The 52,275-nt window shown below is 68.9% G+C and carries 68 protein-coding genes, 1 pseudogene and 1 riboswitch (1 of these 70 only partly in view); of the genes and pseudogenes, 23 read left to right on the forward strand and 46 right to left on the reverse strand.

Annotated elements, in window-relative coordinates; genetic code table 11:
- Positions 1–77 precede the first annotated feature (77 nt).
- Both ACFWDI_RS18895 and ACFWDI_RS18900 read right to left on the reverse strand, forming a co-directional pair.
- A complete protein-coding gene (locus ACFWDI_RS18895; RefSeq protein ID WP_385305322.1) occupies positions 78–410 on the reverse strand; it encodes a hypothetical protein in 333 nt (110 codons plus the stop codon).
- A gap of 3 nt (positions 411–413) precedes the next feature.
- Positions 414–1,385 carry a helix-turn-helix domain-containing protein gene (locus tag ACFWDI_RS18900; RefSeq protein ID WP_385305323.1) on the reverse strand — a complete coding sequence of 324 codons (972 nt, stop codon included), beginning with the start codon at positions 1,383–1,385 and terminating at the stop codon, positions 414–416.
- Between the two features lie 198 nt (positions 1,386–1,583).
- On the opposite strand from ACFWDI_RS18900, the gene ACFWDI_RS18905 reads away from it, so the two are divergent.
- On the forward strand, positions 1,584–1,757 hold the full coding sequence (locus ACFWDI_RS18905; RefSeq protein ID WP_385305325.1) for a hypothetical protein: 174 nt from the start codon (positions 1,584–1,586) through the stop codon (positions 1,755–1,757).
- Positions 1,758–1,807: 50 nt separating this feature from the next.
- Here the strand turns inward: ACFWDI_RS18905 and ACFWDI_RS18910 are convergent, their stop codons facing one another.
- From ACFWDI_RS18910 to ACFWDI_RS19030, 25 genes are all read right to left on the reverse strand, one after another.
- On the reverse strand, positions 1,808–2,191 hold the full coding sequence (locus tag ACFWDI_RS18910; protein ID WP_385305326.1) for a WhiB family transcriptional regulator: 384 nt from the start codon (positions 2,189–2,191) through the stop codon (positions 1,808–1,810).
- Positions 2,188–2,469 carry a hypothetical protein gene (locus tag ACFWDI_RS18915; RefSeq protein ID WP_385305328.1) on the reverse strand — a complete coding sequence of 94 codons (282 nt, stop codon included), beginning with the start codon at positions 2,467–2,469 and terminating at the stop codon, positions 2,188–2,190. The genes ACFWDI_RS18910 and ACFWDI_RS18915 overlap by 4 nt, the downstream gene beginning before the upstream one ends.
- Positions 2,466–2,789, reverse strand: a complete 324-nt coding sequence (locus ACFWDI_RS18920; protein ID WP_385305330.1) for a hypothetical protein — start codon at positions 2,787–2,789, stop codon at positions 2,466–2,468. The genes ACFWDI_RS18915 and ACFWDI_RS18920 overlap by 4 nt, the downstream gene beginning before the upstream one ends.
- Positions 2,786–3,763 (reverse strand): exonuclease domain-containing protein, encoded by a 978-nt coding sequence (locus ACFWDI_RS18925; RefSeq protein WP_385305332.1) that lies wholly within the window; start codon positions 3,761–3,763, stop codon positions 2,786–2,788. The genes ACFWDI_RS18920 and ACFWDI_RS18925 overlap by 4 nt, the downstream gene beginning before the upstream one ends.
- Positions 3,760–4,281 carry a hypothetical protein gene (locus ACFWDI_RS18930; RefSeq protein WP_385305334.1) on the reverse strand — a complete coding sequence of 174 codons (522 nt, stop codon included), beginning with the start codon at positions 4,279–4,281 and terminating at the stop codon, positions 3,760–3,762. Before ACFWDI_RS18930 ends, ACFWDI_RS18925 begins: the two co-directional genes overlap by 4 nt.
- A gap of 59 nt (positions 4,282–4,340) precedes the next feature.
- Entirely contained in the window at positions 4,341–4,655 is a 315-nt protein-coding gene (locus ACFWDI_RS18935; RefSeq protein ID WP_385305335.1) for a hypothetical protein, read from the reverse strand.
- A 19-nt stretch (positions 4,656–4,674) separates the two neighbouring features.
- The gene (locus tag ACFWDI_RS18940) at positions 4,675–5,766 is read right to left on the reverse strand and encodes a recombinase RecT (protein WP_385305336.1); all 1,092 of its coding nucleotides are present in this window, start codon (positions 5,764–5,766) and stop codon (positions 4,675–4,677) included.
- A 104-nt stretch (positions 5,767–5,870) separates the two neighbouring features.
- Entirely contained in the window at positions 5,871–7,052 is a 1,182-nt protein-coding gene (locus tag ACFWDI_RS18945) for a hypothetical protein (RefSeq protein WP_385305338.1), read from the reverse strand.
- Positions 7,053–7,169: 117 nt separating this feature from the next.
- Positions 7,170–7,358 carry a hypothetical protein gene (locus tag ACFWDI_RS18950; RefSeq protein WP_385305340.1) on the reverse strand — a complete coding sequence of 63 codons (189 nt, stop codon included), beginning with the start codon at positions 7,356–7,358 and terminating at the stop codon, positions 7,170–7,172.
- Positions 7,358–8,104 carry a DNA-methyltransferase gene (locus ACFWDI_RS18955; protein ID WP_385305342.1) on the reverse strand — a complete coding sequence of 249 codons (747 nt, stop codon included), beginning with the start codon at positions 8,102–8,104 and terminating at the stop codon, positions 7,358–7,360. Before ACFWDI_RS18955 ends, ACFWDI_RS18950 begins: the two co-directional genes overlap by 1 nt.
- Entirely contained in the window at positions 8,104–8,595 is a 492-nt protein-coding gene (locus ACFWDI_RS18960; protein ID WP_385305344.1) for a hypothetical protein, read from the reverse strand. Before ACFWDI_RS18960 ends, ACFWDI_RS18955 begins: the two co-directional genes overlap by 1 nt.
- The gene (locus tag ACFWDI_RS18965; RefSeq protein ID WP_385305346.1) at positions 8,592–9,107 is read right to left on the reverse strand and encodes a hypothetical protein; all 516 of its coding nucleotides are present in this window, start codon (positions 9,105–9,107) and stop codon (positions 8,592–8,594) included. The genes ACFWDI_RS18960 and ACFWDI_RS18965 overlap by 4 nt, the downstream gene beginning before the upstream one ends.
- Entirely contained in the window at positions 9,107–9,568 is a 462-nt protein-coding gene (locus ACFWDI_RS18970) for a hypothetical protein (RefSeq protein ID WP_385305348.1), read from the reverse strand. Before ACFWDI_RS18970 ends, ACFWDI_RS18965 begins: the two co-directional genes overlap by 1 nt.
- Before the next feature lie 100 nt (positions 9,569–9,668).
- Positions 9,669–10,007 carry a hypothetical protein gene (locus ACFWDI_RS18975; RefSeq protein WP_385305350.1) on the reverse strand — a complete coding sequence of 113 codons (339 nt, stop codon included), beginning with the start codon at positions 10,005–10,007 and terminating at the stop codon, positions 9,669–9,671.
- Positions 10,000–10,473, reverse strand: a complete 474-nt coding sequence (locus ACFWDI_RS18980; protein WP_385305352.1) for a hypothetical protein — start codon at positions 10,471–10,473, stop codon at positions 10,000–10,002. The genes ACFWDI_RS18975 and ACFWDI_RS18980 overlap by 8 nt, the downstream gene beginning before the upstream one ends.
- Entirely contained in the window at positions 10,473–10,793 is a 321-nt protein-coding gene (locus tag ACFWDI_RS18985) for a hypothetical protein (RefSeq protein ID WP_385305354.1), read from the reverse strand. Before ACFWDI_RS18985 ends, ACFWDI_RS18980 begins: the two co-directional genes overlap by 1 nt.
- Positions 10,790–11,044, reverse strand: a complete 255-nt coding sequence (locus ACFWDI_RS18990; RefSeq protein WP_385305356.1) for a phiSA1p31-related protein — start codon at positions 11,042–11,044, stop codon at positions 10,790–10,792. Before ACFWDI_RS18990 ends, ACFWDI_RS18985 begins: the two co-directional genes overlap by 4 nt.
- Positions 11,041–11,223 (reverse strand): hypothetical protein, encoded by a 183-nt coding sequence (locus tag ACFWDI_RS18995; RefSeq protein WP_385305357.1) that lies wholly within the window; start codon positions 11,221–11,223, stop codon positions 11,041–11,043. Before ACFWDI_RS18995 ends, ACFWDI_RS18990 begins: the two co-directional genes overlap by 4 nt.
- Entirely contained in the window at positions 11,220–11,759 is a 540-nt protein-coding gene (locus ACFWDI_RS19000; RefSeq protein ID WP_385305359.1) for a hypothetical protein, read from the reverse strand. Before ACFWDI_RS19000 ends, ACFWDI_RS18995 begins: the two co-directional genes overlap by 4 nt.
- Positions 11,756–11,977, reverse strand: a complete 222-nt coding sequence (locus ACFWDI_RS19005) for a hypothetical protein (protein WP_385305361.1) — start codon at positions 11,975–11,977, stop codon at positions 11,756–11,758. The genes ACFWDI_RS19000 and ACFWDI_RS19005 overlap by 4 nt, the downstream gene beginning before the upstream one ends.
- Complete coding sequence (locus ACFWDI_RS19010) at positions 11,974–12,276, reverse strand: hypothetical protein (protein WP_385305363.1); 303 nt, start codon at positions 12,274–12,276, stop codon at positions 11,974–11,976. Before ACFWDI_RS19010 ends, ACFWDI_RS19005 begins: the two co-directional genes overlap by 4 nt.
- Positions 12,273–12,572 (reverse strand): hypothetical protein, encoded by a 300-nt coding sequence (locus tag ACFWDI_RS19015; RefSeq protein WP_385305365.1) that lies wholly within the window; start codon positions 12,570–12,572, stop codon positions 12,273–12,275. Before ACFWDI_RS19015 ends, ACFWDI_RS19010 begins: the two co-directional genes overlap by 4 nt.
- Positions 12,569–12,823 carry a hypothetical protein gene (locus ACFWDI_RS19020; protein WP_385305366.1) on the reverse strand — a complete coding sequence of 85 codons (255 nt, stop codon included), beginning with the start codon at positions 12,821–12,823 and terminating at the stop codon, positions 12,569–12,571. Before ACFWDI_RS19020 ends, ACFWDI_RS19015 begins: the two co-directional genes overlap by 4 nt.
- Before the next feature lie 85 nt (positions 12,824–12,908).
- Positions 12,909–13,208 carry a hypothetical protein gene (locus ACFWDI_RS19025; RefSeq protein ID WP_385305368.1) on the reverse strand — a complete coding sequence of 100 codons (300 nt, stop codon included), beginning with the start codon at positions 13,206–13,208 and terminating at the stop codon, positions 12,909–12,911.
- Positions 13,209–13,219: 11 nt separating this feature from the next.
- Complete coding sequence (locus tag ACFWDI_RS19030; protein ID WP_385305371.1) at positions 13,220–13,456, reverse strand: helix-turn-helix domain-containing protein; 237 nt, start codon at positions 13,454–13,456, stop codon at positions 13,220–13,222.
- A gap of 177 nt (positions 13,457–13,633) precedes the next feature.
- Between ACFWDI_RS19030 and ACFWDI_RS19035 the strand changes: the two genes are divergently transcribed.
- Positions 13,634–14,062, forward strand: a complete 429-nt coding sequence (locus tag ACFWDI_RS19035) for a hypothetical protein (protein WP_385305372.1) — start codon at positions 13,634–13,636, stop codon at positions 14,060–14,062.
- Between the two features lie 455 nt (positions 14,063–14,517).
- On the forward strand, positions 14,518–15,801 hold the full coding sequence (locus tag ACFWDI_RS19040; RefSeq protein WP_385305374.1) for an integrase: 1,284 nt from the start codon (positions 14,518–14,520) through the stop codon (positions 15,799–15,801).
- Between the two features lie 53 nt (positions 15,802–15,854).
- Here ACFWDI_RS19040 and ACFWDI_RS19045 read toward each other — a convergent pair whose 3' ends face one another.
- From ACFWDI_RS19045 to ACFWDI_RS19075, 7 genes are all read right to left on the reverse strand, one after another.
- Positions 15,855–17,663: a chitinase gene (locus ACFWDI_RS19045; RefSeq protein WP_385305375.1), complete on the reverse strand. Its 1,809-nt coding sequence runs from the start codon at positions 17,661–17,663 to the stop codon at positions 15,855–15,857.
- A 289-nt stretch (positions 17,664–17,952) separates the two neighbouring features.
- Positions 17,953–19,365, reverse strand: a complete 1,413-nt coding sequence (locus ACFWDI_RS19050; protein ID WP_385305377.1) for an NAD(P)/FAD-dependent oxidoreductase — start codon at positions 19,363–19,365, stop codon at positions 17,953–17,955.
- 20 nt (positions 19,366–19,385) lie between these two features.
- Positions 19,386–20,183: an ABC transporter permease gene (locus ACFWDI_RS19055; RefSeq protein WP_385305379.1), complete on the reverse strand. Its 798-nt coding sequence runs from the start codon at positions 20,181–20,183 to the stop codon at positions 19,386–19,388.
- Complete coding sequence (locus ACFWDI_RS19060) at positions 20,183–21,118, reverse strand: ABC transporter permease (protein WP_362687510.1); 936 nt, start codon at positions 21,116–21,118, stop codon at positions 20,183–20,185. The genes ACFWDI_RS19055 and ACFWDI_RS19060 overlap by 1 nt, the downstream gene beginning before the upstream one ends.
- On the reverse strand, positions 21,115–22,266 hold the full coding sequence (locus tag ACFWDI_RS19065) for an ABC transporter ATP-binding protein (protein ID WP_327326380.1): 1,152 nt from the start codon (positions 22,264–22,266) through the stop codon (positions 21,115–21,117). Before ACFWDI_RS19065 ends, ACFWDI_RS19060 begins: the two co-directional genes overlap by 4 nt.
- Positions 22,267–22,305: 39 nt before the next feature.
- Positions 22,306–23,553 carry a PotD/PotF family extracellular solute-binding protein gene (locus ACFWDI_RS19070; protein ID WP_385305382.1) on the reverse strand — a complete coding sequence of 416 codons (1,248 nt, stop codon included), beginning with the start codon at positions 23,551–23,553 and terminating at the stop codon, positions 22,306–22,308.
- Between the two features lie 88 nt (positions 23,554–23,641).
- Entirely contained in the window at positions 23,642–25,156 is a 1,515-nt protein-coding gene (locus tag ACFWDI_RS19075; protein WP_385305384.1) for a gamma-aminobutyraldehyde dehydrogenase, read from the reverse strand.
- 177 nt (positions 25,157–25,333) lie between these two features.
- Between ACFWDI_RS19075 and ACFWDI_RS19080 the strand changes: the two genes are divergently transcribed.
- Positions 25,334–25,897, forward strand: a complete 564-nt coding sequence (locus tag ACFWDI_RS19080; RefSeq protein ID WP_385305386.1) for an NADAR family protein — start codon at positions 25,334–25,336, stop codon at positions 25,895–25,897.
- On the opposite strand, the gene ACFWDI_RS19085 is transcribed toward ACFWDI_RS19080, so the two are convergent.
- Positions 25,887–26,666, reverse strand: coding sequence for a hypothetical protein (locus tag ACFWDI_RS19085; RefSeq protein WP_385305388.1), 780 nt, complete (start codon positions 26,664–26,666; stop codon positions 25,887–25,889). The two genes, ACFWDI_RS19080 and ACFWDI_RS19085, sit on opposite strands and share 11 nt — an antisense overlap.
- Positions 26,667–26,775: 109 nt before the next feature.
- Here ACFWDI_RS19085 and ACFWDI_RS19090 point away from each other — a divergent pair, with 109 nt between their 5' ends.
- From ACFWDI_RS19090 to ACFWDI_RS19100, 3 genes are read left to right on the forward strand one after another with little or no spacing between them, the layout of a single operon-like run.
- Complete coding sequence (locus tag ACFWDI_RS19090; protein ID WP_385305390.1) at positions 26,776–27,801, forward strand: adenosine deaminase; 1,026 nt, start codon at positions 26,776–26,778, stop codon at positions 27,799–27,801.
- A gap of 20 nt (positions 27,802–27,821) precedes the next feature.
- Positions 27,822–28,532: a glycerophosphodiester phosphodiesterase gene (locus ACFWDI_RS19095; RefSeq protein ID WP_385305391.1), complete on the forward strand. Its 711-nt coding sequence runs from the start codon at positions 27,822–27,824 to the stop codon at positions 28,530–28,532.
- 13 nt (positions 28,533–28,545) lie between these two features.
- Complete coding sequence (locus ACFWDI_RS19100) at positions 28,546–29,367, forward strand: SAM-dependent methyltransferase (RefSeq protein WP_385305584.1); 822 nt, start codon at positions 28,546–28,548, stop codon at positions 29,365–29,367.
- Positions 29,368–29,440: 73 nt separating this feature from the next.
- On the opposite strand, the gene ACFWDI_RS19105 is transcribed toward ACFWDI_RS19100, so the two are convergent.
- From ACFWDI_RS19105 to ACFWDI_RS19115, 3 genes are read right to left on the reverse strand one after another with little or no spacing between them, the layout of a single operon-like run.
- On the reverse strand, positions 29,441–29,980 hold the full coding sequence (locus ACFWDI_RS19105) for a hypothetical protein (RefSeq protein ID WP_385305393.1): 540 nt from the start codon (positions 29,978–29,980) through the stop codon (positions 29,441–29,443).
- A gap of 32 nt (positions 29,981–30,012) precedes the next feature.
- On the reverse strand, positions 30,013–30,543 hold the full coding sequence (locus ACFWDI_RS19110; protein ID WP_385305395.1) for an HXXEE domain-containing protein: 531 nt from the start codon (positions 30,541–30,543) through the stop codon (positions 30,013–30,015).
- Between the two features lie 13 nt (positions 30,544–30,556).
- Positions 30,557–31,711 (reverse strand): spermidine/putrescine ABC transporter substrate-binding protein, encoded by a 1,155-nt coding sequence (locus ACFWDI_RS19115; protein ID WP_385305397.1) that lies wholly within the window; start codon positions 31,709–31,711, stop codon positions 30,557–30,559.
- A 212-nt stretch (positions 31,712–31,923) separates the two neighbouring features.
- Here ACFWDI_RS19115 and ACFWDI_RS19120 point away from each other — a divergent pair, with 212 nt between their 5' ends.
- Together ACFWDI_RS19120 and ACFWDI_RS19125 are read left to right on the forward strand one after the other, a co-directional pair.
- Positions 31,924–32,286, forward strand: a complete 363-nt coding sequence (locus ACFWDI_RS19120) for a DUF1304 domain-containing protein (RefSeq protein WP_385305398.1) — start codon at positions 31,924–31,926, stop codon at positions 32,284–32,286.
- The gene (locus ACFWDI_RS19125; RefSeq protein WP_385305399.1) at positions 32,283–32,849 is read left to right on the forward strand and encodes a TetR/AcrR family transcriptional regulator; all 567 of its coding nucleotides are present in this window, start codon (positions 32,283–32,285) and stop codon (positions 32,847–32,849) included. The genes ACFWDI_RS19120 and ACFWDI_RS19125 overlap by 4 nt, the downstream gene beginning before the upstream one ends.
- 112 nt (positions 32,850–32,961) lie before the next feature.
- On the opposite strand, the gene ACFWDI_RS19130 is transcribed toward ACFWDI_RS19125, so the two are convergent.
- Positions 32,962–34,401 (reverse strand): gamma-aminobutyraldehyde dehydrogenase, encoded by a 1,440-nt coding sequence (locus ACFWDI_RS19130; protein WP_385305585.1) that lies wholly within the window; start codon positions 34,399–34,401, stop codon positions 32,962–32,964.
- Positions 34,402–34,582: 181 nt separating this feature from the next.
- Between ACFWDI_RS19130 and ACFWDI_RS19135 the strand changes: the two genes are divergently transcribed.
- From ACFWDI_RS19135 to ACFWDI_RS19160, 6 genes are all read left to right on the forward strand, one after another.
- Positions 34,583–35,074 carry an Lrp/AsnC family transcriptional regulator gene (locus ACFWDI_RS19135; protein ID WP_326652921.1) on the forward strand — a complete coding sequence of 164 codons (492 nt, stop codon included), beginning with the start codon at positions 34,583–34,585 and terminating at the stop codon, positions 35,072–35,074.
- Positions 35,059–36,438 carry an aspartate aminotransferase family protein gene (locus tag ACFWDI_RS19140; protein ID WP_385305400.1) on the forward strand — a complete coding sequence of 460 codons (1,380 nt, stop codon included), beginning with the start codon at positions 35,059–35,061 and terminating at the stop codon, positions 36,436–36,438. Before ACFWDI_RS19135 ends, ACFWDI_RS19140 begins: the two co-directional genes overlap by 16 nt.
- Positions 36,439–36,654: 216 nt before the next feature.
- Positions 36,655–37,383 (forward strand): ABC transporter ATP-binding protein, encoded by a 729-nt coding sequence (locus ACFWDI_RS19145; RefSeq protein ID WP_385305402.1) that lies wholly within the window; start codon positions 36,655–36,657, stop codon positions 37,381–37,383.
- Complete coding sequence (locus ACFWDI_RS19150; protein WP_385305404.1) at positions 37,365–38,519, forward strand: hypothetical protein; 1,155 nt, start codon at positions 37,365–37,367, stop codon at positions 38,517–38,519. The genes ACFWDI_RS19145 and ACFWDI_RS19150 overlap by 19 nt, the downstream gene beginning before the upstream one ends.
- A 133-nt stretch (positions 38,520–38,652) precedes the next feature.
- Positions 38,653–39,771, forward strand: a complete 1,119-nt coding sequence (locus tag ACFWDI_RS19155) for an LOG family protein (RefSeq protein WP_385305406.1) — start codon at positions 38,653–38,655, stop codon at positions 39,769–39,771.
- Between the two features lie 84 nt (positions 39,772–39,855).
- Positions 39,856–40,812, forward strand: a complete 957-nt coding sequence (locus ACFWDI_RS19160; protein ID WP_385305408.1) for a hypothetical protein — start codon at positions 39,856–39,858, stop codon at positions 40,810–40,812.
- Between the two features lie 177 nt (positions 40,813–40,989).
- Here ACFWDI_RS19160 and ACFWDI_RS19165 read toward each other — a convergent pair whose 3' ends face one another.
- From ACFWDI_RS19165 to rlmN, 4 genes are all read right to left on the reverse strand, one after another.
- Positions 40,990–42,021 carry an ABC transporter ATP-binding protein gene (locus tag ACFWDI_RS19165; RefSeq protein ID WP_385305409.1) on the reverse strand — a complete coding sequence of 344 codons (1,032 nt, stop codon included), beginning with the start codon at positions 42,019–42,021 and terminating at the stop codon, positions 40,990–40,992.
- The gene (locus tag ACFWDI_RS19170) at positions 42,021–43,700 is read right to left on the reverse strand and encodes an ABC transporter permease (RefSeq protein WP_385305411.1); all 1,680 of its coding nucleotides are present in this window, start codon (positions 43,698–43,700) and stop codon (positions 42,021–42,023) included. The genes ACFWDI_RS19165 and ACFWDI_RS19170 overlap by 1 nt, the downstream gene beginning before the upstream one ends.
- Positions 43,676–44,773: a thiamine ABC transporter substrate binding subunit gene (locus ACFWDI_RS19175; protein ID WP_385305413.1), complete on the reverse strand. Its 1,098-nt coding sequence runs from the start codon at positions 44,771–44,773 to the stop codon at positions 43,676–43,678. The genes ACFWDI_RS19170 and ACFWDI_RS19175 overlap by 25 nt, the downstream gene beginning before the upstream one ends.
- 83 nt (positions 44,774–44,856) lie before the next feature.
- Positions 44,857–44,984, reverse strand: a riboswitch (TPP riboswitch).
- Between the two features lie 30 nt (positions 44,985–45,014).
- Positions 45,015–46,121: a 23S rRNA (adenine(2503)-C(2))-methyltransferase RlmN gene (rlmN, locus tag ACFWDI_RS19180; protein WP_327326360.1), complete on the reverse strand. Its 1,107-nt coding sequence runs from the start codon at positions 46,119–46,121 to the stop codon at positions 45,015–45,017.
- Positions 46,122–46,383: 262 nt separating this feature from the next.
- Here rlmN and ACFWDI_RS19185 point away from each other — a divergent pair, with 262 nt between their 5' ends.
- Entirely contained in the window at positions 46,384–46,725 is a 342-nt protein-coding gene (locus ACFWDI_RS19185; protein ID WP_385305415.1) for a DUF6233 domain-containing protein, read from the forward strand.
- Between the two features lie 26 nt (positions 46,726–46,751).
- The gene (locus ACFWDI_RS19190) at positions 46,752–46,964 is read left to right on the forward strand and encodes a hypothetical protein (protein ID WP_385305417.1); all 213 of its coding nucleotides are present in this window, start codon (positions 46,752–46,754) and stop codon (positions 46,962–46,964) included.
- 48 nt (positions 46,965–47,012) lie between these two features.
- Here the strand turns inward: ACFWDI_RS19190 and ACFWDI_RS19195 are convergent, their stop codons facing one another.
- Positions 47,013–47,360 carry a RidA family protein gene (locus tag ACFWDI_RS19195; protein ID WP_385305418.1) on the reverse strand — a complete coding sequence of 116 codons (348 nt, stop codon included), beginning with the start codon at positions 47,358–47,360 and terminating at the stop codon, positions 47,013–47,015.
- 259 nt (positions 47,361–47,619) lie between these two features.
- Between ACFWDI_RS19195 and ACFWDI_RS19200 the strand changes: the two genes are divergently transcribed.
- Positions 47,620–49,398: a serine/threonine-protein kinase gene (locus ACFWDI_RS19200; RefSeq protein WP_385305420.1), complete on the forward strand. Its 1,779-nt coding sequence runs from the start codon at positions 47,620–47,622 to the stop codon at positions 49,396–49,398.
- Positions 49,399–49,543: 145 nt separating this feature from the next.
- On the opposite strand, the pseudogene ACFWDI_RS19205 reads toward ACFWDI_RS19200, so the two are convergent.
- Positions 49,544–49,819 (reverse strand): annotated as a pseudogene (locus ACFWDI_RS19205) (restriction endonuclease); the annotation flags it as partial.
- 143 nt (positions 49,820–49,962) lie between these two features.
- On the opposite strand from ACFWDI_RS19205, the gene ACFWDI_RS19210 reads away from it, so the two are divergent.
- The 5 genes from ACFWDI_RS19210 (at position 49,963) to ACFWDI_RS19230 (ending at position 51,968) form a co-directional block, all read left to right on the forward strand.
- Positions 49,963–50,097 carry a hypothetical protein gene (locus ACFWDI_RS19210; RefSeq protein ID WP_385305422.1) on the forward strand — a complete coding sequence of 45 codons (135 nt, stop codon included), beginning with the start codon at positions 49,963–49,965 and terminating at the stop codon, positions 50,095–50,097.
- An 8-nt stretch (positions 50,098–50,105) separates the two neighbouring features.
- Positions 50,106–50,495, forward strand: a complete 390-nt coding sequence (locus ACFWDI_RS19215; RefSeq protein ID WP_385305424.1) for a transposase — start codon at positions 50,106–50,108, stop codon at positions 50,493–50,495.
- 69 nt (positions 50,496–50,564) lie between these two features.
- The gene (locus ACFWDI_RS19220) at positions 50,565–50,744 is read left to right on the forward strand and encodes a CopG family transcriptional regulator (RefSeq protein WP_385305426.1); all 180 of its coding nucleotides are present in this window, start codon (positions 50,565–50,567) and stop codon (positions 50,742–50,744) included.
- Position 50,745: 1 nt separating this feature from the next.
- Positions 50,746–51,090: a VOC family protein gene (locus tag ACFWDI_RS19225; RefSeq protein ID WP_385305427.1), complete on the forward strand. Its 345-nt coding sequence runs from the start codon at positions 50,746–50,748 to the stop codon at positions 51,088–51,090.
- Between the two features lie 20 nt (positions 51,091–51,110).
- A complete protein-coding gene (locus ACFWDI_RS19230) occupies positions 51,111–51,968 on the forward strand; it encodes a class I SAM-dependent methyltransferase (RefSeq protein WP_385305429.1) in 858 nt (285 codons plus the stop codon).
- 187 nt (positions 51,969–52,155) lie between these two features.
- Here ACFWDI_RS19230 and ACFWDI_RS19235 read toward each other — a convergent pair whose 3' ends face one another.
- Positions 52,156–52,275, reverse strand: partial view of a peptidase inhibitor family I36 protein gene (locus tag ACFWDI_RS19235; RefSeq protein ID WP_385305431.1) — the 3' portion only. Its footprint extends 216 nt past the window's final position; 120 of the gene's 336 nt are visible here — the last part of the coding sequence; the start codon falls outside the window, past its right edge; its stop codon occupies positions 52,156–52,158.

Below are 52,275 nucleotides of genomic sequence, written 5' to 3' on the forward strand. Positions count from 1 at the left end.
AACTCCCGTTGATAGCAATGCATCAACGACGCAGAACGCTCACGGTGACGCTCGTTGAAGACAGAGAAGAGAGGGGCTCAGGCCCCGTTGATAACGGTGGGTCCGAGGAGCAGCAGCGAGGGGCCGCGGTTGATGCTGGCGACGGGTGCGCCTCGGCGCTTCTGCTCGGCCTGGGCGTCGGTGACGAGGCCGCGGATCCACTGGTTGAGCTCGGACCGCTGGGCGACGGCGGCCCGGTAGTGGAACGGGACGAGCTTGGTGACCTGGTGAATGCTCCAGCGGGCCACGTTGCGTGCGCCGTAGGGGTCGCCGTCGTCGGTGTTGAGCCAGTCGAGGGTGCGGCCCTGGCGGGCGAGGAGAGGCTCCAGCTTGGGGTACTGCTGCGGGTCGAGCGGCGGTGTCCACTGCATGATCTACAACTCCTCGTAATAGGCGGACTGGTCTTCGGGGTTGCGCCACGGCTGATAGCCGGTGGCACCTGACTGCTGGTCGGCGGCGGCGCTGGGCAGTTCGTCGTCGTATCGCTCGGCGTTGAGCCAGCTGGTCGGGTGCGGGATGAATCGGGTTTCGGTCCGGCATCGGGCCCAGTGATCGCGGTGCGCTTGGGCGGCGGCGATGAGGGCGGCCGGCTTCACGCCGCGCTTGACGGCGGCGGCGAAGGCTTTGCGGGCGTTGCCCTTGGCGACCTTGCGCGGGTAGATCGCGTAGAAGGCGGCGAAGTCGATGTCTTCTTGCTGCCCGTCTGTGGCGTCGGCCCCAGAGGCTGGCGAGTCGAAGAGCGCCGAGGCGGACGGCTCGCTCTCGTGGGCCGGAGGCTCACAAGAGTCTTTATGTAGTTGGTTGTCTGATGGTTGTTGGTGGTTAGGGCGGCGTTGAGTGCGTGACGGACGGACTTTAAGTGCGTGACGGCTAGGCGTTGAGTCCGTGACATCGCCTGTCACAGACTCTGCGTCCGTGACAGTCACGTCCTTTGAATCCGTGACGGTCACGGACTCTGCGTGCGTGACACCCTTCGAGCGGGAGCGCCGCTTTCGCGCGGTAGCAGCGGCTCGGAAGTCGTCTTCCTCGCGCTCCAGGTCGGACCAATCCGTCTTGGGGCGGATCAGTTCCATCGCCAGCTGCCAGCGCGTGCGGCCGTCGACCGATCCGTCCCGCCGAATCAGCGCCGCCTTCTCGAGCCGGCGAAGCGCGCGCTGAACCGTGGTCCGGTCGTAGCCGGTGCGGTACTGCATGCGAAGGATCGACGGGTGGGCGTTCGTACCGTCAGGGCGTGCGTGCTCACCGAGCACCTGAAGGACATGCCGCGCCGTGGTGTCCGGCTTGCCCTTCTCGGTGCGGGGCATGGGCGCGTCATCCATAGCCCAGTTCATGGCCTCGGTGCTCACGGGTTCTTCTTCCTGCTGGTGTTGACGGGATCGGGGCGCGTGGAACCAGGCCCGTTATGGCGGCTTCGTTGAGTGCTCGGCCGCCCCGTTGGCACGCTTCGATCCTACCTCAGGGTGCCCGTGCACCCGAGGGGCTTTTGATGGGCACTTTAGGTAGTCGGGGTGCCCAGCCCATGCACGGTCAGCTACATTGGTTGCATGACCGTGAAGGGAACGCCCGGCCGCGTGATCCGCATCGACGATGAGACGTGGGCCGAGTACGGAGAGGTGTGCGAGGCCAAGGGCCTGTCGCGCGCCGCTGACCTGCGCGTCTACATCAAGGCGCAGATCGCCGCGCACAAGCGCCGGCTGCGGGCTGACTCCGAGTCCTGACACGTCCCCTCCTCTCCTTAGCCCCGCCTCGGCGGGGCTTTGTCGTGCGCTCAGGCGGCGGTGGTGGTGCGGTTGCGGTGGGCTTCGAGGACGCGCCAGACGGTGCGGTCGCTGATCTCGAGCTGGGCGGCGATGGCTTCGGCGTCCCAGCCCTTGGCGGCGAGGCGGAGGATGTCGGCGTTGCGCTGCGCCTTGGCGTGTCCGGCGGCCTGCTTGGCTCGGGTGCGGGGTTCGGCTCCGGCCCAGGTGCCGTGCCGGTAGGGGTGGGAGACGTCGCCCTCGAGGCGCTGGGCTTGGTCGTTGCACTGGCGCTGTACGGGGCAGGCGGCGCAGACCTGCTTGGCGGTGCGGTAGTTCTGGCCGGCTTCGGGGAACCAGAGGTCGGGATCGACTCGGGCGCAGGCGGCGTCGGCCATCCACTCGTAGCGGCTCACAGTCCCTGCTCCTCGGCCTGGTCGATGGCGTCGCGGAGTCGGTCGCATCCGCGGTTGTAGTCGTCGGTCCACAACGCGAGGTGGTCGGCGAGTTCGTCGGGGTTGATCTGCCAGCAGCCGAGCCGGGCGTTGATGTCGGCGATGCGCTGGTCCCGCTGCTGCTGGACGCGCTTGGCGCGGTCGCGCTGCTCGAGGGGGCGGACGATCCACCGGTAGGCGGCGAGCGTGGCGGCCACGCAGGTGGCGAAGGTGAGGGCGAACAGGGCCAGGTCGCTCATGCGGCCCTCCCGCTGCGTGCGGCGCGGGTGCCGCGCCAGGCGTGTACGCAGGACTTGTCGCGGGTCTGGCCGTAGCCGTCGTGCTGTACGAGCCCGTCGGCGGAGAGGTGCGTCATGAGTCGCCCCCAGTCGTGTGCCGGGTCGGGCGGGTCGGGGAGCTTGTATTCGCGCTTGATCTGCCAGGTGAGCCAGTGGCGGCGGCGCGATTGGGCGACGCGCACGAAGGTGGGGCGGACGGTCTCGACCCACGTCTCGTAGTCGGCGTCGGGTGCGGGCGGCTCGGGCATCCCGTCGAGAACGCCCTGCTGTATCGCGGTCATGACGTGGCCTCCGAGGTTCCGTGCTGCTCGAGCTCGGCGTCGGTCATCAGGTCGTGCGGAACCCGTCCGGTGCGCAGGACGTCGCGGACGTCGGCGGCGGCCTTGCGGTAGGTGTGGGCGCGCTCGATCTGCAACTGCTGGACGGAGGTGGGCTCGTCGATGAGCAGCTCGTCGCCCAGGTCGGGTGCAGACTTGGCCATCTGCTCCCACCGCTCGGCGAGGTCGGCGAGCGCCGCCCGCACCTTCCGCTCGCTGGTCAGCGGGATCAGCGGCCACTCGCCGTCAACTACCGCGTGGCGGTCCATCTTTTGTAGGTGCAGCTGGAAGTTGGCCGCCTGCTCGGCCGCCCACCGGATCTGCCACACGTGCAGCTGCTCGGGGTGGACCTGAAGTTGCGGGTACTTCTCGGCGATGGCGACGGCCACCTCGACGGCGGCGAGCGCGTCGGCGTCCGCGGTGTGCGCGGCGGCCAAGGTGACGCCGTAGTGGGCGGCGAGGGACTCGAGCTTGCGGGAGCCCTTGCGGTACTTGTCGGCCTGCTTGTCGAGGATGTACGGGTCGATGACCGGTCCGGGCGGGACATCGCCGCCGAGCCGCTGCCACAGGGTGCGCAGTCCGTAGCGGCGCAGTTCGCGGTCGAGGACGCTGAAGTCGTAGCGCCCATTCATGGCGACGACGGGGATGCCGGTGGACAGCGCCGCGGCGAGGGTGTCGGCGATCTCGTCGGCCACCTGTGCTGCGGGGCGTCCGTTGGCGCGGGCCTGCTCGGTGGTGACGCCGTGCACGCTGGTGGCTTCGGCGGGGATTGCGATGCCGGGGTTGGCGAGCCAGAGGCGGGAGCGGTCGGGCAGGGCGTCGAGGCTGTCGCCGGGCTTGTAGTCGATGGCGGCGGCGGTGACGATGCGGGCGGTCTCGACGTCGATCCCCGTCGTCTCGAGATCCCATCCGAGAAGTGGTCCGGTGTGCCAGGTCATGACGCCTCCTCGGCGGCCTCGAGCTGGAGCAGGTTCAGGTGGGCGAGGCGGCCGGATCGCCACGCTGCGGCGATGGCTTCCTTGCCGCCGTCGACGGGCCGCACGGAGTGGGTGAGGGAGCGGGTGGCGCGGACCTCAACACCGGGCACGTCGTGCAGTTCACCGGTCTCGGTGTCGACGACCCGGGGCACGCCGGCCGCGGTCATCTGGGCGAGGACGGATGTGCGGTAGGCGGGCCGGACTTCGGTGACGAGCCGGGTGTGGATCTCGTCGGGGCTGACCTTGCGGACCCAGGCGAGGAACGCTTCGTCGTCGACGACGACCGCGGCGGGCTTGGCGTCCGAGCGGCTGATCGTTGCGACCTTCGTCCCGTCGGGCAGCGTGGCGCTGACCTTGGAGATTCCGTTGCCTACGAGGGCTTCCTGCATGGTGGCCTTCACCTCCTTCAGGCGGTCGTTGACCGAGTCGGCGAGGGCTTTGAGGGCGGCCTCTTCCAAGGCGAGGGCTGCGATGTCCATGTGTTCTCCTTGGGGTGGCCGCCCCCGATTCCCGCGGGGGCGGCCCGTTGTGCGGGTGGTCAGGCGACGGCCGGGGTGTCCTTCACCGGCTGCCACTGCATGACGGTTACGGGCTGCTGCATGACCTCGGTGGCCTTGACCTCGCGGTCGCCGTTCCACGGATCGGTGTCTTCCTGCATCTCCGTCAGGCCCTCCTCGTAGAAGACCTGGTAGGTCTTGCCGTCGTCGGGGGCGCGGAAGATCAGTTCGTTGACGGACACCCAGCGGCGGGTCTCGACCTGCTCGCGGTGCAGGATCTCCGGGGAATCGTCGGCCCAGGCGCCGGGGAGGTCCCAGGCGTCGAGCTGTTCGATGGTGAAGGTACGGATGGGCATGAGTTCTCCTCGTGGTTGGTCAGGCGGCGGGGCGGATCTGCGCTGCGAGGGCGCGTATGGCTTCGGTGGAGGCGTCGGCGATGGGGCAGCCGAGGGCTTTGGCGGCGCCGTCTTCGAAGTCGTCGAGGCGGGCGGCTTCAGCGGCGGCACGGAGTTCGGCAACCGCTGCGGCGTAGTCGTCGACCGGATCGACAACCTCGGCGTCCACCACGTCATCCGCCGGGGCAGGTTCGGCTGCGGGCCGCGGCGTGGCGACCTTGTCCTTGCCGACGGCGGCGATCTGCTCCAGGTACTCGGGCCTAGCGCCTTCGGCCCGTGCGTCCACCCAGATCTGCCGGACGGTCTCCGCGTCCGGTGCGGCATGTGCCTCGTGGAGGTAGTCCCGGCCCGCTGGGGTCAGGGACTCCGGCGGCACGTCTGCTGTGGCGGCCTGCACGGTCGCGGTAGGCGTGGCCCACTGGTCCGGCTCCCCGGCCGGGACGGGACGGAGCCGCTGAATCTCCGCCTCTATCGGCAGGCCCTCGGCGTCGACCCGCGCGCCGAGCTCTTCCGGCGTGTAGATCGCGCCGTGCAGAACCTCGGGGCAGGCGGAGCGGACACACTCGGCGATCGCGCGGGACCGCAGCATCGCCCGCGGGTACTTCTCCCAGTTCTGCGGCTCGCCCTTCTGGCTGCGGGAGTAGGGACGGTTGTTGCGGATCTCGCACAGGCCGGCGGTCACGGCGTCGTCGTAGGTCCAGGTGATCTGGTTCTCGAACTCGGTGTCATCGGACCGCCAGATGCTGACGGTGCACTGCCCCGGCTCCTGGCGGATGCGGACCTTGTGGCCGGCGGAGCGCGCCCGGGAGTGCATCAGGTCGGCGGACTGGGTCGGCTTGCCTTTGATGACGTGAATGGTGGTGATGGTGGTGACCACGTCCAGGCCGAGGGCGCGGCCGTATTCCAACGCCCACAGCACGCTGGCGGGGTTCTTGCGGTAGGCGTCGGGCAGCAGGGGCGTGTCGGCCAGCGACGAGGCGAACAGCCATGCCTCGTGCGGGGTCATGACCCCGAGGGAGAGCGCTCCGCCGCCGCGCTGGGCGGGTTCGGCTTTGACGATGTCGTTGCTCATGTTCTTCTTCCTGTTGCTGAGGTTGAGGGGCCCGCGCCGCGTGTGCCGTGGCGCGGGCCCGGTGCGGCCGGAGCGTGGGGGCGCTCGACGGCCGCGGGAGGTGGTTAGGCGGTGGCCGGCTCGGGCTTGACCGCGGCCCACTGCTCGGCCTTCTCGTCGTGGGCGACGTGCTCGTTCGCCTCGACGCTGAAGGTGATCCCGGCGTCCTTCGCGTCGTTGAGCGCGCGGGCCAGGCGTACCGCCCACTTGCGGGGCTCCTCGGCCATCTGCTTGGCGACGTGGGCTTCGTGCTCGTCGTGCCACTTCTGCGGGGTGTAGCCGGACTCCTCGGCGGTGTCCCACGCCCACTCGCCGATCTCGCCGGAGTCGAGCTGCTCGGCCACGTCGGCGACGATCTCGGCGGCCTTCCGCGGGTCGGCGTTGTGGAGGGCGTCGAGGTAGCGGTAGGCCATCCAGTTGGCGACGCCGATGCGGATGTGCGCGAACCACAGGTCGCGGTCGTCGTCGTAGTCGGCGTCGTGCACATCGCGCGTTGAGTTGAGGACTTCCTGCAGCAGGCTCTCGCCGGTTTCGCGGACGTCCTTGGTGGCCTCGTAGCGGGGCGCGTTCGGGTCTTCGGCCGGCATGTCGGTGACCATGTCGGCGGTCTCGCCGTCGGCGGCCAGGATGTCCTTCCACAGGCTGCGGGCGCTGTCGAACGTCTCGTCGGTGACGGGGCCGACCCCGGCGTACCGGGCGGGCATCATTGCGCCGATGAAGTCCTCGCCGAACAGAAGGACGGCCTTGAGGTCGGCGCTGACCCGGACGCGGAGGATGTGCCCGGTGTCGGCCCAGCGGCTCAGGTATTCGGACTGCAGGGCGGGGAATGGGGCGTCCTCAACTGCCTGCTCGGCGATGCCGCGGAAGAGGCCGCGCCAGTTCGGGAACTCCAGGCCGAGGCTGACGGCGATGGCGAGTTCGGTCTGCGCCTGCTTGAAGATGAGGCGGGCGTCGGTGACGTCGAGGGTGACCCATGCGGCGCCGTCCATGGCGCGGAGCCATTCGCGGACGGATGCGATGTGGTCGGCGGGCAGGGTGACGGCGAACGGCTCCTGCCCCTTGTCGTCGTGGTTGAGCCGGTAGCGGGAGGCGGCGAGGGTGTATCGGTCGGAGGCGACGGCGTACAGGTGGGTGGCGTCGACGTCGAGGCGGATGCCGTGCAGGGGCTCGACGTACTCGCCGCCCATGTGGCTGGCCGTCTGGTCGATGAGTCGGCCGAGCTGGTGGGCGTTGATGGTGATGCTCACTGGGTTCTCCTTCTGGGATGCTGCTGGGTGTGGGGCCCCGCCGTCGTTGGGTCGGCGGGGCTTCTACGTGGTTCGCCGGTGCGGCGGCCGCGGTCTCATCCGCCGGCCCGGCGGGTCTCAGGCGGCCGTGTAGCCGGCCGATTTGGTGACGGTCTGGGCGTGGGTGGTGTGCCAGGCCGCGGAAAGTTCCGGCACGCGGTGGATGGCGACGATGTGGTCGACCATCCGGTCGGCGGTCTGGCCATCGTTGGCGTCCGCGATCTGGTGGGAGCAGCCGTCGACGGGGCAGCAGAGGAAGACGGACATCACGCCACCCCCAGCACGAGGTTCGAGAGGCGTTTCGCGGCGGCTTCGATGTACGGCTCGTGGGCTTCGATACCGACCGCCCTGCGTCCGGCCTGCCGGGCGGCGTCCAACGTTGAGCCACTGCCGGCAAACGGGTCCAGGACCAGGCCGCCCTCGGGGCAGGCATAGGTGATGAGCGGGCTGAGGATCCCGAGTGGCTTCTCAGTCGGGTGGAGACTCCGGCTGTGCATGGAGCGCACCCGCTGTACTGAGCGGAGCAGCCGGGTGCCGTCGTCTACGTACTGGTTGGGCGCGATATCCCCGGTGTGCGGAGTCGTCGCACGGATGGCGACCCCGGTCCTCTTCGTCGGATTTCCGCGCTCGCGGGGGACGTCGTGGTGGATGTCGCGCCAGTCGCCGCGGTACCAGTGGGTGGCTGCTTCGTGGACTCGCTTGAACCGGTCAGCTGCGAAGCCGCTGCCGTTGTGCTTCTCCCACACGATGTCCTGGCTGAGCTTCCAGTCGGCGAACTCGTCGCGCTGCTGCAGGAACATGCGCATCGAGCCGAAGCACCACATCGACGACGCGACGCTCGCGGCGAGGGTGGGCCAGCCGTCCGGCCACCGGTCCCACGCGAGACTCGTTTCCGCATACGGCGGGTCGGCCACGATCAGGTCGGCCTGCAGGTCCAGCGCGGGCAGGACTTCCCGCATGTCGCCCAGGTAGAGGGCGATGCCGGAATCCGCGTCTTCCCAGTACGGGTCCATCACGCCACCCCCGTGTTCCGCATGCGGTACGTCGGCCATGCGGTCGGCTCGGGCTGGTCGAGGATCGGCAGTTCCTGCGTCGTCTCGCTGCTCATGTCGCGGCCGACGGGCACCGGGTACGGGAGCTGGACGTGGCTGACGTAGGGCCGGTCGAGGCGCTGCGTCACGGAGGTGATGAGCGGCCGGGCGTTGATGACGGCCTGACGCAGCCGCTGGAGGTTGGCGGCGTCGCGGTACGTCTTCTGCTGCAGCTGCTTCACCTCGGCCACTGCGGCGGCCAGTTCGGCCTCGAGCCGGGCGATGCGCATGCTGTCCTGGCAGCCGCGGAGGAACGCGGTCGACATGGCGCAGGTGAGATCTTCGGCCGCCGCTGTCAGCTCAGCGTTGTCGTCGGTCAGCCGGGCGATGGTCTCCTTCAGCTGGCCGGGCGTCTTGCCGGCGTGCCGGGCCAGGGTGCGGACGGTCCGCAGGCTGGGGATGGTGATGCTCATGCCGTCACCCCCGCCTGCAGTTCGTCCGCGGTGTCGCGGAGCAACTGCATGGCCTGGGCCTTGCCGTTGCCGGGATAGGAGGACCAGGCGGCAAGCGACGGGGCCTGCGCCCGCGACGCCAGGATCCGTTCGGCGGCGCGGGTGAGCGGACTCCCCAAATGCCGCGGGGTGCCGTGGACGGCGACGAGGATCGCGCCGGCAACGTCGACCGCGCACTGCTTCAGCGGGGTCCCGGCCTGCTCCTGCTTGACGTTCCACAGGTAGGTCGATTGGTAGCCGTTGACGTCGATGACGTCTCCGGCGGCGTCGCACGCGTCGGCGACTGCGGCGTCGGTCCGCTGCTGCCGTATGCGGTCGGCGATGGGCTGGCAGGTCGGGCAGTACAGGGCGTGGGTGAGGGCGATGCGTTCGGTCTCACGGATGCTGGTGTCGTAGCGCACGGTCTGCTGCTTGAGCCGGTTGTAGGCGGGGCAGGCAGCGGTGAGCGTGTCGGAGATGACGGCGCTGGCCATCAGGCATCACCCTCGGGTGCGTCTTCCCAGCCGCGGGCGTGGTCCGTGGCGCGGGCGAGCGCGGAGGCCAGCGGCAGGCGCTGCCCGGCGGGGAGGTGGACGGTGGCGGTGCTGTCGTCGCGGCTGGCTGTGGTCCAGTCGAACTCGGTGACGGTCAAGGTGATCGCCCCGTCCTCGTTGAAGGCGAGGGTGAGGGAGTCGTGCAGGATCGTGTCGTGGGTCCATGCCGTGCCAGCCTCAAGCGCGTCGAGGAGGGCGGGCATGTCGGCGGTGGTGATGCCGACCCAGGCGGCCTCGGTGTGGCTGGCGGTGACCCGGACGTAGACCTCGGCGCACCCGGCGTCGGCCCGCATGCCGGCGGGGATGACGGTGAGCGTCGCGCCCGTGCCGTCGGTGTAGTCCCACGGCTGCGGCGTGAGTTCGGCGATGACGGTGGCGATGGCGTGCTGAAAGTCGTTCACGACTGGTCTCCGTTCTGCTGGCTGCGGATAGCGCTGACGAGTTCGCCGCAGAGCATGAGGAAGATCGCTCCGGCGCAGATGAAGGTGAGGTCGACGAGCATCAGGCGGCGTCCTCTCCGGGGATGGCGAGGTCCCGCTCGTAGGCGCGGTTCTCGTCGCGGAGCCGGACGAGTTCGCCGTCGAGCCGCTGGAGCTGGCCGGTGGTGGCGGCGAGTTCGGACCGCAGGGCGAGCACCTCGCGGAGGAGGTAGTCCATGTCGGCGCGGGCGTGGGCTGTGAACGCGGCGTCGTGGTGGTCTTGCCGGCTGCCGCCGAACACTGCGATCGGCTGGCCGTCGGCGGTGTTGACGACGCCGGGGTCGGTGTCGCTGGTCTGCCACCCGTCGGTGGCCTTCGCGGCGCGGTCCTGGATCTCGGCCAAGCGGTCGGCGTCACGCATCGCTGTCCGCCTCCTCGTCCGCCCACTTCTCGCAGGCGGCTTCGAGGGCGGCCGTGCCGTTCCACTGGCCGGGCCGGGATTTGACCGCCTTGCCTGTGGTGATCAGTTCGTGGACGGCTGCAGCCAGTTGGGCGGGGTTCGCGAACCCTTCGATGGGCAGCGGCTCCGGCTGCTCGTTGCCGCCGTGGTCGCCGCGCTTCTCGGCCCACTCCCACGACGGGCCGCGCTCGGGCTCGCCGTGCTCGATGCCGGTGTGCCACTCCCAGATGAGGAGGAGTCCGTTCGGCCAGCGGTCCTCGTCGAGGCCGGACGTCTCCGGGTCCAGAGTGATGACGGCGTCGAGGTAGCAGTACACGCCGCGGGTTTCGGCGTCGGAGGTCCAGCCGTCGGCGATCTCCAGGCCAGCGGCACCAAGTGCGTCGACGACGTGCTCGATGTACTTGTCGTGCGGAAGGGTGCGGGTCATCAGTTCCCCCAGTGGGTGAGTCGGTGGCCGAGCAGGAACAGCCCGGCGGCGGTGGCGAGTCCGGTGGTGATGTGCCGTCCGGTGAGGCCGGAGGCGACGAAGGTGACGGCGCGGTCCGTGGTCCGTCGTTCGGCGGCGATCCGGGCCTCGAGCTCGGCGACATGCGCGGCGTCGACGATCAGGGACCAGCACCAGGCGAGGGCCAACCGCTCCGCCCAGTCGTCGGGGATCTGCGTCCGTGTCGACCACGCGTCCAGCGGCTCGACGTAACCGGCGGCCACCGTGGCGGCGAAGTCCGGCGAGGGGAGGACGATGCTCACGGCGCCACCGCCTCTCCGGCGAGGACGGCAGTGACCAGTCCCGCCGACAGGGAAGTAGGCACCGGGATCAGCGGACCGTGATCGTGGTACACGTCCGGCAGCGGCACGCCCGTCGTGTCACCCGCGGCCCGCATCAGCGGTTCGCCGGCCGCACTCCACTGGCCGCTCCACCGCCACTCGACGCCGACGACATCGACGAACGTGCGGGTGAGGTCGAAGTCCACGTCGTCGTGCAGGTAGTGGGTCCTCATGACGCGCCCCCGTACAGGAAGCGGAACAGGGCCTGCTGCAGCTCGACGAAGTCGCCGCCGCTGGTGATCTGCTGGTAGCCGTGGGCGGCGAGAACGTCGGCGACGTCCTTCGTCAGGCCGAACGTGAACCGCGGGTCGTCCTCCGGCTGCGGCTGGATCGGATACTGGCGCTCGCTCATGACGTCGCCTCGATCACGTCGACGTGGGTGAGGGCGATGCAGGCGCTGTGTCCGTCGACCCATACGACGGGGGTGTGGCCGCCGAGGGTGGACGCCTTGCTGCGGGTACGAGTCGCGAGGCGCTCGTCGTTCGGGTCGTCCTCCGGGCGGCAGCCCGGGTAGGCCACCACCGGCGTGCCGACCGGGTAGCGCTCGTTCCATTCGGCTGCGGTCAGCTCGCCCGTCGGGTGCTCAGTGGGGCGGACCGTGTGGCGGCCGTCGTAGTGACGGACGATCGTGTTGCCGAACTTGGCGACGACGTGGTCCGGGCGGTGGCCGATCCGCAGGCCGGTGATGACGATCTCGCCGTTGTCGTCCTCCCGGTACTGCTTGGTGAAGACGCCGGACTTGTCGAGCCAGCTGTCCACCTCGTACAGGTTGGACGGGGTCAGCACGCGGCAGCGGACACAGGTCGTGTCGTCGCAGTCGTCGACGTGGAGCTCGGGAATGAATGGGAGGGCCGGATCGATTGCGGCCAGGAATTCACGGGCGCTCATGCCGTTCCTCCGGTGATCTTGGGCGGGCAGTTGACGCAGGTGCAGCCGGGGAGGGTGAATGCGGAGTCCGGGTCGAGGTCGAGCAGCTGGTGCCGCTGCTCGGCGAGCAGGCCCGTCGTGGTGCGCTTCGCCTTCAGGGCGACGAACTCGGCGGCGACCTGCGTGGCGGGCACGTCCCATTCGCCGGACGGGCGCGGCGGGGAACCGATCGTCGTCATGACGCACCGCCTTCGAGGCAGTCGCGGGCGGCGTCGATCGCGGCTTCCAGGCCGTCGTCCCAGCCCGAGCGGTAATGCTCCGAGCCGTCCGGCGCGGGGGACTTCAGCGCGTGGATTGCTCGCGTGACCCGCCGCTTCACCTCGCCCGCCACATCCCCGGCGGTCTCGTCCGGGACAGGCGCGGCGGCGGGGGAGGTGGCTTCCTCGGTGATGAAGTTGGCGAGGATCGTCTGAACCAGTTCGGCGTTGCCGTCGTAGTAGACGGTCAGCGCATGCTCGATCACAGTGCGGGTGCTCATCGGGCACCGCCCGTCGCAGCGTCGGATGCCACCGTCGGCGACGGGCCGAGGTAGGCCCACGACCGGTACTCCGTGTCGATCATTTGATGCAGGAAGCTGGTAGCGCTGACCGAGCGGTAACCGTCGCTCAGGCGCCGGTACTCGTATGTCGTGAAGCCCTCTCGGATCGCATCAACGTCGGAGTAACCGTCTGACATTGAGGCGCGGTGGATACTGGTGATCTTGCACACGGCGCCGAGGCCGTCACGAATCAAGTCGCCGACCTGATAACGGGGTTCGTACTCGCTGGTGCTCATGACCGACCACCGGCCTTGACGATCAGGCGCGGGTTGTACGCGGCGAGGATCTTGTTGGCGGCGGCCAGCTCCGACAGGCAGTACTCGCGAGCCTCGCGGTACTCCGGGGAGCGGCACAGGCGCAGGTTGTACACCGCGTTCTCCGCGGCAATCTCCGCCTGCAGGATGTGCGGCGGAAGCTGGCGGCCAATCAGAACGGCCACGCGATCAGGGATGGGAACGGGGACGGGAGTAGCGGATGATGAAGGCATGGGATCGCCTCTCTTCTGGATGGTGAAGGTGGATCTCTAGGCCCCGGCTGCCGGTCTTCACCCGGCGGTTGGGGCCGCTACCGCTCTAGGCGGCGGGGGCGGTGCGCTGCGCCGGGACAGTCACCGGCGTCTTGCGGGGGCGTCCGCCGCGGCGGACCGGCATCGTGTGGACGCGGTCGGCGGCGTACCAGGTCGGCAGGTCTTCGCGGCTGACGATGATCACGCCGCCCTTGACCTTCTGGCTGTGGGGGTAGCCCGCCTTGATCCGGCGCCGAACTGTGGGAACGCTGCACTTCGTCAGCCACGCAACCTCGGCGATGCTGAAGAAGGGGGCGTTCATGTCGGCCGGCTGGGTGGGGACATCGGAGGCCCTCTTGATGGCCACGTCACTTCCTTTCACTGGGGTACCTCGGTGGGGGCGAGGAGCTCTTCGTCGGTCGCGTCCAGAGCGGCTCGGAGGCGGACGTAGTAGCTCGGGCTGAGGTGCTTGCGGGCGCCGCGTTCGAGCTTTCGCAGGTAGTTGTCGGTTATGCCGACGAGCTCTGCGAGTTGCTGAACTTCGATCCCCGCGTGCATCCGCTTTGAGCAGATGGCCGCCCCGTCCACTTCGAAAGTGGTTGGGGGTTGGTGCATGCCTAGAACTTACCCATAGTTGCCCACGCCGTCTAGTCATCTGTGGGCATCAGTTGCCGTGTGTTGTCATTACTTGCCCGTAGATACCCTCTGAGCTGGGGTGATTGCGGGGTAGAAATCCAGCCCAAGTAGCCCCCGGTCCTGGCTGGTCCCGGTGAGTCCTGCCAAGATGGGGCCATGCCCACAGGTGCAGACCACGACTACGCGCGCCTCGCGAAGCTGGCGAAACAGCGGCGCCACGAGCTCTCGCTTGCCCTCAACGACAAGAACGCGAAGGCTGCGGGCACGTCCAAGGGCACCTGGCAGCGCGTCGAGAAGGGTGAGCCGATCCGGCCCACCAACTATGTGAAGATCGACGGCTTGCTAAAGTGGGCGCCGGGTAGCTGCCTCGCAGTCCTCGAGGGGCGCGCGCCGATCCCCAGTCGGCCGGCGAAGGATGTGCCCGGCGTGGACATCTCCGAGCGTCCGGTTCAGGACATCGATGCCACGGTTCGGGATGTCATCCGGCTGGCGATGCTTGCGACGAAGAGCGGACTTACGTCGGATGAGATCCGGGATCTCAGTGATCGCGCGGTGAGGGATCTCAAGGACGCCGGGTTGATCTGATTCAAGTTCACTCGATCGGGCGTACAACCTTTGGGTTTTACACGTTCGTTACCAGTCCTGCGCAGATCCCTTCGGTCCCAACTGGTCACAACAGCCACTCAGCGTGGCACAGTCGTTACATGTCCTTGGAGGCTCCGTCAAGCCCGAACAGGGGGAGCCATGGTGCACAAAGGCGCGCTCATAGTCGACTACGGGCCGAGGTTTTTGGGCCACGCGTTCAAGGTCGACAAGGGGATCGTCTGCGTAGTCCCAACCCAGTTTGAGACCCGGGCCGAAGTGAGGGCTTCGATGCGGGAGATGGTAAGGGAGCTCGGTGGTGAGTGTGGTGGATGCCGTGACTGCCCATTGGGCAACAAGGGCTGACACCATGGGAAGGCGGGGTCTTGGCGGTAGGGGTACCTGCCAGACGCCCGCACCCAATCCACCGAGGGGGCACTGATGGCGAGGGGGCACTGATGGGACGACGGACGCTCGACGTCTACACCGAGTGGCGCGGTGGAACCTGCCGCGTGAAGTGGTGGACGGGCGAGTACTACGAGACCGGACGCAAGCGCTACGAGTCCCAGGGTGGATTCACCGACGAGGACGTGGCGTTCAAGCACGGCCTCGACCAGATGACGGAGATCCGCCAAGGCACGCACGTCAGCAACCGCGACGGCGCCACCCTGATGACGGACTGGCTGGACGACTGGCTCGACGGCATGGATCACGCCCACCTCACGGAGAAGGGCTACCGGTCCAAGGTCGAGACCCACATCCGCCCGTACTTCAAGCGCAAGACGGTCACTGAGATCGACGTCCTCGCCTACCGGGCGTTCCGCAAGCACATGAACAAGTCCGTCAGCGCGGGCACTGCGAAGAACGTCATGATGATCCTGGGCATGATCCTCGACGACGCAGTGCCGCGGCTCATCAAGATCTCACCGGTCGAGCGGACCAAGCGCCGCGGGAAGTACGAGAAGAAGAACAAGCGCGAGCGGAAGAAGGACATGCTGCCGGAGGTTGTCGAGCAGCTGGCCCGCAACGCGGAGATCTACTTCGGCTACCCGGGCTACGTGTTCATCTGGGCGATGGCGACAACGGGCATGCGTCCGGCCGAGCTGTACGCGCTGACGCGGGAGTACAGCTATCCCAACTGGCCTGCCTCTGACCCGCGGACCGATCCGGACGAAGAGGAGCGGTACGAGGAGGACATGGAGCGCTACGGCAAGGGCGATGACCTGATGCCTGCGATCCGTGTCGAGCGGCAGGTGCAGCACGAGGACGGGGAGCTGCGGTACTTCCCGCCGAAGTACGACAGTCACCGGACGCTGGTGATCCCGCCGTTCCTTGCGGAGATGCTGGAGAAGCTTCTCAAGTCGCACGACAGCGAGTGGGTGTTCACCGCCATTGAGGGCGGGTGCCTCGGGTCGGTGGCCTTCGACTACAAGTACTGGCGGCCGATCGCTGACGGCGAGCCGGCGCGGGAGGGGCCGCGGGTGCGCAGGCCGCGGGCGGCGATTCCGGAGGTGCCGTCGTTCAAGGGGAAGCGGCTGTACCTGATTCGTCACGGACACAAGGCCTGGCTGGACGAGGACGGGCACAGCCGCATCGCGGTGGAGTCCCGGATGGGCCATGAGCTGCCGGGCGTCGAGGGGACGTACAGCAGCGTGACGGTGGCGATGGAGCGTGCCATCATGAAGACGTTGCAGGAGCGTTGGGATGGGCTGCAGGAGCGGTTGAGTCGCCCTGAGAGCTAGATCAACTCCCAATTGTTTCCCATACCGCCCCTGCGAATCAAGGACTTCCCAGGTCAGGGCGCTTTAGCCCTCCATTCCTCGAAGTTCTTCGAGAACTCCCACTGGTTGAAGCGGTCCCAGTTGATCGACCAGGTCATCAGGCCGCGCAGCGCCGGCCAGGTGCCATGGGTCTGGTACGAGCCGCAGTTGGTCTTCCTGGTCAGGCAGTCCAGCGCCTTGTTCACTTCGGCGGGCGCGGTATGGCCGTTGCCTGCCTGGGTGGAGGCGGGCAGACCGATGGCGACCTGCTCCGGGCGCAGGGCGGGGAACACCTTGGTGGTGTCACCGGCGACCGGGAAGCCGGTCAGCAGCATGTCGGTCATGGCGATGTGGAAGTCCGCTCCGCCCATGGAGTGGTACTGATTGTCCAGGCCCATGATCGAGCCCGAGTTGTAGTCCTGGACATGCAGCAGGGTGAGGTCGTCGCGCAGGGCGTGGATGACCGGGAGGTACGCGCCGGCGCGCGGGTCCTGGCCGCCCCACGGGCCCGAGCCGTAGTACTGGTGGCCGAGCTGGACGAAGAATGTCTCCGGGGCCATCGTGAGCACGAACTTCGAGCCGTACTTGGCCTTGAGAGTCTTGACCGCCGAGATCAGGTTGACGATCACCGGCGAAGTCGGCGAGCGGAAGTCCGTGTCGCCGGTGTTCAGGGAGAGGGAGTGGCCCTCGAAGTCGATGTCCAGGCCGTCGAGCCCGTACTCGTCGATGATCTTCGAGACGGAGGAGACGAAGGTGTCACGGGCAGCCGTGGTGGCGAGCTGCACCTGGCCGTTCTGGCCGCCGATGGAGATCAGGACCTTCTTGCCCGCGGCCTGCTTGGCCTTGACGGCCGCCTTGAAGTCGGCGGCGGACTCGACGTTCGGGCATTCGGTGGCCGGGCAGAGGCTGAAGCGGATATCGCCCGAGGTGACCGAAGTCGGTTCGCCGAAGGCCAGGTTGATGACGTCCCAGGAGTCGGGCACATCGGCCATGCGCGTATAGCCGGAGCCGTTGGCGAAGCCGGCGTGCAGATAGCCGACGAGAGCATGGGCGGGGAGTTCGCCGCCGCTGCCGCCGCCGCCCGCCGTGGTGGTCGCGGTGACCGCCGACGACTTCGCGGACTCGCCGGCCTCGTTGGCCGCGGACACCTGGAAGCTGTACGCGGTGGAGGGGGCGAGACCGGTGACGGTGGCCGAAGTCCCGCTGACGTCGAGGACCTTGGCGCCGCCCCGGTAGACGTTGTACGAGGTGGCGCCCGAGGATGCGGACCAGGTCAGCGGTACGGAGGTGGAGCCGGGGGCGCCGGTGGACAGGCCGGTGGGGGCGGCCGGTGTCCGGACCGGGTCGCCGCCCGGCCCGAGCAGCGAGAGATCGTCGGCGTAGTAGGCGGGGGTGCCGTACCAGCCGTGGGTGTAGATCGTGACCGAGGTGGTCGACGCGCCCGTACGGAACGTGGTCGACAGCCGCTGCCAGCTGGGTGCCGAGGAGGTCCAGGTGGAGACGTCGGTGGTGCCGGTGCCCGCTGCGCCGAGGTAGACGTAACTGCCCTGGACCCAGCCGCTGAGCGTGTAGTCGGAGTTCGGCTTGACGGTGACCGTCTGGCTGCAGTTGGCGTTGTCACTGCCCGCCGGGGTGGCCTTGAGTGCGGAACTGCCGCTGTGGGTCGGTGAGTTGACGGCTGCGCCGCTGCCCGCCGTACAACTCCAGCCGGTGAGGCCGGTCTCGAAGCCACCGTTGCGGGCGAGTTCGGTGTCGGCCGCTCCGGCGGACGATGCCGTGGCGACGAGTCCGCTGATGGCGAGGGCGGCCGCGGACAGGGCGGCCAAGAGTCTGGTGCGGTGCACAACTGCCTCCGGGCATGGGGGGAATGGAGGGGGAGCGACGCGCACAACATGGTCCAGACCAATGCGGTTGTCAAGACCTCTGGCGGCGCTCCCGCCCCTCACTCAACCCGAGTCGGCCGCCTAGCCGTTTCGCTGCCGGCTCCCGGCGCCGGCCACCATCACCGCCGCCCTCCGCCACCCCACCGTGCTGGACGCCGAACTGCCGGCCGGGACCCCTTCTTGCGGACCCGGCCGCGTACTGGTGGGCACGCACGATCGTGGAAAGCGCGATCGCGTCGATCGAGACGGCCTAGCTGTCGAAGCCGAGGCCCAGCCTGTCCATGGTCCGAAGCCACAGGTTGCGGCGGCCACCGTTGGCATCCGCCCTGGCCAGCGCCCATTTGGTGAGTCCGATACCGGCCCAGGCGACGGGCTCGGGCGGGAACGGCAGCGGCTTGCTGCGCACCATCTCCAGCTCGGTGCGCTCGGTCCGCTCGCCGGAGAGGAGGTCGAGCATGACGTCCCCGCCGAAGCGGGTGGCGCCGACGCCGAGTCCGGTAAACCCGGCTGCATAGGCGACCTTGCCGCCGTGCGCCGTCCCGAAGAAGGCGGAGAAACGCGAGCAGGTGTCGATCGCGCCGCCCCAGGCATGGCTGAAGCGCAGCCCCTCCAGCTGCGGGAAGCAGCGGAAGAAGTGTTCGGCGAGCTTGAGATAGGTCTCCGGCCGGTGGTCCATTTCGGCGCTGACCTTGCCGCCGTACGGATAGATCGCGTCGTAACCGCCCCACAGGATGCGGTGGTCGGCGGTGATCCGGAAGTAGTGGAACTGGTTCGCGCTGTCGCCGAGTCCCTGCCGCCTCTTCCAGCCGATCGCGTCGAGCTGCTCCGCGCTGAGCGGTTCGGTCATCAAGGCGTAGTCGTAGACCGGGACGGTGTACGGGCGCACCCGCTTGACCAGCGACGGGAAGACGTTCGTACCGAGCGCGACCCGGCGGGCGAAGACCCGGCCGTACGGGGTGCGGACAGACATGCCGGCGCCGGACGCCGTGAGGTCCAGGCCGCGGGTGTTCTCGTAGACGCGTACGCCGAGGTCCATACAGGCCTGCTTCAGACCCCAGGCGAGCTTCGCCGGGTGCAGCATGGCGACGCCGCGCCGGTCCCAGAGCCCGCCGAGGAAAGTCGGGGAGTTCACCTCGGCGCGCAGCGCGTCCTGGTCGAGGAATTCGAGGCCGGTGAAGCCCAGCCCGGTCGCCTCCTCATACATCTGGTGGAGCTCTTCGAGCTGGTACGGCTCGGTGGCGACGTCGATCTCACCGGTGCGCTCGAAGTCGCAGTCGATGCCGTACCTGGCGACCGCCGCCTCGATGGCGTCGAGATTGCGGTCGCCGAGCTCCTCGAGCTTGGCCAGCTCACCGGGCCAGCGTGCGAGTCCGTTGCCGAAGCCGTGGGTGAGGGAGGCGGCGCAGAAGCCGCCGTTGCGGCCCGAGGCGGCCCAGCCCACCTCGCGCCCTTCGATCAGTACGACATCCCGCCCGGGGTCGCGCTCCTTGGCCAGCAGCGCGGTCCACAGTCCGCTGTAGCCGCCGCCGACGACAAGGAGGTCGCAGCGCTCGTCGCCGGTGAGTGCGGGCAGTGCTCCCGGCTTTGCGGGGTCGTCCAGCCAATAGGAGACGGGCTGGGCGTCGGAGAGTGATGAGGCAAAGGTCATGGCAGCTGGGGCCATGGTTTCCACTCCTTCAGGGGCTACTTGAGCAGTGCGCTGTTCTTCCGCCGACCGCTGATGAGCTGGCCGGTGACCACGACCAGTACGGCGATGACGAACATGGCCGTGCCGATGACGTTGATCTGGACGGGCGTACCGCGCTGGGCCGAGCCCCACACGAACATGGGGAAGGTGACGGTGTTGCCCGAGTTGAAGTTGGTGATGATGAAGTCGTCGAACGAGAGCGCGAACGCGAGCATCGCACCGGCGGCGATGCCGGGAGCGGCGATCGGCAGCGTGACCCGTACGAACGTCTGCACAGGTCCGGCGTAGAGGTCGCGGGCCGCCTCCTCGAGGCGGGGGTCCATCGACAGCACACGCGCCTTGACCGCCACCACCACGAAGCTCAGGCAGAACATGGTGTGCGCGATGAGGATGGTCCAGAATCCCAGCTCCGCACCCAGGTTGAGGAAGAGCGTGAGCAGCGAGGCGGCCATGACCACCTCGGGCATCGCCATCGGCAGGAAGATCAGTGAGTTGATCGCGCCGCGCGCCCGGAAGCGGTAGCGGACCAGCGCGAAGGCGATCATCGAGCCGAGGAGGGTGGAGCCGATCGTCGCCCAGAGGGCGATCTGGAGGGAGAGCGAGAGCGAGCCGCACATATCGGCGACACCGCACGGGTCCTTCCAGGCGTCGGTGGAGAACTCCTGCCAGGCGTAGTTGAAGCGGCCGGCCGGCTTGTTGAACGAGAACACCATCACGACGATGTTCGGCAGGATCATGTACGCGAGCGTGAGCAGTCCTGCGATGACCACAAGGTTCTGTCGTATCCAACGCATCAGACGAGATCCTCCGTCCCGGCCCGGCGGATGTAGACGGTGACCATGATCAGCACGACCGCCATGAGAATGAAGGACAGCGCGGCCGCGGTCGGATAGTCGAGCACCCTCAGGAACTGCGACTGGATGACGTTGCCGACCATCTTGGTGTCCGTGGAGCCGAGCAGTTCGGCGTTGACGTAGTCGCCGCTGGCCGGGATGAAGGTCAGTAGTGTTCCGGAGACGACGCCCGGCATGGACAGCGGGAAGGTCACCTTGCGGAAGGTGGTGGACGACTTCGCGTACAGATCGCCCGCCGCCTCGTGGAGCCGCGGGTCGATCCGCTCCAGTGAGGTGTACAGCGGCAGGACCATGAACGGCAGGAAGTTGTACGTGAGTCCGCAGACCACCGCGAGCGGGGTGGCGAGCAGCCGGTTCCCCTCGGTCATTCCGAGCCAGCTGGTGACGTCCAGGAAGCCGACGCTGTTCAGGACGTCGACCACCGGTCCGCCGTCCGCGAGGATCGTCTTCCAGGCGAGCGTACGGATCAGGAAGCTGGTGAAGAACGGCGCGATGACCAGGACCAGCAGCAGATTGCGCCAGCGGCCCGCCTTGAACGCGATCAGATACGCGAGCGGGTAGCCGAGCAGCAGACACAGGATCGTGGCCGTGCCGGCGTACAGCACCGAGCGCAGGAACTGCGGGTAGTACTCGGTGAGCGCGTCCCAGTAGGTCTGGAAGTGCCAGGTGACCTTGAAGCCCTCTTCCAGCGAGCCCGTCTGCACGGAGGTCGAGGCCTGGTAGACCATCGGCAGCGCGAAGAAGACGACCAGCCACAGGATGCCGGGCAGCAGCAGCCAGTACGGGATCAGCTTCCGGCGGACGGACTGTTTGTGGACGACCGGCTCGACCGGCTCGGGGACCGGCGCGGCGGGCGGTGCCTCGGTGACCGTCATGGCGTCTCCTCCACCGTCTCCACACCGGCGTCGATGTCCTGGGCCGCGTCGAGACCGAAGGTGTGCTCGGGGTTCCAGTGCAGGACGACCTCGGCGCCGGGGACCAGACGCGGGTCCCGCTCGATGTTCTGTACGTACACCTCGAGCTCCGGACAGACCGGGCTGTCGATGACGAACTGCGTGGAGACGCCGATGAAGCTGGAGTCGGCGATCTTCCCGGTGAACCGGTTGCGGCCGTCGGCTATCGTGCCCGCGTCGTCCGCGTGCGCCAGCGAGATCTTCTCCGGGCGCACGCCGACCAGCAGCTTTCCGCCGGTACGGGGCTGGGTGGCACAGCGCTCGGCGGGCAGCCGCAGCTTGGCGTCCGCGGCCGTGACGACGACTTCGCCGCCGCTGTTCTGGGCCACCTCGGCCTCGATGAGGTTGGAGGTGCCCAGGAAGTTGGCGACGAAGGTGGTCTGCGGGTTCTCATAGAGCTCGGCAGGTGCGCCGAGCTGCTCGACCCGTCCGCCGTTCATCACCGCGATGGTGTCGGCCATGGTCATGGCCTCTTCCTGGTCGTGGGTGACATGGACGAACGTGATGCCGACCTCGGTCTGGATGCGCTTGAGCTCCAGCTGCATCTGGCGGCGCAGCTTGAGGTCGAGGGCGCCGAGCGGCTCGTCGAGGAGCAGCACCTGCGGGTGGTTGATGAGCGCGCGGGCGACGGCGACGCGCTGCTGCTGACCGCCGGAGAGCTGATGCGGCTTGCGCTTGGCGAAGTCGCCCAGCTCGACGAGGTCGAGCATGTCGCCGACCTGCTTCTTCACCGACTTGATGCCGCGGCGGCGCAGCCCGAACGCGACGTTCTCGTAGATGTCGAGGTGCGGGAAGAGCGCGTACGACTGGAAGACGGTGTTGACCGGGCGCTTGTAGGGCGGCAGGTGGGTGACGTCCTTGCCGCCGAGGAAGACGCTCCCGGTGCTCGGGTCCTCCAGTCCGGCGATCATCCGCAGTGTGGTGGTCTTCCCGCAGCCGGAGGCGCCGAGCAGGGCGAAGAAGGAGCCCTGCGGGACGGTCAGGTCCAGCGGGTGGACGGCCGTGAAGGAGCCATAAGTCTTGCTGATCCCGGAGAGGCGGACGTCGCCGCCTTCTGTCTTTTCAGTCATGGGTCGCGATCCCAGTGGTGTCGGAGGGAGAAGGGCAGGTCAGGCGCCGATGAGCTTGGCGAACTTCTCTTCGTACGCCGTCTCTTCCTTGCTGCTCAGCGAGCGGAAGGAGTGGGACTTGGCCGCCATGGCCGCGTCCGGGATGATCAGCGGGTTCTTGGCCAGCTCCGGGTCGATCTTCGCGAGCTCGGGGCCGACTCCGGCGACCGGGCACACGTAGTTGATGTACGCGGCGAGCTGTGCGGCCACCGGGAGCTCGTAGTAGTAGTCGATGAGCCGGGTGGCGTTCTTCTGGTGCCTGGCGTGCGCCGGGACGAGGAGATTGTCGGTGGCCGTCATATAACCGGCGGCCGGGATCGCGAACTTGATGTCGGGGTTGTCGGTCTGCAGCTGGATCAGGTCACCGGCCCAGGCGACGCAGGCGGCGATGTCACCCTTGTCGAGGTCCGAGGTGTAGTCGTTGCCGGTGAAGCGGCGGATCTGCTTCTTGTCGACGCCCTTCTGGAGCCGGTTGATGGCGGCGTCGTAGTCGGCGTCGGTGACCTTGGCCGGGTCCTTGCCCAGGTCGAGCAGGGTCATGCCGACCGTGTCGCGCATCTCGGTGAGGAAGCTGACCCGGCCCTTGAGGGTCGGGTCGTCCAGCAGCTGGGTCACGGAGTCGACCTTCTTGCCGCCGGTCGCCTTGACGTTGTAAGCGATGACGGCCGGAATTCCGGTCCAGGGGTAGGAGTAGGCCCGCCCCGGGTCCCAGTCCGGGCTGCGGAACTGCGGGGAGAGATTGGCGTAGGCGTGCGGCAGCAGCGACGGGTCCAGCTTCTGCACCCAGCCGAGCCGGATCATGCGGGCGGCCAGCCAGTCCGTGACATTGATCAGGTCACGGCCGGTGTCCTGGCCCGCCGCGAGCTGCGGCTGGATCTTGCCGAAGAACTCGACGTTGTCGTTGATGTCCTCGGTGTACTTGACCTTGATCCCGGTGCGTTTGGTGAACTCATTGAGCGTCGGACGGCTCTTCTCGTCCTCACTGACGTCCATGTACTCGGTCCAGTTGGAGAAGCTGATCTGCTTCTCCTGGTCCGAGTGGTCGTCCGAGGCCTGCGCGCCGCCCTCGCGCTTGGCGGGCGGGATGCCGCAGGCGCTCAGGGAGGCGAGTCCGCCAATGGTGAGCGCGCCTATGCCGCCGGCGCGCAGCATCGCACGTCGGGAGAGGGCGCCCCTGCCGCTGGTGATGCTCCGTCGCATCGCCGCGAGTTGGGCCGCGGACAGGACGTCCGGCTCGTGCTGATCCATGCGCTGTGCCCTTTCGGGATGGTGCCGCTGGTCGGGCGGCGCTGGGCTGGACAGGTCTGGTCTGGGGTGGCCGACCTGAGCTGAGCTGCTAGCGGTCGCCGAAGATGGTGCGGTGCCAGTCCTTGCGAACTGTCGCCGTGTTGTCGTACATCACATGCTTGACCTGCGTGTACTCCTCGAAGGAATACGCCGACATGTCCTTTCCGAAGCCGGAGGCCTTGTAGCCGCCGTGCGGCATCTCGCTGATGATCGGGATGTGGTCGTTGACCCAGACGCAGCCCGCCTTGATCTCGCGGGTGGCGCGGTTCGCGCGGAAGACATCGCGGCTCCAGGCGGAGGCGGCGAGGCCGTAGGGGGTGTCATTGGCCAGCGCGATGCCCTCGTCGTCGGAGTCGAAGGGCAGCACGACCAGGACCGGGCCGAAGATCTCGGACTGGACGATCTCGCTGTCCTGGGCGGCGCCCGCGACAAGGGTGGGGCGGTAGTACGCGCCGCTCTTCAGTTCTCCCTGGGGCGCTTCGCCGCCGGTGACGACGGTGGCGTACGCGCGTGCCCGGTCGACGAAGCCGGCGACGCGGTCGCGCTGGAGGTGCGAGACGAGCGGGCCGAGGTCGGTCGACGGGTCGAAGGGGTCGCCGAGCCGGACGGTCGCCATCAGATCGGCGACTCCGGCGACGAAGGCGTCGTAGAGGGGCCGCTGGACATAGGCGCGGGTGGCGGCAGTGCAGTCCTGGCCGGAGTTGATGAGTGAGGCGGCGACCGCTCCGTTGACCGCGGCCTCGAGGTCGGCGTCGTCGAAGACGACGAAGGGGGCCTTGCCGCCCAGCTCGAGGTGGAGGCGCTTGACGGTGGCGGTGGCGATCTCGGCGACCCGCCTGCCGACCGGGGTGGAGCCGGTGAAGGAGGTCATGACGACGTCCGGATGGCCCACCAGGTGTTCGCCCGCTTCCCGGCCCGCGCCATTGACGATATTGACGACGCCGTCGGGAATCCCGGCCTCCTTCGCCGCCTCGGCGAACATCAGCGAGGTGAGCGGGGTGATCTCGGCGGGCTTCAGCACGATGGTGTTGCCCGCGGCGATGGCCGGCAGGACCTTCCAGGCGGCCATCTGGAGCGGATAGTTCCAGGGCGCGATGGAGCCGACGACACCGATCGCCTCGCGGCGTACGTACGAGGTGTGGTCACCGCTGTACTCGCCCGCGGACTGCCCTTGGAGATGGCGGGCCGCGCCGGCGAAGAAGGCGGTGTTGTCGACGGTGCCGGGCACGTCGAACTCGGTGGTGAGCTTGATGGGCTTGCCGCACTGCAGGGACTCGGCATACGCGAAGTCGGCCGCCTGCTCGGCGAGCACGGACGCGAAGCGGTGCAGGGCGTCGGAGCGCTCGCCCGGGGTGGCGCCCGACCAGCCCGGGAAGGCCGCGCGGGCGGCAGCCACGGCCGCGTCGACGTCGGCGGTCCCCGCCAGCTCGTAGCCGTGGATCAGCTCGCCGGTCGCCGGGTTCACGATGTCCTGCGTATGTCCTGAGGTGCCGGGCTGTAGCCGCCCGCCGATGAACTGTGCACCGTCCGCGTAGCGGTCCTGCACCTGGAAGCGGTTGTCCATGAAACTCACTCCGTCGTTCCAGCTCGAGTTGACTGCCGATCCTGGCAGAGGGTGACGTACCCAACAAGGGATTCCGTTGTTGCCTTTTGGTTACGCGACGGAATCGGTCGACCATGTGTCGCGTCGACCCGCATATCCCCGTACGGAGTGTCAGTGGTGGATGCAAGACTCGCGTGCATGGGGATGGATGAGCTGATCAAGCAGGTCAGCGAGGGGAACAGAATCAAGTATCTGCAGTTCTGGGGGCATGCGCCCCGCCGGGACGGAAGCATTGGCGCGAGCTGCCTGAGCCAGTGGTGGCCGTCGCTCTTCGTGGTCGACGGAATTCAGTACGCCACCGCGGAGCACTGGATGATGGCGTCCAAGGCGCGGCTCTTCGGCGACGCGGATGCGGAGCAGCGGGCGCTGGAGGCGCGCACGCCTGCGGAGGCCAAGAGGGCCGGGCGGCTGGTGCGCGGTTTCGACGACGCGATATGGGAGCGCGAGCGGTTCGGCATCGTGCGCTCGGGCAGTGTGCACAAGTTCGGGCAGGACGCCGAGCTGCGCAATTTTCTGCTGGCCACGGGGGACCGGGTGCTCGTCGAGGCCAGCCCGATGGACCGGATCTGGGGCATCGGGCTGGCCGCTGACGACGAACGGGCGCAGGACCCCGCGCGCTGGCGCGGGCTCAATCTGCTGGGGTTCGCGCTGATGGAGGCGCGCGAGGAGTTGCGGGCCGGGACGGCTGCGGCTAGCGGCTGACGCGCTCGATCGCCGGCAGGGCGTTGTCGATCACCAGGGAGTTGGAGTAGTCGCCGTAGACGTCTTCCGTGTCCTCGGTCTTGTCCTTGTTGAACGCGTTGGTGATCCCCCAGACCATCAAGCCGACGACGACGAGGCCGATGACGATGCCGATGACGCCGAGGATGATGCCGGACAGGGCCATGCCGGCGTTGGTGGCCTCGCCGCGCAGGGCCCGCTTCCTGCCGATGATGCCGAAGATCAGGGCGAGCACGCCCAGCACGACCCCGACAACGCCGTACAGGCAGAACAGACAGACGGAGAGGATGCCGAGCACCATCGCGGTGATGCCCATGCCGTTCGCCGGGGCGCTCTGCCAGCCGTTCTGGCCGTAGGCCTGGTATCCGGGGTATCCGGGATAGCCGCCGTACGGATCACCGACACCGGGCGTGGGCTGCGGGAGGCTCGGGGCGGCGGGGTAGCCGTAGGCACCCGCGGCGGGCTGGGCGGGTCCGCCCGGAGCGGCCGGGTAGCCATAGGGACCCGCCGCGGGCTGGGCCGGTCCGCCCGGTGCTATCGGGGGCGGCGGCACGGCGCCGGTCTGGGCAGCGGGTCCTACGCCGGGCATCGAGGTGACCGTCGGCTCGCTGTGCAGGAACGGCGCCGACGGGCTCGGGGTGGCGGCGGGCTTGTCCAGCGGGACCTTGTTCTGTGCCGCGCTGCTCTCCGGCGCAGCCCACGGATCGCGCGGCTCGGGCGCGCCGGGCGGCTGGGCCTGGTTGTCAGACATGTTCTCCCCCATCGTGGTTCGCCGTCATGCTACGGCCTTCGCACAGTCCTCGAACGGCCGCCTACGATGATCCCTGACCCGAGCGGCCCATTGAACACGGAGGACTCCGATGACCGATCTGCACCCCTTCATCGCGGGGCTTCCCAAGGCGGAACTGCACGTTCACCATGTCGGCTCGGCCTCGCCGCGCATCGTCGCCGAGCTGGCCGCCCGCCACCCGGACTCCAAGGTCCCCACCGACCCCGAGGCGCTCGCCGACTACTTCACCTTCACCGACTTCGCGCACTTCATCGAGGTCTATCTCTCGGTGGTGGACCTGATCCGCACCCCTGAGGACGTACGACTGCTCACGTTCGAGGTCGCCCGGGACATGGCCCGGCAGAACATCCGCTATGCCGAGCTGACCGTCACGCCGTTCAGCTCGACCCGTCGCGGCATCGACGAGGTTGCCTTCATGCTGGCGATCGAGGACGCCCGCAAGGCGGCCGAGGCCGAGCTCGGTGTCGTACTGCGCTGGTGCTTCGACATTCCGGGCGAGGCCGGACTCGAAGCCGCAGAGGAGACGGCCCGTCTCGCGGTGGATCTGCACCCCGAGGGCCTGGTCTCCTTCGGTCTGGGCGGCCCCGAAATCGGGGTGGAGCGGCCGCAGTTCAAGCCGTACTTCGACCGGGCCATCGCCGCGGGCCTGCACTCCGTGCCGCACGCCGGTGAGACGACCGGCCCGCAGACCATCTGGGACGCGCTGAACGAGCTGGGCGCCGAGCGCATCGGCCACGGCACCAGTGCCACGCAGGATCCGGCGCTGCTGGCCTACCTCGCCGAGCACCGCATTCCGCTGGAGGTCTGCCCCACCTCGAACATCGCGACCCGCGCCGTCACCGACCTCGACGAGCACCCGATCAAGGAGATGGTCGAGGCCGGTGTGCTGGTGACGATCAACAGCGATGACCCGCCGATGTTCGGCACCGACCTCAACAACGAGTACGCGGTCGCCGCACGGCTGCTGGAGCTGGACGAGCGCGGCCTCGCCGCCCTCGCCAAGAACGCCGTCGAGGCGTCCTTCCTCGACGAGGCCGGCAAGGCGCGGATCATCGCGGAGATCGACTCGTACACCGCCGCCTGGCTCGCCCGCTGACCGGCACCGACAATGGCCCCATGCGCGCTGTCCGTGTCGTGGGCCATCGCGGTGATCCCTACCGCGTCCGTGAGAACACCCTGCCCTCGCTCCGCTCGGCCCTCGAGCGGGGCGCGGGCGCTGTCGAGATCGACGCACGCCTCACCCGTGACGGCGTGCCCGTGCTGCTGCACGACGACTCGCTGAAGCGGCTGTGGGGACACGACCGACCGCTCGCGGATCTCACCGCGAAGGAACTGCACGAGCTGACCGACGGCGGAGTGCCGACCCTGCGCGAGGCGCTGCTCGCGGTCGGCGCGCACCGCGTGATGATCGATCTGCCCGGCGCCTCGGAGGAGTCGGTACGGACGGTGGTCGGCACCGTCCATGAGTGCGGGGCGGACGAGCGGGTGTACTACTGCGCGGGCCCCGTCGCCATGCTCGCGGTCCGCGCCACCGATCCCTCGGCCGAGATCGCGATGACATGGACGACGCCGGCTCCGCCGCGTCCGGCACTGCTCGACGCGGTGCGACCGCGCTGGCTCAACTACCGTTTCGGTCTGCTCGGCGAGGATTTGACGGACCGTCTCCACCGGGACGGCATGCTGGTCTCGGCCTGGACGGCAGACACCCGCCGCACCATGCGCCGCCTGGTCGGGTACGGCGTGGACTCGATCACCACCAATCGCGTGGACGCGCTGCAGCGCGTACTGTCCCCACGGCCCAACTCACCCGTCGGCAACGGTCGTTGATCCGTCCGGCATGATGGGCCGCACGCAGCCGGCCGAGGAGCAGAACGTGACCGACAGGATCCGCACCGACATAGCGCACAACGCCAGGGTCTGGAACCACTGGCTGGGCGGCAAGGACAACTACCAGGTCGACCGCGCGGTGGGCGACCAGGTCACCGGGATGTACCCGAGCATCGGCGAGGTGGCACGCGCGGACCGCGCGTTCCTCGGCCGCACCGTGCGCTACCTGGCCGGCGAGGCGGGCATGCGGCAGTTCCTGGACATCGGCACCGGCCTGCCCACGGTCGAGAACACCCATGAGGTGGCGCAGCGGATCGCCCCCGACGCACGGATCGTCTATGTCGACAACGACCCGATCGTGCTGGCGCACGCGCGAGCGCTGCTCACCAGTTCCCCGGAAGGCGCGACCGAGTACATCGACGCGGACGCCCACTACCCGGACCGGATCCTCCGCTCCGTCGAGCCGCTGCTGGATCTGAAGCAGCCGGTGGCCGTGATGATGCTCGGCATCCTGAACTTCGTACTGGACACCGACGAGGCCCGGTCGATCGTGCGGCAGCTGATGGACGCCGTGCCGTCCGGCAGCCATCTGGTGCTCACCCATCCGACGCTGGAGCTGGGCGGCGAGGGCAATGCCGCGGCGATGCGGTTCTGGAACGAGAACGCCACGCCGCCGATCACGGCCCGCAGCCGCGCGGAGTTCGCCTCGTTCCTGGAAGGTCTGGAGGTCCTGGAGCCGGGCATCGTGTCGTGCGCCCGCTGGCGCCAGGACCCGGAGACCGAGGGCGAGACGATTCAGGTGGCGCAGTTCGGCGCGGTCGGCCGCAAGCCGTAGAGCCGAACGCCGGCGCCTGGAGCACGGCTGAAGGCCCAGGACCACGCGGAGCCGGACGGCCTCGCCGACTGCACTACGCCGCGGCGGCGACCGGTTGTGGCCCCTCCACCGACTTCGTCAGCGCCTCGAGTTGCTTGATCTTGCGGCGCACGACATTCAGCGGGATCACCCCGAAGATCCCGAACGACATGTCGATGACCGACCACCAGAAGGGGATTCCGCGGATCGGACCGCAGATCAGGGCGAGCGGGATGATCCCGGCGCAGGCGATCATCCCGAACTCGACGACCCAGATGTTCCGTACGGGATCGCGGTACGGGCCGTAGAAGGCGACCGCGATCACAAGGTGCGCGAAGGCCAGCCAGTCCGTGCCGTACAGCACGAAGGGGTACTTCGTGTCGGTGGCGTCCAGCCCGGCCCGTACCCGCTCGATCCACTCCATCAGGCCCGGGAGATGATCCGGGACCGGCGAGGCCGAGGACTTCAGCAGATCCTCCACCCAGTGCAGCTCATGCACCAGCGGGAAGGCGGTGAGACCGCTCAGCACCAGACACACAATGAAGACGGCCAACCACACGCGTATGCGCCGCAAGAGGACTCTTCGCTCGCTCATATCCGCAGCGTACGCCCGGTTTTACGCGCCCTTTACCGGCCCCCGGTGACTCTGCGGGCGATCGCGTGCGAGACGATGGTGGCGCCTGCAGCCAGCGCCAGGCCGGCCGCCGCGTCGCGCGCCCGCGCGGGCCGGAGCACACCGGCGCGCCGCAGCCGGCCGCGCGCCCAGAGCGTGAACGGCACCACGATCAGTGGCGAGGTCGCCGAGCCCGGGGTGTAGCCGCGTACGGCAGCGGCCTGCGCGAGGTGGACGAGGCCGTGCAGCCCGAAACCATCCAGGGCTCCCTGGTAGAAGGCGGACCGGCCACCGGAGCGCCCGCCCGCGACGGCGGCCGAGGCGACGGTCGCGCCCATCACCCCGACGGCGACGGCGAATTCCCGCTCGTCGACGGCCTCCATGGCACGCCATACACGCTCGGGGACGCCCGGGAAGCGTTTGCGCAGTACGGGCACGTTCTCGCGTATCCAGCGCGGACCGGCCACCAGTTCTTCGGCGTCGTGCAGCAGCCAGGCGGCGAACAGACCGTACGTCACCGCGGAGTTCACGTGATCATCGCTCATGATCGCAAGTCTGCTACAGCCCGGCGATCGCGTTCCACCGCTTCGCGAAGGGGGCGCGCTCCTCGGAGGTGATGTCGCGCGCGATCGCGAGGCGTTTGCGCATCGCGTCGTCCGGGAAGATCAGCGGGTCCTCGGCGAGCGCGGCCGTCTCCTCGTCCTTCGACGAGGCCAGTACGTCGCGGGCGGCCGGCACCGGGCAGACGTAGTTGACCCAGGCCGCGAGCTCCGCGGCGACCTCCGGCTCGTAGTAATGGTCGACGAGCGCCTCGGCGTTGCGCTTGTGCCGGGCGAGGTTGGGAACCATCAGGCTCTCCGCCCACAGCTCCGCGCCCTCCTCCGGCACCACGAACTCGATGTCGGGGTTGTCGGCCCGGAGCTGGATGACATCGCCGGAGTACGCCTGACAGGCCAGCACGTCCCCGGTGGAGAGGTCCTTGATGTAGTCGTTGCCGGTGAAGCGCCTGATGTGTTTCCGCTTCACCAGCTTCTCCACCTGCTCACACATCTCGTGGAAGTCCTCCGCGGTCCAGCGGGTGACGTCCACGCCGTTGCCCTGCATCAGCAGGGCGAAGGATTCGTCGAGCCCGGAGAGGAGCGTGACCCGGCCGCGCAGATCGTCCGCCCACAGATCACTGGTGTGCCTGATCTCGCGGCCGAGCCTCTTGCGGTTGTACGCGATGCCGGTGATCCCGGACTGCCAGGGGACGCTGTGCAGCCGGCCCTCGTCGAAGGCGGGTGAACGCAGCTGCGGATCAAGGAATTTGGCGACATTGGGCTGCTTCGCCCGGTCCATCTCCTGCACCCAGCCGAGCCGTACGAACCGGGCCGCCATCCAGTCGCTGACGACGATCAGGTCCCGGCCGGTCTCCTGGTGGTTCATCAGCGCGGGGCTGACCTTGCCGAAGAACTCGTCGTTGTCGTTGATCTCCTCGGTGTAGCGGACCGAGATCCCGGTGCGCTCGGTGAAGGAGTCGAGGGTGGGTCGCTTGGAGATGTCCTCGTCGTCGGTGTCGATGTAGAGCGGCCAGTTGGCGAAGTCGACGCTTCTGTCGCCCTCCGAGACATCGCGCCGGGCACGGTCCCCGGGCTGTACGTATGCGGCGGGCACCCCGCAGCCGGTGAGTGCGGCGCCGGCGGCGAGGCCGAGCAGGAGGGACCGCCTTGACATGGGGTTCATCCGGATCGCGGGCACGTCCGAAGGATGCCGGGCGGCGCGTGGGCGCGGCAATGGACGCTACGTCGATCCGTACGGGCCCGGCCCGACACCCTGTCGATCATGGACATATGTCTATACTTCTTGGACAGTCGTCCAAGAAGTCGATTCGCGAAGTCAAGAAGCACGAAGTCACGAAGTCAACCAAGTCACGAGAAGAGTCGCTCATGAACACAACCGCCCAGGTCCTGGTCGGCCTGGTGGCCGCGCTCCACGCCTACATCCTGGTTCTGGAGATGTTCCTGTGGCAGCGCAAGCCGGGCCGCGAACTCTCCGGCTTCGACGCGGAGATGGCCCGCGCGACCGCCCCGCTCGCCGCGAACCAGGGCCTGTACAACGGCTTCCTCGCCGCCGGCCTGGTCTGGGGCCTGATCGCCGCGGACCCGACGGGGTACCGGGTGCAGGTCTTCTTCCTGAGCTGCGTGGTCATCGCCGGTGTCTACGGCGGCGTCACCGCGAACCGCCGCATCCTGGTGGCGCAGGCGCTCCCGGGCGCTCTCGCGCTGGCGGCCGTCCTGGTGGCTGGATGAGCGCCGCGACCGGCGATCCGCGGGCGGAGCGCACCCGCGCCAGGCTGCGCAAGGCACTGCTCGAGGAGTGCGCCGAGCGCCCGCTCGAAGAGGTCAGCGTCGCGGCGCTGGTACGCAGGGCGGGTCTGGGCCGGGCCACGTTCTATCTGCACTACACGGATCTGCAGGCGCTCGCGGTCGACGCGTGCGCGGAGGTCGTACGGGAGGCGGTGGAGGCCCTCCACGCCTGGCGCGGCACTCCGGACCCGGCCGCTCCGCCGCCCGCGCTGACGGCTTTCTTCACCGGCCTCGCGCCACACGCACCGCTCTACCGGACCCTGCTGCGCGAGGGCGGCAGCGGCCCGCTGGGCGATCTGCTCCACCACGAACTGCGCGAACGCAGCCGCAGGGAAAGGGAGTTGGCCGGCGCCCCGGCGCCCGACCTGATCGCCTCCGCGGTGGCGGCCACCTTCGCGGGCCTCCTGGCGGACTGGCTCCACGGCCTGATCGACGCGACTCCCGAGGCCATGACGGCCCAGGTCTGGCGCCTGCTGCTGGCACTGCACCGCACACCGACGACATGAAGCGGCGTGAGACGGCGTGAGACGGCGTGAGGCAGCGTGAGACGGCACGAGTACGGGGCGCGGGAAGTGTCCCGCGCCCCGTACTCATAGCGCTGCCTTGTAGGAGCAGATGTCAGCCGTCGAGCGACGTCATCACGTGCTTGATGCGCGTGTAGTCGTCGAAGCCGTACGCCGACAGATCCTTGCCGTAACCCGACTTCTTGAAGCCGCCGTGCGGCATCTCCGCGACCAGCGGGATGTGGGTGTTGATCCATACACAGCCGAAGTCCATTGCCTTCGACATCCGCATCGCCCGCGCGTGGTCCTTGGTCCACACCGAAGAGGCCAGCGCGAACTCCACGCCGTTCGCCCACTCCAGCGCCTGCGCCTCGTCCGTGAAGGACTGGACGGTGATGACCGGGCCGAAGACCTCGTTCTGGATGATCTCGTCGTCCTGCTTCAGGCCGGAGACGACGGTCGCGGCGTAGAAGTAGCCCTTCTCGCCGACCCGGTGACCTCCCGCCTCGACCTTGGCGTGCGCCGGCAGCCGGTCGACGAAGCCGGAGACCTGCGCCAGCTGGTTGGCGTTGTTGAGCGGGCCGTACAGCACATCGGCGTCGTCCGGCGCACCCGTCTTGGTGTCGGCGGCGGCCTTCGCCAGCGCCGACACGAACTCGTCGTGGATCGACTCGTGTACGAGGACACGCGTCGCGGCCGTACAGTCCTGACCGGCGTTGAAGTAGCCCGCCACCGCGATGTCCTCGACGGCCTTGGCGATGTCCGTGTCCTCGAAGACGACGACCGGCGCCTTGCCGCCCAGCTCGAGGTGAACGCGCTTGACGTCCTTGGCCGCGGACTCGGCGACCTGGATGCCCGCCCGTACGGAACCGGTGATGGAGGCCATCGCCGGGGTCGGGTGCTCGACCATCGCGCGGCCGGTCTCCCGGTCGCCGCAGATGACGTTGAAGACACCCTTGGGCACGATCGAGCCGATGATCTCGGCGATCAGCACGGTCGACGCCGGCGTCGTGTCGGACGGCTTGATGACGACGGTGTTGCCCGCCGCCAGCGCCGGCGCGAACTTCCAGACGGCCATCATCATCGGGTAGTTCCACGGCGCGACCTGCGCGCAGACGCCGACCGGCTCGCGCCGGACGATGGAGGTGAAGCCCTCCATGTACTCGCCGGCCGAACGGCCCTCGAGCATCCGCGCCGCGCCCGCGAAGAAGCGGATCTGGTCCACCATGGGCGGGATCTCTTCGGTACGGGTCAGCTCCAGCGGCTTGCCCGTGTTCTCGGACTCGGCCGCGATCAGGTCCTCGGCCCGCTCCTCAAAGGCGTCCGCGATCTTCAGCAGTACCTTCTGGCGCTCGGCCGGGGTGGTGTCGCGCCAGGCGGGGAAGGCGGCCGCGGCAGCGTCCATGGCGGCATCGACGTCGGCCTGCCCGGAGAGCGGAGACGTGGCGTACACGTCACCGGTGGCCGGGTTGATGACCTCGATCGTCCGCCCGTCGGCGGCGTCCCGGAACTCCCCGTTGATGTAGTTGCGCAGACGACGCAGCTCGGTGGTCACTGTTGCCACCCCTCCTGTCAGATGTCCGATGGGTGAGACCACCAACCCTAATCGCTCAGGTGACGCTTTCGACAGACCCGACCCTCCCCAACTTCGGATTCAGTGAGATTTGGACTTCAGAACAACGAATTTCATTGCTCAAGGGTTGCCAGACAGACGAGTCGCAGTGCAGAGTGAGCTCGTGGCCAGTCGTAGCGCAGAGTCCAGGAACGGAAACGGATCGTCCCCGACGATCGACGCCGTCTCCCTCGCCATCATCGAACAGCTCCAGGAGGACGGGCGTCGCCCGTATGCCGCCATAGGCAAGGCCGTCGGCCTCTCCGAAGCGGCCGTGCGTCAGCGCGTCCAGAAGCTGCTCGACCAGGGCGTGATGCAGATCGTCGCCGTCACCGACCCGCTCACCGTGGGTCTGCGACGGCAGGCGATGGTCGGCATCACGGTCGAGGGCGACGTCGACCCGATCGCGGACGCGCTCACTGCCATGGCCGAATGCGAGTACGTGGTGATGACCGCGGGCTCCTTCGACCTGATGGTGGAGATCGTCTGCGAGGACGACGACCACCTGCTCGAAGTGATCAACAAGCGGATCCGCGCGCTCCCCGGCGTGCGCTCCACCGAGAGCTTCGTCTATCTCAAGCTGAAGAAGCAGACCTATATGTGGGGAACCCGATAGCCGTGAGCAAGGACCTCTCCAAAACCGCCTACGACCACCTGTGGATGCACTTCACCCGCATGTCGTCGTACGAGAACGCACCCGTGCCCACCATCGTGCGTGGCGAGGGCACCTACATCTACGACGACAAGGGCAAGCGCTACCTCGACGGCCTCTCCGGCCTCTTCGTGGTCAACGCCGGCCACGGCCGTCACGAGCTCGCCGAGACCGCCTACAAGCAGGCTCAGGAGCTCGCCTTCTTCCCGGTGTGGTCGTACGCCCACCCGAAGGCGGTCGAACTGGCCGAGCGGCTGGCGCAGCACGCCCCTGGCGACCTCAACAAGGTCTTCTTCACCACCGGTGGCGGTGAGGCGGTCGAGACCGCCTGGAAGCTCGCCAAGCAGTACTTCAAGCTGCAGGGCAAGCACACCAAGTACAAGGTCATCTCGCGCGCGGTCGCATACCACGGCACCCCGCAGGGCGCCCTGTCCATCACCGGCCTGCCGGCCCTCAAGGCCCCCTTCGAGCCGCTGGTCCCCGGCGCGCACAAGGTGCCGAACACCAACATCTACCGTGCGCCGATCCACGGCGACGACCCCGAGGCCTTCGGCCGCTGGGCCGCCGACCAGATCGAGCAGCAGATCCTCTTCGAGGGCGCCGAGACGGTCGCGGCGGTCTTCCTCGAGCCGGTGCAGAACGCCGGTGGCTGCTTCCCGCCGCCGCCCGGGTACTTCCAGCGTGTGCGTGAGATCTGCGACCAGTACGACGTACTACTCGTGTCGGACGAGGTCATCTGCGCCTTCGGCCGTCTCGGCACCATGTTCGCCTGCGACAAGTTCGGCTATGTGCCGGACATGATCACCTGCGCCAAGGGCATGACCTCGGGCTACTCCCCGATCGGCGCGTGCATCATCTCCGACCGCCTCGCCGAGCCTTTCTACAAGGGCGACAACACCTTCCTGCACGGCTACACCTTCGGCGGCCACCCGGTCTCCGCGGCGGTGGGCCTGGCGAACCTCGACATCTTCGAGAAGGAAGGCCTCAACCAGCACGTCCTCGACAACGAGGGCGCGTTCCTCTCCACGCTGCAGAAGCTGCACGACCTGCCGATCGTCGGCGACGTCCGCGGCAACGGCTTCTTCTACGGCATCGAGCTGGTGAAGGACAAGGCCACCAAGGAGACCTTCACCGACGAGGAGACCGAGCGCGTGCTCTACGGCTTCCTCTCGAAGGCGCTCTACGACAACGGCCTGTACTGCCGTGCCGACGACCGTGGCGACCCGGTCGTTCAGCTGGCGCCGCCGCTGATCTCCAACCAGCAGACCTTCGACGAGATCGAGGGCATTCTGCGCAGCGTCCTCACGGAGGCGTGGACGAAGCTCTAGCCTCACCGGCCGGCTTCACCGGCCTCGTACGGCCCGGGGCACCCGGACACTCACTCGGCCGATCATTCGGCCGTACGAGTGAGATGGGGTGCACCCGGGCCGCGTGCTTCCCGACACCCCGGTTCTGAATCCTTAGCGTGCCGAGTGACCGATCGGCCCTGTCTTCGTTCCCCCGTACGGGGGAAGGGAAATCTGATCAGAACCGAGGTGTACGTCATGGTGGCCCCGCCGGACAACGATGTGCTCTGGGCGCGTTCCCTGCGCCACTCCCACAGCGGCTCGCCCGCACTCGTCGGCGTCTCGCTGGGCGTACGGGACGGCGAGATCCTCGCCGTGTGCGGCCCGCGCGGCAGCGGAAAGACCACGCTGCTGCGCTGTCTGTCCGGCCAACTCGTCGCGCAGCAGGGCGAGGTGTGGTTCAACAGCTCCCCCGTGCACACGATGAGCCCGTTGCAGCGGGAACGGCTGCGGCGCGACCGGTTCGGCTGGATCGACCCCGAGGCCACGCTCGTCCCGGAGCTGAACGCCTGGGAGAACGCCGCGTTGCCGTTGCTGCTGCGCGGCTCCTCGCACCGTGGCGCGAAGAGCACCGCCATGGAGTGGCTGGAGCGGCTCGACATCGGTGCGTGCGCCCGGCTGCGGCCGCATGCGCTGCTGCAGGCGCAGCGCCAGCGGGTCGCCGTCGCGCGGGCGCTGGTCGCCACACCGTCGGTGATCTTCGCGGACGAACCGACGGCGACGCTGCACCGCGCGGACCAGGCGCTGGTGCTGCGTACGTTGACGACCGCGGCCCGCTCGCACCGGATCACCGTCGTACTCGCCACGCACGACGAGGAGGTGGCGGCGCTCGCGGACCGTTCCCTCACGCTCATCGACGGCCGGCGCGTGAACTCCCTCGCGGCCGCCGACGCGGAAGGCCGGGCCGAGTGCTCGCTCTCCGTCTAGCCCGCGGCACGCACCCGCTGGTCCTGCTGCGCCGGCTGATGGTGGCGGCGGCGTCGGCGGGCGTGGGCTTTCTGCTGCTGTGCACGCTGACGTATGCGCTGGCCCATCCCACGGACTCCGGCTCCGGACTGCGCCTGCTGTGGTGCCTGATCCCGCTGGCCACGACGGCGCACTTCGCGGTGGCGGTGGCCCGTACGGACCCGAGCACGCGACCGCGGGCCGGCCTCTCGGCGGTCGGTCTCGGTCCCGCCCGCCTCGGCGTGCTGGCGGCGGTCTCCACCGCCGTCGCCGGAACGCTCGGCAGCGCATTCGCCCTGCTGCTCTTCCTCCATCTGCGCGGCGATCTGACGGGCCTGCCGTTCGACGGCGCGGCGGCCGAGCTGCTCGCCGCGGGCCGGCCGTTGCCGCTGGCGGCAGCGCTGACGTTGCTCGCGCTGGTGCCGTTGGCGTCCACGGCGGCGACGGCGCTGGCGCTGCGCCCGCGGCGTGCCGGGCCGGGTGCCGATTCCGAGGCGCCGGACGCCCCGTCCGCCGCGCCGTCGGGCCTGCCGTGGGGTGTCGCACTGATCGCGGCGGGCATCGCCGTCGAGACGTATGCGGGCCGTGGCGCGCCCGGCTCGCCGCTCCCCCTCCCGGGTCATTTCGACGGCAGCTCGTCGGGCGTCCTCGCCGGCTGGGCACTCACGGCGCTGGGCCTCGCTCTGGCAGGCCCGGGCATCACCCGCTTCTGCGGCCGCGCCCTCCAGGCCGCCCGCCCGGGCGCGACCCGTCTGCTGGCCGGCCGCATCCTGATGGAGGAGTCCGGCCGCATCGGCCGCCCGCTGGGCGTGGTGTGTGCGGTGGCTTCGGCGGCGATCGCGGCCTCGACCCTCCAGGACACGGACCCGCACCCCTTCGGCCCGCTGACCGGCCTGGGCGCGGCCCTGGTGATGATCTGTACGACGGCGACGCTGCTCACCGCGGCCCTGGAGGCCAAGCAGGCCCGCGCCGACACCACGAAGTCACTGCGCCGCCTGGGCACGCCCACGGCAACCCTCCGCAACGCGACGGCTCTCCGCGCGGTAACCCTGCTGACGGTCTTCGCCCCGCTGACATGGGCGGTCGCGGCCCTGGCGGCGCTTCCTTTCTCGGCCTGAGGAACCGGGGCCGGCCCAGGGGCCGGCCTCGGCGTCAGCCCCCGTGGGGGAACAATCCCCGTGGAGGAACAATCCCCGGGCCCGGCCACCCCCGGCCCCATGCACCCCCACCCCCAGCACCTATCGTGTCGGCATGGCACCTGGACACCGGCACCGCAGCGACCGGGAGATCGAGTCCCTCGACGAGTTCGACGACGTCGTCACCCGCGGCTCCCTCGCCGGACACCGCGTCCAGTCCGTCGACCTCGGCGACCGCACCTTCGCCCTGCTCTCCGCAGACACCACCGGCGCCATATTCCTGGGCTGTCCCATGCAGCCCGACGCCGCCGCAAAGGTCCGCGCCGACGGCGCGCTCGTCTTCCCGCCCGTTCCCGACCTGCCCTTCGACCCGTACCGCGGGCTCCTCTACTCCCCCGACGAGCTGTTCGAAGGCCTCACCGCCGGCGGATACGACGCCACCCCCGACGCCCTCGCCTACGCCTGGTTCCAGGAGACGAAGGCCGACGGCGACATCTTCGCCTCGATGCTCCGCTCGATCCACGACGACGCGATCTCCGACGCTCTCGACGAACTCCTCGTCGGCGCCCGCGTCGTAGGCGTGATGGGCGGCCATGCGATGGCCCGCGGCACGGACGCGTACGCCGGTGCCGCCCGCCTCGGCCAGTCCCTCGCCCGCGACGGGTTCACCGTCGCGACCGGCGGCGGCCCCGGCGCCATGGAGGCCGCGAACCTCGGCGCGTACGCCGCGCCGCACCCCGACGAGATGCTCGCCGAGGCGCTCGAACTCCTCGCCAAGGCCCCCTCGTTCACCCCGTCGATCTCCGACTGGGCCGCCGCCGCCTTCGAGGTGCGCGACCGCTGGCCCGGCGGCGGCGACTCCGTCGGCATCCCGACGTGGTTCTACGGCCACGAGCCGCCGAACGCCTTCGCCGGCCACATCGCCAAGTACTTCGCCAACGCCACCCGCGAAGACGGCCTCCTTGCCCGCTCCAACGCGGGCGTGATCTTCCTGCCCGGCGCCGCCGGCACGGTCCAGGAGATCTTCGACAACGCGACCCCGAACTACTACGAGTCCCGCGGCGAACCGACCCCGATGGTCCTCGTCAACCGCGAGCACTGGACGGAGCGGCTGCCCACCTGGCCGCTGCTCCAGTCGCTGGCGGCGGGCCGCTCGATGGAGTCCCGTATCGCGCTCGTGGACTCGGTCGACGAGGCCCCGGCGGCGCTGAAGCTGCTGACCGGCGACAAGTAGTCCGCAAGAAGCAACTTCAGAGGCCGAAGACACGTCTGGCATTCCAGCGGGAGTTGGACTGACCTCATGTGAACGGAGCCCCTGGTGCTGATCGGCCTACTGACCGCTGTCGCGGCCTCGATCTGTTACGGCACGGGGTCGGTGCTGCAAGCCGTGGGCTCACGCAAGTCCGCCCGGCGCGAGGCGGCCGCGGCCGGAGTCACCCAGCACGGCGGACCGAGCCTCTCCTCGACCGCCAAGGCCGCGATGACCTGGGAGTTCATCGTCGGCACGATCCTGGACTTCATCGGGTTCGGCCTCGGCGCACTCGCCGCGCGCCTGCTCCCGCTCTTCCTCTCCCAGACCGTCATCAGCGCCAATCTGGTGATCACGGCGGTGCTGAGCGTCAAACTGCTGGGCATCCGGCTGAACCGCGCCGAGTGGACCTCCATCGCCGTCGTCTGCTCCGCACTCGTGCTGCTGGCCACGGCGGCGGGCCCGGAGGGCAGCGGCCACACCCCGATCGCCACCCACTGGTGGCTGCTGGCGATCTCGCTGCTGCTGATGGCCGGCGGCACCGTTGTCGTACGCCTCCTGGGCGCACGCGCCGCGATCCTGGCGGGTCTGCTGTCGGGCCTCGGCTTCGGCGCGCTGGGCGTCGGCGTGCGCGTGCTGAACGGCATCGACCCCTTCGACCTGGGCGCGCTGCTCTCGGATCCTGCGCTGTACGCGATTCTGGTGGCCGGTATCGGCGGCATGTATCTGCACACCGTCGCGCTGCAGATCGGTTCGGTGAACGGCGCCACCGCGGCGCTGGTGGTCGGCGAGACCGTGCTGCCGGGCATGATCGGCGTGCTGTGGCTGGGCGACTCCTCGCGCGCCGGCTTCGCCTGGATGGCGATCCTCGGTTTCGTACTGGCGGTGGCGGGCGCGGTCGCGGTGGCCTGGTTCGGCGCGCCGGAGGCGCACGGCACGGCGCCGGAACCGGAGTCGGGCTCGGAGTCGGGCTCGGAGTCGGGGTCGCAGGAGCCACGTCCTGAGGAGCTCACCCCCGCCCGTTAGGGGCGCCGTCCACCGCATCGCCGCGCTGTTCGGCCGAGGGCCAGGCGCCCGATCCCGACGCCACGACGGTCGACACGAACGTCGTGGGCGGTCCGGAAGCGATGCTCAGGGACCAGCGGGCGGGCACGGTCCGGGCGAGCGGCAAGGCCGGCAGCGTTCAGGGCAGCGGCGACCGAGTCAGCCGGCCGGGGCCAGCACCACCACGTCCTCGGCGGCGAAGACGACTCCCACGGTCGCGCCCTCCTCCGGCGCATCCCGCAAGGAGCACTCCGCCTCCAGCGGCGGCCCGTCGTCGGGTCGCAGCTGTACGGCGACGTGGCTGCCCCGGAACGTACGCGCCTCCACCGTGCAGCGCAGCCCCTCTGCCGGCGGGACAAGCCGGACGCCCGCCGGTCGCACCAGCACCTGACGGGCGCCCTGCGGCGCGTCCTCCGGCACCGGCACCTTGCCCCACGGGGTGTCCGCGGCCGCGCCGCTCACCGTCGCCGCGACGACGTTGTCGAAGCCGAGGAAGCGCGCGACAAACTCGGACGCGGGCCGCTGCCAGACTTCGAGCGGCGTGCCCGCCTGGGCGATCCTGCCGTCCCGCATGACGACGACACGGTCGGCGAGCGCGAAGGCCTCGCCCTGGTCATGAGTGACGGCGAGCACCGTCGTACCCAACCGCCCGAACAGCCCGCGCAGTTCGACGACCAGCCGCTCCCGCAGCCCTCGGTCCAGCTGGCCGAGCGGCTCGTCCAGCATCAGCAGCCGGGGCTGCGGCGCCAGCGCCCTGGCCAGCGCCACCCGCTGCTGCTCGCCGCCGGACAGCGAGGCCACGGCCCGCCGCTGCGCCGCCGGCAGCCCCACCAGCTCCAGCAACTCGCCGACGCGGCGGGCCTGTTCGTCCCGTCCTGTGCCGTGCATCCGCAGCCCGAAGGCGACATTGCCGCCGACGTCGCGCTGCGGGAAGAGCTGATGGTCCTGGAACATCAGGCCCACCCCGCGCCGGTGCACCGGAACGCCGGCCTGGTCCGCGCCGGACAGCAACACCCGCCCGCCGTCGGCTGCTTGCAGTCCGGCGACGATCCTCAGCAGCGTGGACTTTCCACTGCCGCTCGGCCCCAGCACACAGACGATCTCGTGCTCGGCGACCTCCAGATCCACCGCATCGAGCGCCGCGCGCGCCCCGAACCGTACGGTCACGTCCTCCAGTCGCAGCAAAGTCATCAGAACTCCCCGGACGATCGGTCGGTACGGATTCGTTCGAGCACCAGCAGCGCCACCGCACACACCACCATCAGGATGGTGCTCAGCGCCATCGCCTGCCCGTAGTTGAGCTCGCCGGGCCGGCCGAGGAGCCGCGCCACGGCCACCGGCAGCGTCGGATTGTCGGGCCTGGCGATGAAGACCGTCGCGCCGAACTCGCCGAGCGAGATGGCGAAGGCGAATCCTGCGGCGATGAGCAGCGCCCGCCGCACCAGCGGCAGATCGACCTCCCGCCACACCCGCAGCGGCGAGGCGCCCAGCACCGCCGCCGCCTCGCGCAGCCGCCCGTCCACCGCTCGCAGGACCGGCAGCATCATCCGTACGACGAAGGGGACGCCGACCAGGGCCTGCGCGAGCGGCACCAGAATCCAGGACGCCCGCAGATCAAGTGGCGGCTTGTCGAGGGTGATGAGGAAGCCGAAGCCGACGGTCACGGCGGAGACGCCGAGCGGCAGCATGAGCAGCGCGTCGAAGCCGCGCAGCAGCCGACCGGCCTTCCGGGTCAGCGCCGCCGCCGCGAGACCGCCGACGACCAGCGCGATGGCGGTCGCGACCAGGGCGTACCGCAGGGAGTTCCACACCGCGTCGATCGGCGGTACGAGGAAGGCTCCTCCGCTCGCGTCCATCGCGGTCAGCGCGCGGTAGTAGTCGAAGCCGTAGCCGCCGGGCCCGTCGAGGGAACGCTCGACCAGCACCGCGAGCGGCGCCAGGACCAGCAGCAGAATCGTGGTCAGCACCCCGCCGAGCAGCGCCCACTGTCCGGGGCCGCGTGGTCGCCGCGCGGTCCGTGCCGGGTCCACCAGTTTCAGCGCGGTCTCCCGCCGCCGTACCGTCCACGCGTGTACGGCGAGGACCGCGCCCACCGCGGCGAACTGCACCAGCGTCAGTACGGCTGCCGTGGACAGATCCAGCAGCTGAGCAGTTTGTCGATAAATCTCCACCTCGACCGTGGAGAACGTCGGTCCGCCGAGGATCTGTACGACACCGAAGGAGGTGAAGGTGAAGAGGAAGACCATCAGCGCGGCGGCGGCCACGGCGGGACCGAGGGCCGGCAGCGTCACCCTCCGCCAGGCCGCGAACCGCCCGGCGCCCAGTACCCGGGCGGCCTCCTCCTGGCGCGGGTCGAGCTGCGACCACAGACCGCCCACGGTCCGTACGACCACCGCGTAGTTGAAGAAGACGTGCGCGAGCAGAATCGCCCACACCGTCGTGTCCAGCCGTACGCTCCACAACTCGTCGAGCAGCCCGCCGCGCCCGAGCAGCGCCAGGAACGCCGTCCCGACGACGACGGTCGGCAGCACGAACGGAACGGTGACCACCGCCCGTAGCAGTCGCTTTCCGGGAAAGTCGAAACGGGCGAAGACATACGCGCCGGGCAGGGCTATCAGCAGTGTGAGCGCTGTGGAGGCGAGCGCCTGCCACGTGGTGAACCACAGCACCCGCAGGATGTCGGGGCGGCTCAGCACCTCACCGATCCGCCCGAACTGCCAGACCCCGTCGATCTCGAGGCCCCGGCCGACGATCGCGACGACCGGATAGGCGAAGAAGACCGCGAAGAACACGGCGGGCCCGGCCATCAGCCCGAGCCGCGCCGCACTCCCGCGGACGGACTTCGTTACTTCAGTACGAGCGAGGACCATGACTGGACCCACTGCTCACGGTTCTTGGCAATCGTGTCGGGAGCGACGGTCTGGGGCTTGACGGCCACCGCGCCGAACTTGGTGAACACCTCGGGCAGCTTCGCGTCCTTGATCACCGGGTTGACGAACATGTTCAGCGGCATGTCCTCCTGGAACTTCTTGGAGACCAGGAAGTCCAGCAGGGCCTTGCCGCCCGCCTCGTTCTTCGCGCCCTTGAGCAGGCCCGCGAACTCGGTCTGGCGGAAGCAGGTTCCGGTCGCGACCCCGGTGGGCGCCTCGGTCGGCTGCGGCTTGGAGAAGAGCACCTCGGCCGGCGGACTGGAGGCGTACGAGACCACGAGCGGCCGGTCGGCCTTGGCCTTCTTACCGCCCGCGGAGCCGGAGAACTCCTCGTTGTACGCCTGCTCCCAGCCGTCGACGACCTTGACGCCGTTCTCCTTCAGCTTCTTCCAGTAGTCCTGCCAGCCGTCCTCGCCGTACTTGCCGACCGAGCCGAGGAGGAAGCCGAGGCCGGGCGAGGAAGTCGCGACGTTCTCCGTCACCAGGAGGTTCTTGTACGCGGGCTTGGCCAGGTCGTCGAAGGACTGCGGCGGCGCCAGCTTCTTGTCGGCGAAGTACTTCTTGTCATAGTTGACGCAGATGTCGCCGGTGTCGACGGGCGTGACCCGGTGCTTGTCCTTGTCCAGCTGCGCCTCGTCGTTCACCTGGCTCAGGCCCTTTGCCTCGTACGGCGTGAACAGGCCGTTGTCGAGAGCACGCGAGAGCAGGGTGTTGTCGACGCCGAAGAAGACGTCGCCCTGCGGGGAGCCCTTGGTGAGGATCTCCTTGTTGAGGGCCGCGCCCGCGTCGCCGCTCTTGAGCACCTTGACCGTGTAGCCGGTCTCCTTGGTGAACTCCTTCAGCACGGAGGCGGAGGCGACGAACGAGTCGTGGCTGACGAGCGTCACGGTCTTCGGCTTCGAGCCGCCGTCCGAGGCCGACGAGTCCTTCGACTCGCCGCCGCAGGCCGCGAGCGTGGTGACACCGAGCGCCGCGGCCAGCGCGGTGACCGTGATCTTCTTGGTGGTGCTCACTGAAATTCCTCCTGGAGTTGACCAGGAAGAGACGCGGCCCTGCCCGGCTCCCTCGAAAGGAATCCGGGCAGGGCGCAACAGCTTGTGAGTAATGTCCGAACTTCCTACCCAGAATGACCTGGGCAAGGTTCAGAGGGTCTGCGACCACTGGGCTTGATTTACCAAGCCCGCGTCGCACTCTCAGCGCTGTGGCGCTCCCCTGTCGGAATATGTAGATGTTTCAAGCCAGGTTACACGGGCGCTAACGCTCCGAAGCGGCCAGCTGTCCGCACGCTCCGTCGATCTCCTGGCCACGGGTGTCCCGGACGGTGACCGGCACCCCGTGCGCCGCGATGGCCTCCACAAAGGCCTTCTCGTCCTCGGGCCGCGAAGCCGTCCACTTCGATCCCGGTGTCGGGTTGAGCGGGATCAGATTGACATGGACCCGCTTGCCCTTGAGCAGTCGGCCCAGCAGGTCGCCCCGCCACGCCTGGTCGTTGATATCGCGGATGAGCGCGTACTCGATGGAGATCCGGCGGCCCGACTTCTCGGCGTACTCCCAGGCGGCGTCCAGCACCTCCCGGACCTTCCAGCGCGTATTGACCGGGACCAGGGTGTCGCGCAGCTCGTCGTCCGGCGCGTGCAGCGAGACGGCGAGACGGCACTTGAAGCCCTCGTCGGCGAAGCGATGCATCGCGGGCACCAGGCCGACGGTGGAGACGGTGATCCCGCGCTGCGAAAGACCGAGGCCGTCCGGCTCGGGGTCGGTGAGCCGGCGGATGGAGCCGACGACCCGCTTGTAGTTGGCGAGCGGCTCCCCCATCCCCATGAAGACGATGTTGGACAGCCGCGCCGGTCCGCCCGGCACCTCGCCGTCGCGCAGGGCGCGCATGCCGTCGACGATCTGGTGCACGATCTCGGCGGTCGACAGATTCCGGTCGAGACCGGCCTGACCGGTCGCGCAGAAGGGGCAGTTCATCCCGCAGCCGGCCTGCGACGAGATGCACATCGTCACCCGGTCCGGGTAGCGCATCAGCACGGACTCGACGAGCGTGCCGTCGTGCAGCCGCCACAGGGTCTTGCGGGTGGTGTCGTCGTCGCACGAGATATGCCGTACGACGGACATCAGGTCGGGCAGCAGCTCCGAGGCGAGCTTCTCGCGCGCGGCGGCGGGGATGTCGGTCCACTGGGCCGGGTCGTGGGCGTACCGCGCGAAGTAGTGCTGCGAGAGCTGCTTGGCGCGGAACGGCTTCTCGCCGATCGCGGCGACGGCGTCCTTGCGCTCGGCGGGCGTGAGGTCGGCGAGATGCCGCGGGGGCTTCTTGGCTCCGCGGGGCGCGACGAAAGTGAGTTCTCCGGGCTTGGGCATGGTTCATCCAGTGTCGCAGACGGAATCTCGTGACCTGCGGCCGTTGACGCCCGGGGTGGGCATTGACGGTCGTTGTCGGTCACTGCCGGGCACCCTCGGACGGCCCACAGACGGCCCAGCCCGGAGCGCGTTCTGGCTGGCCAGCACGTTAATGGGGAGCGCGAGCGATACCGCTGGGGTCGCCGGCGAGGGCATGGCGAACCTCTCCCCCGCTGCGGCCTCTCTGCCGAATCGAGCTCCCCGGGGGCCTAGACTCGAACACGTGTCCGAAGAAGTGCCTCGCCTGGAGCGCCTGCGCAGCGTCCGCCAGTGGCTCGTATGGCAGCTGCGCCGCACTGACGAATCCATCGCGGAGCTGGAGCGCCAGGAGGCAGCCGCCGCGCGTACGGCGCGCACAATGCCGCCGCCCGAGCCGGAGTGGAAGCTGTCGATGCTGCGAGCAGGCGGCAAACCCAGCCCGGACGCGGTCCACACGAGCGACTGCCGCATGGCCGGCGAACCCACGAAGCAGCTGACCCGGGAGCAGGCGCTCCGCGCGCTTGCAGAAGACGGCATCACGGCGTGCCCGTACTGCCGACCTGACACGGACCTAGGTGTGCTGTGAACCGCGAACCGTCTCGGCCCGGAGGCATGAGCAGTGCGCCGATCGTTGTGCACCGGGCGGCCGGGAACGGCGGTCGGCGGGTGACCATCCGCGGCCAGATCGCGGGCCTCGCCCACAGCGACGCCGACCTGGTCGAGTTCCTGCGCCGCGCGGGCCTGCCCGACGCCTGGGATGCGCTGGACGATCCGCGATGGGTGGAGTGGCAGGGCGGCCGACCACACGAGTACAACGCCGACTGACCATGAAGCGGACCCTCAACCGTGAAGGCGCCTGGCCTGCACGGCCGTTTACCGTCCCGCCGGGGTGACTGCAGCAACGCCGTCGATCTCGACGAGCACGCCATCGCGCACGAGCTGCGTGACGACCGTGGTCCGGGCGGGCAGCGGAGAGCAGTCCGCGAAGAACTCCCCGTACACGCGGTTGAAGGCGGCGAAGTGCCTACGGTCACTGAGATAGCAGGTGCACTTGACGATCAGGTCCTTGCTGCTGCCGGCTGCGACGAAGACCGCGACCAGGTTGAGCAGAACCTGCCGAACCTGGGCATCGAAGTCGGTCGGTATCTCGTGCGTAACGGGGTCGAGTGGCCCCTGTCCGGAGGTGAAGATCAGATCACCGGTCCTGATGGCCTGGGACAACGGAGGCTCGGTGCCATCGGAGAAGCGTACGAATGGGGCGTTCTCGGTGTGGATGCTCCTGTGAAGAGAGAGCGCCGGGTGGCGGCAAAGCCCAGCAAGCCCCTCCTGCTCCGTGGCGGTCCGCACGTAGTCCCACCTGCGTGGCCTTCGCCGATGTCGCGACGAGAGGCTGATGCCAAGACGCACGCGGCATCGCTGCGTCCGGCCGCCGAACTTCCGCCCCGCTCCTGCCTCTACGCTTGAGGCCGCCGATTGATGGATGACGAACAGCGATGGAACGGAGCGTGCGGTGACGACGGGGGACGCGAATGGCGGAGAGCTGATAGGGAAGGTCCTCGGGGGGCGTTACCGGGTGACCTCCATAGTCGGACGCGGCGGCATGGGAGTGGTCGCCCGGGCGGTGGACGAACTCCTGAACCGAGAGGTCGCCGTCAAGGTCCTGCGAGCCTTCACCGACGCCTCCGCAGCCGAACTGGCCGACCTGCGGACCCGGATGCAGCGGGAGGCGCAGGCCGCCGCGCGCATCCGGCACAGCGGCGTGGTCACCGTGCACGACGTGACCGAGGAGCAGGGCCTGCCCGTCATCGTCATGGAACTCGTCGACGGGCCCTCGCTCGACGACGTGCTGATGGAGCGCGGCACACTGGAGCCGCACGAGGCTGCGGCGATCGGCGCCAAGCTGATGGACGCGCTCGGCGCCGCGCACCGGGCCGGCGTACTGCATCGGGACGTCAAGCCCGCGAACGTGCTGCTGGAGGACGGCGGGAGGGTCGTGCTCACCGATTTCGGCATCGCCAGCATGGAAGCCTCCGGCGACGACGCCATGGCCAAGCTGACCCGCAGCGGTCAACTCGTCGGTTCCCTCGACTATTTGCCGCCGGAGCGCGCGCAGGGCAGGGAGCCCGGTCCCGCGTCGGACATCTGGTCGCTCGGCATGACGCTGTACGCGGCAGTGGAGGGCACTCCGCCGTTCCGTCGCAATTCCGCGTGGTCCACGTTGTCGGCCATCGTCACCGATCCACTGCCGGAGCCCCGCCGGGCGGGACCACTCACGCCGGTGCTCCAGGCGCTGATGGCGAAGGAACCGGAGGACCGGCCCACCGCAGACCACGCCCGCGGCATGCTGGAGCGCGTCGCCTCGGGCCAGACGGTGCACCTCGCATCCGCCGCCCCGACTCCCGCTCCCACTCCCACCCCCACTCCCACGGTGGATCCCGGGGCTGCGGCCACCGTCGAACCGCCCCCGGGGTTCGGCCCCCCGCTGTTCCCCCAGCCCACCTCGCAGCCTCAGCCTCCGCACGCCGGCTACGCGCAGCCCAACCTGCCGTCGACGCTTCCGCAGCCCGCCGCGCCGGTCGCGGGCCACGCCGGAGTCCCCGCTCCCGAAACGAGCCGCTCCGCAACCCGTCGCGCACGGCGCCGCGGCCGCACCCTCACCGCGTCAGCAGCCGCCATCCTGCTCCTCGCCGCAGGCGGCGGAATCACCTACGCCCTGACTGCCCAACAGGGCCGCACGACCACGAACGGCGCGCAGGTCAGTTCCCCGGCGGGTAGCCACCAGCCGACTGGGGGCAGCACTCCGTCGTCCGCCGGTTCTCCTGGCGCGTCCTCGAAGCCGCCGACCTCGGAGGAGCCGGACACTCACGAGGACGAGGACAGAGAGACAGGTCCCACCACGACGCCCGGCAACGACGGTCACGAGCCGGCCGCGGACCCGCCCGCCTCTCCGGAGACCAAGCCCAGTTCTACGGTGAAGGAGCCCACCCCGGTGTCGACGGGTTGCAGCGGCTGGAGCCACCAGAACCGCAGCAACGGCTACGGCTACCTGGTCGACGACTACCACCTCTTCACCGGGCCGTACCGGGATTGTTCCTACGTGACCCTGGTTAAGTCCGGCGTGAAGATTTGGTACCACTGCTACGTCACAAATGCCCTTGGCAACAAGTGGGTCTACGCCCGTATCGAGGGCACGGACACCGAAGGCTGGATGGCCAGCAACCACCTCACCCGGGAGACCGGCACACTGGTCCGCTGCTAGTACCGCGAGTCGCTGGAAGCCGTGATCACCGCCATGCCCCTCCGCCGATTGGAGGCGCCCCCATGCCCCCCATGCCCCGCCCCCTTGTTCTCTCCCCGGCTGCCCGGAACTGACCACGGGTGGACGCTCCCTCAAGCACGAGCGCTGTGCCGTTGAGGACCTGAAGGTCCGGGGCGCCCACTGGTGAGTCGGCCAGGCCGTTGCGGCGGTGCTTGCACTGGATCACCCAGCGACGCCCGAAAGGGTCGGTGGCCTTCACATCCGCTCCGTTGTCGCCCCCGCCGCCGGCCTGCACCGCGTCCGCGCAGCCGTCCCGCTTCATCAAGTCCCGTATCGCGTGCTCGAACTCCCGGTGATGCAGCGCGTCGAGCTGACTCATCGCGTACCGCAGCCCGCGAGCCTGGACCTGTGCCCACTGCGCGGCGGACTGGCTCGAAGGCGCCCTCGACAACGGCGAGTTCACCCTCGACGAGCAGCCGGTTCGAACCGGGCCGTGGTGGTCACCTACATCCGCGACCAGCTCCGCCGTCGGATCCGTACCGACAAAGCCGCTGCCCCCACCCCGTGACCCTGACCGTCGACTCCCAGTCGGTCAAGGCCGCCTCCACCGTCGGCAGGAACAGCCGCGGCTACAACGCGGCCAAAATGATCAATGGCCGCAAACGACATTCGCGGTCGCCGCACTCGGCCCGCCCGTGATGATCACGGTGACGCCCGCCGACGTCCAGGACCGCGACGCCGCCCGCGACGCGTTCTGGCGCCTCCGCCTCGCCCAGCCGCAGATCACACGGATCTGGGCCGACCGCGGCTACGCCGGCGAACTCGTGGACTGGGCACGCGAACTCCTCTGGCTCACCTTGCGCATCGTCTCCAGGCCGAAGGGCGCCAAAGGCTTCGTCGTCCTGCCCCGCCGCTGGAAAGTCGAGCGCACGATCGGCTGGTGCATGAACGCCCGTCGCAACGCACGCGACCACGAGCGGCTGCCCCAGCACTCCGAAGCCCACCTGAACTGGGCGCTCATCACCGTGATGCCCCGGCGCTTGACCCGCAAGCACCCAGCACCGCGCTGGACGAACAAGTCGACACCGACGTCCTGAACCGGCTCGGGTTTGGTTCGCCGTATCGGCGCATGGTGTTCTAGCTTGCTAGAATGCTAGCATCGGCTTGTGGGTGATGAAGAAGTCAAGCAGTTCAACGTGTACCTGCCGATCGGGCTGATCAAGCAGGTCAAGTACCGCGCTATCGAGTCGGGCATGTCTTTGTCGGCGTTGGTCGCTGATGCGCTGCGCGCCTACCTCGACGACTCCCATGGGCCCAAACCGGAATCGACTGAACAGGAGACCTGACATGGCGACCGAAGGAATCGAGGCCGTTTTCCTGACGACTCACAACTGGGGTAAGGCGGCGAAGTTCTTCCAGACGCTGGGCTACGAGCTGGAGTTCGCGACGGACCACAACTCCGGCCAGCTCCGCAACGGCGACGGTCCCTACGTGTTCATCGCCGAGGTCCCCGAGGACCAAGAGCCCCAGACGCGGATCGTCCTGAAGGTGCCTGACGCAGACGCGTTCAGTCCCGATCCGGCCGTCGAGGTGGTCACGCCGTTCGAGAACACCCATTACGGGACCAAGGAGATGACGGTCCGCGACCCCGACGGGCGTCTGTGGAGCCTCCAAGCTCCCGCCAAGAACTGACCACGGCGAAGGGGAACACCATGGCAGACGAGCAGATCGAGGCGCCGGACAGCACCGCGGTACGGACCGCCCTCTGGCGGGCGATGCACGTCCAGGCCGATCCGCCCCCGCACGTAGTCGAGGACGAGATCGGCCTGCAATTGGCGGCCCCCGGCGATGACTGGCGCGACCGCCCGGACATGGACCCGCACGCCACCAGCGGGTTCCGGGCGGCCATCGTGGCCCGCGCTCGTTTCATCGAGGACCTGATCGCCAAGCAGGCCGACCGCGGCGTCACCCAGTACGTCGTCCTGGGAGCCGGTCTGGACACCTTCGCCCAGCGCAAGCCAGAGATAGCCTCCCGCCTGCAAATCTTCGAGGTCGACCAGCCCGGCCCCCAAGCCTGGAAGCGCCACCGCCTGGTCGAACTCGGCTACGGCCTCCCGGAATGGCTACACCTGGTGCCGGTCGACTTCGAGGCGAACACGCCCTGGTGGGAACAACTGGCCGCCACCGGCTTCGATCCCGGCCAACCGGCGGTCATCGTCTCCACCGGCGTCACCATGTACCTCACCAAAGACGCCACCGTCGCCACCCTGCGCCAGATCGCCGCGCTCGCCCCCGGCTCGACGCTCGCCATGACGTTCCTGCTGCCGACCGAACTTGTCGATGACGCCGATCGCCCCGGCCTCCAGGCGAGTGGGAAAGGCGCGCGAGCATCCGGAACACCGTTCATCAGCTTCTACACCCCGCAGGAGATGCTGTCACTGGCCCGTGAAACCGGCTTCAAGGACGCCCACCACGTGTCGGGGGCTTTGCTCACCGAGCGCTACTTCGCCGATCGCACCGACGGCCTCCGCCCGTCAAGCGGAGAGGACCTGCTGCTGGCCACCACGTGACCCCCTCGTCAACGCCATCTGTTCCGAGAAGCCGCCGAGTCCTGCGATTCAAGAGCACCTGCTAAGGGGTCGAAGTCGTGAGCCCGCTCATGCCCCTGACGTGCCGGGTACACGGCCCCGGGCCGTAATGCGACGGCCGGGACCGTGTCCCCGTTTCTGCGGGTCCTGAGCAATTCCTAGCCGGAGATCACGGCCCCAGGACCGCGATGGACTTGATTGTCGCCCCCGGCTTGGTTTGCCCCCAGTGCTTGGACTTGATGTCGACGTGCTTGCCGTAGCACGAGACGTCGCTGTACACCCGGATCGT

Source organism: Streptomyces sp. NPDC060064 (assembly GCF_042736455.1).
Taxonomy (GTDB): Bacteria; Actinomycetota; Actinomycetes; order Streptomycetales; family Streptomycetaceae; genus Streptomyces.

Coding starts and splice junctions, on each gene's coding strand:
- ACFWDI_RS18895 (WP_385305322.1), bottom strand. CDS start 410: ATGCAGTGGACACCGCCGCTCGACCCGCAGCAGTACCCCAAGCTGGAG.
- ACFWDI_RS18905 (WP_385305325.1), top strand. CDS start 1,584: ATGACCGTGAAGGGAACGCCCGGCCGCGTGATCCGCATCGACGATGAG.
- ACFWDI_RS18915 (WP_385305328.1), bottom strand. CDS start 2,469: ATGAGCGACCTGGCCCTGTTCGCCCTCACCTTCGCCACCTGCGTGGCC.
- ACFWDI_RS18920 (WP_385305330.1), bottom strand. CDS start 2,789: ATGACCGCGATACAGCAGGGCGTTCTCGACGGGATGCCCGAGCCGCCC.
- ACFWDI_RS18925 (WP_385305332.1), bottom strand. CDS start 3,763: ATGACCTGGCACACCGGACCACTTCTCGGATGGGATCTCGAGACGACG.
- ACFWDI_RS18930 (WP_385305334.1), bottom strand. CDS start 4,281: ATGGACATCGCAGCCCTCGCCTTGGAAGAGGCCGCCCTCAAAGCCCTC.
- ACFWDI_RS18935 (WP_385305335.1), bottom strand. CDS start 4,655: ATGCCCATCCGTACCTTCACCATCGAACAGCTCGACGCCTGGGACCTC.
- ACFWDI_RS18940 (WP_385305336.1), bottom strand. CDS start 5,766: ATGAGCAACGACATCGTCAAAGCCGAACCCGCCCAGCGCGGCGGCGGA.
- ACFWDI_RS18950 (WP_385305340.1), bottom strand. CDS start 7,358: ATGTCCGTCTTCCTCTGCTGCCCCGTCGACGGCTGCTCCCACCAGATC.
- ACFWDI_RS18955 (WP_385305342.1), bottom strand. CDS start 8,104: ATGGACCCGTACTGGGAAGACGCGGATTCCGGCATCGCCCTCTACCTG.
- ACFWDI_RS18960 (WP_385305344.1), bottom strand. CDS start 8,595: ATGAGCATCACCATCCCCAGCCTGCGGACCGTCCGCACCCTGGCCCGG.
- ACFWDI_RS18965 (WP_385305346.1), bottom strand. CDS start 9,107: ATGGCCAGCGCCGTCATCTCCGACACGCTCACCGCTGCCTGCCCCGCC.
- ACFWDI_RS18975 (WP_385305350.1), bottom strand. CDS start 10,007: ATGCGTGACGCCGACCGCTTGGCCGAGATCCAGGACCGCGCCGCGAAG.
- ACFWDI_RS18980 (WP_385305352.1), bottom strand. CDS start 10,473: ATGACCCGCACCCTTCCGCACGACAAGTACATCGAGCACGTCGTCGAC.
- ACFWDI_RS18990 (WP_385305356.1), bottom strand. CDS start 11,044: ATGAGGACCCACTACCTGCACGACGACGTGGACTTCGACCTCACCCGC.
- ACFWDI_RS18995 (WP_385305357.1), bottom strand. CDS start 11,223: ATGAGCGAGCGCCAGTATCCGATCCAGCCGCAGCCGGAGGACGACCCG.
- ACFWDI_RS19000 (WP_385305359.1), bottom strand. CDS start 11,759: ATGAGCGCCCGTGAATTCCTGGCCGCAATCGATCCGGCCCTCCCATTC.
- ACFWDI_RS19005 (WP_385305361.1), bottom strand. CDS start 11,977: ATGACGACGATCGGTTCCCCGCCGCGCCCGTCCGGCGAATGGGACGTG.
- ACFWDI_RS19010 (WP_385305363.1), bottom strand. CDS start 12,276: ATGAGCACCCGCACTGTGATCGAGCATGCGCTGACCGTCTACTACGAC.
- ACFWDI_RS19015 (WP_385305365.1), bottom strand. CDS start 12,572: ATGAGCACCAGCGAGTACGAACCCCGTTATCAGGTCGGCGACTTGATT.
- ACFWDI_RS19020 (WP_385305366.1), bottom strand. CDS start 12,823: ATGCCTTCATCATCCGCTACTCCCGTCCCCGTTCCCATCCCTGATCGC.
- ACFWDI_RS19030 (WP_385305371.1), bottom strand. CDS start 13,456: ATGCACCAACCCCCAACCACTTTCGAAGTGGACGGGGCGGCCATCTGC.
- ACFWDI_RS19035 (WP_385305372.1), top strand. CDS start 13,634: ATGCCCACAGGTGCAGACCACGACTACGCGCGCCTCGCGAAGCTGGCG.
- ACFWDI_RS19040 (WP_385305374.1), top strand. CDS start 14,518: ATGGGACGACGGACGCTCGACGTCTACACCGAGTGGCGCGGTGGAACC.
- ACFWDI_RS19050 (WP_385305377.1), bottom strand. CDS start 19,365: ATGGCCCCAGCTGCCATGACCTTTGCCTCATCACTCTCCGACGCCCAG.
- ACFWDI_RS19055 (WP_385305379.1), bottom strand. CDS start 20,183: ATGCGTTGGATACGACAGAACCTTGTGGTCATCGCAGGACTGCTCACG.
- ACFWDI_RS19060 (WP_362687510.1), bottom strand. CDS start 21,118: ATGACGGTCACCGAGGCACCGCCCGCCGCGCCGGTCCCCGAGCCGGTC.
- ACFWDI_RS19065 (WP_327326380.1), bottom strand. CDS start 22,266: ATGACTGAAAAGACAGAAGGCGGCGACGTCCGCCTCTCCGGGATCAGC.
- ACFWDI_RS19070 (WP_385305382.1), bottom strand. CDS start 23,553: ATGGATCAGCACGAGCCGGACGTCCTGTCCGCGGCCCAACTCGCGGCG.
- ACFWDI_RS19075 (WP_385305384.1), bottom strand. CDS start 25,156: ATGGACAACCGCTTCCAGGTGCAGGACCGCTACGCGGACGGTGCACAG.
- ACFWDI_RS19080 (WP_385305386.1), top strand. CDS start 25,334: ATGGGGATGGATGAGCTGATCAAGCAGGTCAGCGAGGGGAACAGAATC.
- ACFWDI_RS19085 (WP_385305388.1), bottom strand. CDS start 26,666: ATGTCTGACAACCAGGCCCAGCCGCCCGGCGCGCCCGAGCCGCGCGAT.
- ACFWDI_RS19090 (WP_385305390.1), top strand. CDS start 26,776: ATGACCGATCTGCACCCCTTCATCGCGGGGCTTCCCAAGGCGGAACTG.
- ACFWDI_RS19095 (WP_385305391.1), top strand. CDS start 27,822: ATGCGCGCTGTCCGTGTCGTGGGCCATCGCGGTGATCCCTACCGCGTC.
- ACFWDI_RS19100 (WP_385305584.1), top strand. CDS start 28,546: ATGGGCCGCACGCAGCCGGCCGAGGAGCAGAACGTGACCGACAGGATC.
- ACFWDI_RS19105 (WP_385305393.1), bottom strand. CDS start 29,980: ATGAGCGAGCGAAGAGTCCTCTTGCGGCGCATACGCGTGTGGTTGGCC.
- ACFWDI_RS19110 (WP_385305395.1), bottom strand. CDS start 30,543: ATGAGCGATGATCACGTGAACTCCGCGGTGACGTACGGTCTGTTCGCC.
- ACFWDI_RS19115 (WP_385305397.1), bottom strand. CDS start 31,711: ATGTCAAGGCGGTCCCTCCTGCTCGGCCTCGCCGCCGGCGCCGCACTC.
- ACFWDI_RS19120 (WP_385305398.1), top strand. CDS start 31,924: ATGAACACAACCGCCCAGGTCCTGGTCGGCCTGGTGGCCGCGCTCCAC.
- ACFWDI_RS19125 (WP_385305399.1), top strand. CDS start 32,283: ATGAGCGCCGCGACCGGCGATCCGCGGGCGGAGCGCACCCGCGCCAGG.
- ACFWDI_RS19145 (WP_385305402.1), top strand. CDS start 36,655: ATGGTGGCCCCGCCGGACAACGATGTGCTCTGGGCGCGTTCCCTGCGC.
- ACFWDI_RS19155 (WP_385305406.1), top strand. CDS start 38,653: ATGGCACCTGGACACCGGCACCGCAGCGACCGGGAGATCGAGTCCCTC.
- ACFWDI_RS19165 (WP_385305409.1), bottom strand. CDS start 42,021: ATGACTTTGCTGCGACTGGAGGACGTGACCGTACGGTTCGGGGCGCGC.
- ACFWDI_RS19170 (WP_385305411.1), bottom strand. CDS start 43,700: ATGGTCCTCGCTCGTACTGAAGTAACGAAGTCCGTCCGCGGGAGTGCG.
- rlmN (WP_327326360.1), bottom strand. CDS start 46,121: ATGCCCAAGCCCGGAGAACTCACTTTCGTCGCGCCCCGCGGAGCCAAG.
- ACFWDI_RS19190 (WP_385305417.1), top strand. CDS start 46,752: ATGAGCAGTGCGCCGATCGTTGTGCACCGGGCGGCCGGGAACGGCGGT.
- ACFWDI_RS19200 (WP_385305420.1), top strand. CDS start 47,620: ATGACGAACAGCGATGGAACGGAGCGTGCGGTGACGACGGGGGACGCG.
- ACFWDI_RS19225 (WP_385305427.1), top strand. CDS start 50,746: ATGGCGACCGAAGGAATCGAGGCCGTTTTCCTGACGACTCACAACTGG.
- ACFWDI_RS19230 (WP_385305429.1), top strand. CDS start 51,111: ATGGCAGACGAGCAGATCGAGGCGCCGGACAGCACCGCGGTACGGACC.